The 57,282-nt window shown below is 61.0% G+C and carries 53 protein-coding genes and 1 other RNA gene (1 of these 54 only partly in view); 40 read left to right on the forward strand and 14 right to left on the reverse strand.

Translation table 11 applies throughout. The features are described from left to right. Positions 1-103: 103 nt before the first annotated feature. Entirely contained in the window at positions 104-907 is an 804-nt protein-coding gene (suhB, locus tag BN1118_RS07255) for an inositol-1-monophosphatase (RefSeq protein WP_005310327.1), read from the reverse strand. Positions 908-1,107: 200 nt separating this feature from the next. Here suhB and BN1118_RS07265 point away from each other — a divergent pair, with 200 nt between their 5' ends. The 3 genes from BN1118_RS07265 to emrD all read left to right on the forward strand — a co-directional run bounded on the left by BN1118_RS07265 (position 1,108) and on the right by emrD (position 3,867). After that, complete coding sequence (locus BN1118_RS07265) at positions 1,108-1,563, forward strand: hypothetical protein (RefSeq protein ID WP_043555263.1); 456 nt, start codon at positions 1,108-1,110, stop codon at positions 1,561-1,563. Between the two features lie 191 nt (positions 1,564-1,754). Next, positions 1,755-2,417, forward strand: a complete 663-nt coding sequence (locus tag BN1118_RS07270) for a glutathione S-transferase family protein (RefSeq protein ID WP_043555264.1) — start codon at positions 1,755-1,757, stop codon at positions 2,415-2,417. 250 nt (positions 2,418-2,667) lie between these two features. After that, the gene (gene emrD / locus BN1118_RS07275) at positions 2,668-3,867 is read left to right on the forward strand and encodes a multidrug efflux MFS transporter EmrD (RefSeq protein ID WP_043136815.1); all 1,200 of its coding nucleotides are present in this window, start codon (positions 2,668-2,670) and stop codon (positions 3,865-3,867) included. Between the two features lie 194 nt (positions 3,868-4,061). Here emrD and ssrS read toward each other — a convergent pair. Further along, positions 4,062-4,244: non-coding RNA, 6S RNA (gene ssrS / locus BN1118_RS21080), on the reverse strand. A gap of 16 nt (positions 4,245-4,260) precedes the next feature. Next, complete coding sequence (gene zapA, locus BN1118_RS07280; RefSeq protein ID WP_042865847.1) at positions 4,261-4,593, reverse strand: cell division protein ZapA; 333 nt, start codon at positions 4,591-4,593, stop codon at positions 4,261-4,263. Positions 4,594-4,766: 173 nt separating this feature from the next. On the opposite strand from zapA, the gene BN1118_RS07285 reads away from it, so the two are divergent. From BN1118_RS07285 to gcvP, 6 genes are all read left to right on the forward strand, one after another. Beyond that, entirely contained in the window at positions 4,767-5,336 is a 570-nt protein-coding gene (locus BN1118_RS07285; protein ID WP_042034443.1) for a UPF0149 family protein, read from the forward strand. A 203-nt stretch (positions 5,337-5,539) separates the two neighbouring features. Beyond that, complete coding sequence (gene ubiH, locus BN1118_RS07290) at positions 5,540-6,763, forward strand: 2-octaprenyl-6-methoxyphenyl hydroxylase (protein WP_043555266.1); 1,224 nt, start codon at positions 5,540-5,542, stop codon at positions 6,761-6,763. A 101-nt stretch (positions 6,764-6,864) separates the two neighbouring features. Further along, complete coding sequence (locus BN1118_RS07295; RefSeq protein ID WP_043555267.1) at positions 6,865-8,085, forward strand: FAD-dependent 2-octaprenylphenol hydroxylase; 1,221 nt, start codon at positions 6,865-6,867, stop codon at positions 8,083-8,085. Between the two features lie 415 nt (positions 8,086-8,500). Beyond that, positions 8,501-9,598 carry a glycine cleavage system aminomethyltransferase GcvT gene (gene gcvT / locus BN1118_RS07300; protein WP_043555268.1) on the forward strand — a complete coding sequence of 366 codons (1,098 nt, stop codon included), beginning with the start codon at positions 8,501-8,503 and terminating at the stop codon, positions 9,596-9,598. A gap of 93 nt (positions 9,599-9,691) precedes the next feature. After that, positions 9,692-10,081, forward strand: a complete 390-nt coding sequence (gcvH, locus tag BN1118_RS07305; RefSeq protein WP_043136806.1) for a glycine cleavage system protein GcvH — start codon at positions 9,692-9,694, stop codon at positions 10,079-10,081. Between the two features lie 285 nt (positions 10,082-10,366). Continuing rightward, positions 10,367-13,243, forward strand: a complete 2,877-nt coding sequence (gene gcvP / locus BN1118_RS07310) for an aminomethyl-transferring glycine dehydrogenase (protein ID WP_043555269.1) — start codon at positions 10,367-10,369, stop codon at positions 13,241-13,243. 170 nt (positions 13,244-13,413) lie between these two features. On the opposite strand, the gene panB is transcribed toward gcvP, so the two are convergent. Together panB and BN1118_RS07320 are read right to left on the reverse strand one after the other, a co-directional pair. Next, positions 13,414-14,262: a 3-methyl-2-oxobutanoate hydroxymethyltransferase gene (panB, locus tag BN1118_RS07315; protein WP_244463586.1), complete on the reverse strand. Its 849-nt coding sequence runs from the start codon at positions 14,260-14,262 to the stop codon at positions 13,414-13,416. A gap of 28 nt (positions 14,263-14,290) precedes the next feature. Then, positions 14,291-14,908: a LysE family translocator gene (locus tag BN1118_RS07320; RefSeq protein ID WP_043555271.1), complete on the reverse strand. Its 618-nt coding sequence runs from the start codon at positions 14,906-14,908 to the stop codon at positions 14,291-14,293. 327 nt (positions 14,909-15,235) lie between these two features. Here BN1118_RS07320 and BN1118_RS07325 point away from each other — a divergent pair, with 327 nt between their 5' ends. Then, on the forward strand, positions 15,236-15,688 hold the full coding sequence (locus BN1118_RS07325) for an Lrp/AsnC family transcriptional regulator (protein ID WP_043555272.1): 453 nt from the start codon (positions 15,236-15,238) through the stop codon (positions 15,686-15,688). 171 nt (positions 15,689-15,859) lie between these two features. Here the strand turns inward: BN1118_RS07325 and BN1118_RS07330 are convergent, their stop codons facing one another. Next, positions 15,860-16,105, reverse strand: a complete 246-nt coding sequence (locus tag BN1118_RS07330) for a hypothetical protein (protein WP_043136802.1) — start codon at positions 16,103-16,105, stop codon at positions 15,860-15,862. A gap of 118 nt (positions 16,106-16,223) precedes the next feature. Between BN1118_RS07330 and BN1118_RS07335 the strand changes: the two genes are divergently transcribed. Continuing rightward, complete coding sequence (locus BN1118_RS07335; RefSeq protein WP_043555273.1) at positions 16,224-17,516, forward strand: MFS transporter; 1,293 nt, start codon at positions 16,224-16,226, stop codon at positions 17,514-17,516. A gap of 70 nt (positions 17,517-17,586) precedes the next feature. Here BN1118_RS07335 and ahpF read toward each other — a convergent pair whose 3' ends face one another. The 3 genes from ahpF to BN1118_RS07350 form a co-directional block, all read right to left on the reverse strand. Beyond that, entirely contained in the window at positions 17,587-19,179 is a 1,593-nt protein-coding gene (gene ahpF, locus BN1118_RS07340; protein WP_043555274.1) for an alkyl hydroperoxide reductase subunit F, read from the reverse strand. A 124-nt stretch (positions 19,180-19,303) separates the two neighbouring features. Further along, on the reverse strand, positions 19,304-19,870 hold the full coding sequence (ahpC, locus tag BN1118_RS07345; RefSeq protein ID WP_017411392.1) for an alkyl hydroperoxide reductase subunit C: 567 nt from the start codon (positions 19,868-19,870) through the stop codon (positions 19,304-19,306). Between the two features lie 661 nt (positions 19,871-20,531). After that, positions 20,532-20,978 carry a CBS domain-containing protein gene (locus BN1118_RS07350; RefSeq protein WP_043136795.1) on the reverse strand — a complete coding sequence of 149 codons (447 nt, stop codon included), beginning with the start codon at positions 20,976-20,978 and terminating at the stop codon, positions 20,532-20,534. A 211-nt stretch (positions 20,979-21,189) separates the two neighbouring features. On the opposite strand from BN1118_RS07350, the gene queA reads away from it, so the two are divergent. From queA to nlpI, 7 genes are all read left to right on the forward strand, one after another. Beyond that, positions 21,190-22,257 (forward strand): tRNA preQ1(34) S-adenosylmethionine ribosyltransferase-isomerase QueA, encoded by a 1,068-nt coding sequence (gene queA, locus BN1118_RS07355; protein WP_043555277.1) that lies wholly within the window; start codon positions 21,190-21,192, stop codon positions 22,255-22,257. Between the two features lie 70 nt (positions 22,258-22,327). Further along, entirely contained in the window at positions 22,328-23,464 is a 1,137-nt protein-coding gene (gene tgt, locus BN1118_RS07360) for a tRNA guanosine(34) transglycosylase Tgt (protein ID WP_042865859.1), read from the forward strand. Between the two features lie 50 nt (positions 23,465-23,514). Further along, on the forward strand, positions 23,515-23,850 hold the full coding sequence (yajC, locus tag BN1118_RS07365; RefSeq protein ID WP_043136790.1) for a preprotein translocase subunit YajC: 336 nt from the start codon (positions 23,515-23,517) through the stop codon (positions 23,848-23,850). 18 nt (positions 23,851-23,868) lie between these two features. Continuing rightward, the gene (gene secD, locus BN1118_RS07370; RefSeq protein ID WP_043555278.1) at positions 23,869-25,722 is read left to right on the forward strand and encodes a protein translocase subunit SecD; all 1,854 of its coding nucleotides are present in this window, start codon (positions 23,869-23,871) and stop codon (positions 25,720-25,722) included. A 9-nt stretch (positions 25,723-25,731) separates the two neighbouring features. Beyond that, a complete protein-coding gene (gene secF / locus BN1118_RS07375; protein ID WP_043136784.1) occupies positions 25,732-26,679 on the forward strand; it encodes a protein translocase subunit SecF in 948 nt (315 codons plus the stop codon). Positions 26,680-26,778: 99 nt separating this feature from the next. Beyond that, the gene (locus BN1118_RS07380) at positions 26,779-27,147 is read left to right on the forward strand and encodes a rhodanese-like domain-containing protein (RefSeq protein ID WP_043136782.1); all 369 of its coding nucleotides are present in this window, start codon (positions 26,779-26,781) and stop codon (positions 27,145-27,147) included. 90 nt (positions 27,148-27,237) lie between these two features. Continuing rightward, positions 27,238-28,185 (forward strand): lipoprotein NlpI, encoded by a 948-nt coding sequence (gene nlpI, locus BN1118_RS07385; protein WP_280136097.1) that lies wholly within the window; start codon positions 27,238-27,240, stop codon positions 28,183-28,185. A gap of 167 nt (positions 28,186-28,352) precedes the next feature. Here the strand turns inward: nlpI and BN1118_RS07390 are convergent, their stop codons facing one another. Both BN1118_RS07390 and ubiU read right to left on the reverse strand, forming a co-directional pair. Continuing rightward, positions 28,353-29,225, reverse strand: coding sequence for a U32 family peptidase (locus tag BN1118_RS07390; RefSeq protein ID WP_043555281.1), 873 nt, complete (start codon positions 29,223-29,225; stop codon positions 28,353-28,355). 14 nt (positions 29,226-29,239) lie between these two features. Then, the gene (ubiU, locus tag BN1118_RS07395) at positions 29,240-30,235 is read right to left on the reverse strand and encodes a ubiquinone anaerobic biosynthesis protein UbiU (protein WP_043555282.1); all 996 of its coding nucleotides are present in this window, start codon (positions 30,233-30,235) and stop codon (positions 29,240-29,242) included. A 190-nt stretch (positions 30,236-30,425) separates the two neighbouring features. On the opposite strand from ubiU, the gene ubiT reads away from it, so the two are divergent. After that, positions 30,426-30,965, forward strand: coding sequence for a ubiquinone anaerobic biosynthesis accessory factor UbiT (gene ubiT, locus BN1118_RS07400; RefSeq protein ID WP_043555838.1), 540 nt, complete (start codon positions 30,426-30,428; stop codon positions 30,963-30,965). Here the strand turns inward: ubiT and BN1118_RS07405 are convergent. Next, positions 30,912-31,328: a hypothetical protein gene (locus BN1118_RS07405; RefSeq protein ID WP_043555284.1), complete on the reverse strand. Its 417-nt coding sequence runs from the start codon at positions 31,326-31,328 to the stop codon at positions 30,912-30,914. The two genes, ubiT and BN1118_RS07405, sit on opposite strands and share 54 nt — an antisense overlap. Before the next feature lie 180 nt (positions 31,329-31,508). Here BN1118_RS07405 and trmJ point away from each other — a divergent pair, with 180 nt between their 5' ends. The 20 genes from trmJ to BN1118_RS07505 all read left to right on the forward strand — a co-directional run bounded on the left by trmJ (position 31,509) and on the right by BN1118_RS07505 (position 50,573). After that, the gene (gene trmJ / locus BN1118_RS07410) at positions 31,509-32,231 is read left to right on the forward strand and encodes a tRNA (cytosine(32)/uridine(32)-2'-O)-methyltransferase TrmJ (protein WP_043555285.1); all 723 of its coding nucleotides are present in this window, start codon (positions 31,509-31,511) and stop codon (positions 32,229-32,231) included. Positions 32,232-32,324: 93 nt separating this feature from the next. After that, the gene (iscR, locus tag BN1118_RS07415) at positions 32,325-32,828 is read left to right on the forward strand and encodes a Fe-S cluster assembly transcriptional regulator IscR (RefSeq protein WP_042865866.1); all 504 of its coding nucleotides are present in this window, start codon (positions 32,325-32,327) and stop codon (positions 32,826-32,828) included. A 57-nt stretch (positions 32,829-32,885) separates the two neighbouring features. Beyond that, complete coding sequence (locus tag BN1118_RS07420; RefSeq protein ID WP_043136767.1) at positions 32,886-34,100, forward strand: IscS subfamily cysteine desulfurase; 1,215 nt, start codon at positions 32,886-32,888, stop codon at positions 34,098-34,100. Between the two features lie 41 nt (positions 34,101-34,141). Next, entirely contained in the window at positions 34,142-34,525 is a 384-nt protein-coding gene (iscU, locus tag BN1118_RS07425) for a Fe-S cluster assembly scaffold IscU (RefSeq protein WP_005310405.1), read from the forward strand. 15 nt (positions 34,526-34,540) lie between these two features. Next, the gene (gene iscA / locus BN1118_RS07430) at positions 34,541-34,864 is read left to right on the forward strand and encodes an iron-sulfur cluster assembly protein IscA (RefSeq protein ID WP_042865868.1); all 324 of its coding nucleotides are present in this window, start codon (positions 34,541-34,543) and stop codon (positions 34,862-34,864) included. 112 nt (positions 34,865-34,976) lie between these two features. Then, positions 34,977-35,495 carry a co-chaperone HscB gene (gene hscB / locus BN1118_RS07435; RefSeq protein WP_043555287.1) on the forward strand — a complete coding sequence of 173 codons (519 nt, stop codon included), beginning with the start codon at positions 34,977-34,979 and terminating at the stop codon, positions 35,493-35,495. 28 nt (positions 35,496-35,523) lie between these two features. Continuing rightward, entirely contained in the window at positions 35,524-37,386 is a 1,863-nt protein-coding gene (gene hscA, locus BN1118_RS07440) for a Fe-S protein assembly chaperone HscA (protein WP_043555289.1), read from the forward strand. Between the two features lies 1 nt (position 37,387). Then, positions 37,388-37,726 (forward strand): ISC system 2Fe-2S type ferredoxin, encoded by a 339-nt coding sequence (gene fdx, locus BN1118_RS07445; RefSeq protein ID WP_005310414.1) that lies wholly within the window; start codon positions 37,388-37,390, stop codon positions 37,724-37,726. A 158-nt stretch (positions 37,727-37,884) separates the two neighbouring features. Beyond that, positions 37,885-39,189 carry an aminopeptidase PepB gene (pepB, locus tag BN1118_RS07450; protein WP_043555290.1) on the forward strand — a complete coding sequence of 435 codons (1,305 nt, stop codon included), beginning with the start codon at positions 37,885-37,887 and terminating at the stop codon, positions 39,187-39,189. Between the two features lie 103 nt (positions 39,190-39,292). Beyond that, positions 39,293-40,576 carry an aminopeptidase PepB gene (pepB, locus tag BN1118_RS07455; protein ID WP_043136753.1) on the forward strand — a complete coding sequence of 428 codons (1,284 nt, stop codon included), beginning with the start codon at positions 39,293-39,295 and terminating at the stop codon, positions 40,574-40,576. Positions 40,577-40,859: 283 nt separating this feature from the next. Then, positions 40,860-41,288 carry a nucleoside-diphosphate kinase gene (ndk, locus tag BN1118_RS07460; protein ID WP_043136750.1) on the forward strand — a complete coding sequence of 143 codons (429 nt, stop codon included), beginning with the start codon at positions 40,860-40,862 and terminating at the stop codon, positions 41,286-41,288. Between the two features lie 166 nt (positions 41,289-41,454). Then, positions 41,455-42,558: a dual-specificity RNA methyltransferase RlmN gene (gene rlmN, locus BN1118_RS07465; RefSeq protein ID WP_043136748.1), complete on the forward strand. Its 1,104-nt coding sequence runs from the start codon at positions 41,455-41,457 to the stop codon at positions 42,556-42,558. A gap of 12 nt (positions 42,559-42,570) precedes the next feature. Continuing rightward, a complete protein-coding gene (gene tapF, locus BN1118_RS07470) occupies positions 42,571-43,362 on the forward strand; it encodes a PilW family type IVa pilus biogenesis/stability lipoprotein TapF (RefSeq protein WP_098984355.1) in 792 nt (263 codons plus the stop codon). After that, entirely contained in the window at positions 43,352-44,287 is a 936-nt protein-coding gene (locus BN1118_RS07475; RefSeq protein WP_043555291.1) for a RodZ domain-containing protein, read from the forward strand. The genes tapF and BN1118_RS07475 overlap by 11 nt, the downstream gene beginning before the upstream one ends. Positions 44,288-44,297: 10 nt before the next feature. After that, positions 44,298-45,413, forward strand: a complete 1,116-nt coding sequence (ispG, locus tag BN1118_RS07480; protein WP_043555292.1) for a flavodoxin-dependent (E)-4-hydroxy-3-methylbut-2-enyl-diphosphate synthase — start codon at positions 44,298-44,300, stop codon at positions 45,411-45,413. Positions 45,414-45,552: 139 nt separating this feature from the next. After that, on the forward strand, positions 45,553-46,830 hold the full coding sequence (gene hisS / locus BN1118_RS07485; protein ID WP_042865877.1) for a histidine--tRNA ligase: 1,278 nt from the start codon (positions 45,553-45,555) through the stop codon (positions 46,828-46,830). Positions 46,831-46,833: 3 nt separating this feature from the next. Then, on the forward strand, positions 46,834-47,484 hold the full coding sequence (locus BN1118_RS07490) for a YfgM family protein (RefSeq protein ID WP_042865878.1): 651 nt from the start codon (positions 46,834-46,836) through the stop codon (positions 47,482-47,484). Next, a complete protein-coding gene (bamB, locus tag BN1118_RS07495) occupies positions 47,477-48,661 on the forward strand; it encodes an outer membrane protein assembly factor BamB (RefSeq protein ID WP_043555294.1) in 1,185 nt (394 codons plus the stop codon). Before BN1118_RS07490 ends, bamB begins: the two co-directional genes overlap by 8 nt. Positions 48,662-48,735: 74 nt before the next feature. After that, entirely contained in the window at positions 48,736-50,235 is a 1,500-nt protein-coding gene (der, locus tag BN1118_RS07500) for a ribosome biogenesis GTPase Der (protein ID WP_042865880.1), read from the forward strand. A gap of 104 nt (positions 50,236-50,339) precedes the next feature. Then, a complete protein-coding gene (locus BN1118_RS07505; protein WP_043555296.1) occupies positions 50,340-50,573 on the forward strand; it encodes a zinc ribbon domain-containing protein in 234 nt (77 codons plus the stop codon). Between the two features lie 354 nt (positions 50,574-50,927). On the opposite strand, the gene mltF is transcribed toward BN1118_RS07505, so the two are convergent. Next, positions 50,928-52,418 carry a membrane-bound lytic murein transglycosylase MltF gene (gene mltF, locus BN1118_RS07510; RefSeq protein WP_043555298.1) on the reverse strand — a complete coding sequence of 497 codons (1,491 nt, stop codon included), beginning with the start codon at positions 52,416-52,418 and terminating at the stop codon, positions 50,928-50,930. 149 nt (positions 52,419-52,567) lie between these two features. Here mltF and purL point away from each other — a divergent pair, with 149 nt between their 5' ends. Beyond that, positions 52,568-56,485, forward strand: coding sequence for a phosphoribosylformylglycinamidine synthase (gene purL, locus BN1118_RS07515; protein ID WP_043555299.1), 3,918 nt, complete (start codon positions 52,568-52,570; stop codon positions 56,483-56,485). A gap of 67 nt (positions 56,486-56,552) precedes the next feature. On the opposite strand, the gene BN1118_RS07520 is transcribed toward purL, so the two are convergent. After that, positions 56,553-57,282, reverse strand: the 3' end of a protein-coding gene (locus BN1118_RS07520) for an HD domain-containing phosphohydrolase (protein ID WP_043555301.1). It continues 812 nt past the right edge of the window; the window shows 730 of its 1,542 coding nt (coding positions 813-1,542); its start codon lies off the right edge, out of view; its stop codon occupies positions 56,553-56,555.

Below are 57,282 nucleotides of genomic sequence, written 5' to 3' on the forward strand. Positions count from 1 at the left end.
ATGACCTACTTCAAGATTAGCCTTTCAACACATAATTGGGACAGCGCCATAAAAAAACCCGGCCAAGGCCGGGTTTTTTGTGCGTGCGCTGCGAGAGGCTGGTTTATTTGGCCAGGGACTCCGGCAGGTTTTCGCGGATCTTGCCGAGCATCTCTTTCAGGACGCGCGGGTTGGCAACCACTATGTTGCCGGAGTTTTCGTAGTTGTGACCACCCACGAAGTCGGTGACGATGGCACCGGACTCTTTGGCCAGCAGTTCACCGGCAGCGGTATCCCAGGGCTTGAGGCCGATTTCCCAGAAACCGTCGACGCGACCGGCGGCCACATAGGCCAGATCCAGTGCGGCAGAGCCGGAGCGACGGATGTCGGCACATTCGATGAACATGCTCTGGAACATCTTCAGGTACGGCTCTATGTGGTGCTTCTGCTTGAACGGGAAACCGGTGGCCAGTACTGTGCCAGCCAGCTCTTTGGCCTTGCCGACACGGATGCGGTAGCCGTTCAGCTGGGCGCCGTTACCACGGGTCGCGGTAAACAGCTCGTCACGGATGGGATCGTAAACGACGGCCTGTTCGGTCTTGCCCTTGACGCGCAGGGCGATGGAGACGGCAAAGTGCGGAATGCCCTTGACGAGGTTGGTCGTGCCATCCAGTGGGTCAATGATCCATTGGTAGTCCGGATTGGTACCGGCAATCTCACCAGACTCTTCAGCTATGATGCTGTGTTCCGGGTAAGATTTTTTGATGGTATGAATGATGGCCGCTTCAGCGTCACGGTCAACGTTGGTCACGAAGTCATTGCTGCCTTTCTGGATGGCCTCGATGTTCTCGGGCTGGGAGAAGGCTTTTACTACTACTTGACCGGCGTTGCGCGCAGCGCGCACGGCGATATTCAGCATCGGATGCATAGGTTCACCACTGGATGTTAAAGAACGGGGGATAAAAGGACGCGGTATAATACCAGTCTTTTCGATAATGGCAACCGTTATACGCCTTCTCCCTGACCTTGGCGACTGCCAGATCTGACGGCTCCAATGTAGGCTTCTTTTGGTCTAGTCTTATGGCAGCAGCCGAATAACAGGCTGCATTGAGCATAGGGACGTGGATCATGAATCTGTCATTAGTCAGTCAAAAACCGTCGGCAGCGAGCACTCAAGGGCTGCTGGCTGCCTTGAGAGCATCAACCGGATATGGCGACTACTTCAACGAGGTGAGTATTGCCCAGCCATCACAGTGGCAGCCGGGTAAAGAAGAGGCGGCCATACTACTGCTCGATGGCGATACCCCCTGGCCCGAGTTTGCCTGGCAGCGCAGCGGTGAGACGTTCGGTTTGCCGGTATTGCCGCTGCTGATGCGCGGCGGGGATGAGACCTTCACCATTCAGGGGCCGGATGTGCGGGATCCGCGCTTCTATTTTGTCTCCAACGGCATAGTGCTGGACGAATCCGAGCTGGCCGATCCCGCCTGCAGCAGAGTGCTGTTGAGCAAGCTTGAGTCCTACTTCCCGCTGTTGTCCCGCCTCATTTTGCTGCGCCAGCGCCAACCCGTGGGGCTGTGCAACTAGCGTTTCTCTTCCTGCTTGCGGGCTGTTCAAGCGGTGCAATATTTGTCATAACTGACCCGTATTGCACCGCTTTGCCATGCCGGAGCCCGGGAAAATGTCCGCATGGCGTCTATCCCGTTGTCTTTACCTGTCTGGCATAAGCACAGCAGTGGTCGTTTCTGTGCCAATGTGTGGATCACAAGGAGTTCATGATGATCGATTTTTATACCGCAGCCACCCCCAATGGTTTCAAGGTGGCGATTGCCCTCGAAGAGCTGGGGCTGCCCTATCGGGTGATCCCGCTGGATTTGTCGGCGCTGGATCAGAAAAAGCCCGCGTTTCTGGCCATCAACCCCAACGGACGCATCCCCGCCATTGTCGATCGGGATAACGGTGACTTCGCGGTGTTTGAGTCCGGCGCCATCCTGCTCTATCTGGCAGAGAAGGCGGGCAGGTTGCTGCCGCAGGATCCCAAGCGTCGTTCCCAGGCCATCCAGTGGCTGATGTTCCAGATGGGCGGGGTCGGCCCCATGATGGGGCAGGCCAACGTCTTCTATCGCTACTTCCCGGAGAAGATCCCGGCCGCCATCGAGCGCTATCAGAAGGAGGGGCGCCGCCTGTTCGAGGTGCTCGACAGCCACCTGGCGCAGCACGAATACCTGGCCGATGAGTACAGCATTGCCGACATCGCCACCTGGCCCTGGGTGCGCATTCATGACTGGAGTGGCATCTCCATCGAGGGTCTGCCGCATCTGCAAGCCTGGATGGCGCGCATGGCAGAAAAACCTGCCTGCCAGAAGGGGATCACCATACCGCCACGCAACGAGACACCGGAGGATCTGGTCAAGCAGGCCCAGCAGATGGTAACGCGTTGATTTTTATTGCTGACGGGGCAAATTGCCCCGTTACATTAGAAAAACTAGGGAAAGCTGATTACAAAGATTCGTTCGTTTTTCGTGATCTGAATCACTAAGATCACGCCAAGCCAAGGGAGTGTCCTGCTCCCGGCCGGTGCGGGTTCTCCGCCTTGTATTTTCACCTTTGATTGACTCTGTTTTTTTGGATCCCCTCTGCAGGTTTCTGCCAGGGGTGCGGCAGCTTTTTGATGATTTGCGGGACTGAGATATGTATCGGCACAGTTTTTACCCTCTGTTTTTTCTGACCATCCTGATGGTCGCCGTGGGTCAGATGACCCAGACCCTGTATGTGCCCTCCATTCCCATGATGGCGGGGGACTTCAACGTGGCCTCCGGCCAGTTGCAGGCGGTGATGGCCTGTTACCTCATTCCGTACGGGCTCTCCCAGTTTGTCTATGGCCCGCTGTCGGATCGCATCGGTCGTCGCCCCGTGCTGCTCATCGGCATGATGGTGTTTCTGGTGGGAACCTTGACCATTCAGCTGATCCCGAGCTTCACCGCACTGCTGGTGGGCAGCCTGATCCAGGGGATGGGCACGGGTGCCGGCGGTGCCATGAGCCGGACCGTGATGCGCGATCGTTACAGCGGCGCCGAACTGAACCGGGCCAACAGCCTGGTGAGCATGGGGGTGATCTTCTCCCCGCTGCTGGCCCCCGTACTGGGTGGCTGGTTGACCGAGCTGTTCAACTGGCGCGCCGGTTACTGGTTCCTGTTCGGCTTTGGTGCCGTGACCACCCTGGCCCTGCTGGCCTGGTTTGGTGAAACCCTGCCGCAGGCGGCTCGCCAACAGCCGCTGCGGGTCGGCGCTGCCTACCGCCACGTGCTGGGCAATCCGCGCTTTCAGGGCAACCTGCTCTGCCTGATGGCGACCTTCGCCGGTCTGGCGGTGTTTGAAGCGGCGGCTGGCGTGCTGCTCGGCGATGTGCTCAAGCTGAGCGCCCGCACCGTGAGCGTGCTGTTCGTGTTGCCGCTGCCCGGCTACCTGTTCGGCGCCTGGCTCTCCGCCAAGCTGAGCTTCCGGCTGAGTCAGGGCAAGTTGATGCGCCTTGGCATCGTCTTCCTGGCGCTGGGGTCACTGATCATACTGCTGCCTGGCTTGTTCGGCGTGGTGAGTGCGGCCTCGCTGGTGGGGGGCGCGGCCGTCTACTTCATCGGCAGCGGCATCCTCTATCCGACCGCCACCTCATGCGCCATAGAGCCCTTCCCGGGGCAGGCGGGCACCGCCGGCGCCATCCTGGGTGGCATGCAGAACCTGGGGGCGGGGATAGTCACCCTGCTGGCAGCCTGCTTCCCGATGGAAGGCCAGGTGACCCTGGGGGCCATCATGACGCTCATGGTCCTGCTGGTGGCCCTGAGCTTTGCCTGGCTGCGCCACCACGGCTCGCCGCACGAGCAGATGGCCGTCTGATCGCCTCGTCACAGTGACAAGCCCGCCCTCGCCGGCGGGCTTTTTATTGGCTCGATACTGGGTGTCGTGGGGGCCTGGGCTGGGGGAGAAGTAGGGGATGAACCTGAGCAGACAAGAATGAGCTGTCGCGCTGGGCATCTGTAAACGGGAGGCAAAGAAAAAGCCCGTCATCGTGATGACGGGCTTTTTGCTGTTGGTACCCCGGAGATGCCGTTGCCGGTTTGGGCCCTTGAACCGTAGGTTCAAGGCGGGAATCGAATCTGACCGCAGGCTTCTCGGTCGTGCCGAGCATGCGCAATAGCCAGAAGGCCGATCCCCTGGTGGGTATGATTATCGGCTCGGGGACTTGAACCGGCTGACGCACATCCCAGGGAATTTTAAAACGGTGCGCGATTAGGGCTGCAGGCCCTCGCCGCTGGATTCGCCATACTGTCCGTGCTCGATCAAGGCCGCTTCTATGGTGCGTTGCAGCATCTTGATCCGCTTGTCCATGGTCTCAGAGTATTGGTGATTCTTCTCTTTTTCAAGGCAGAGCTCATGGCAAAAATTGAGCGCTGCCATGATCGCCAATTGCTCGTTGCTGGAGACCTTGGAACGTTGACGCAGCTCGATGAGTTTGTCAGTCAGCTGGTCGGCGGCCTGGCGCAGGGCATCCTGCTGTCCCAAGGGACAGGATACCTTGTAGGGACGTCCCAAAATGACGATTTCTACGGCCTCTGTGCTCATGCCTTCCTCAATACGGCGGTGCTGATTTCCGCCTTTATCCACGTGGACAACTGGGCGGGACTATATAGCGCAGATGCAGAAGTTTCAAGGCCTTGCTGGCTCTGGAAGGGGGAGAATGCTAGGATCCTGACCATTAATTTTGCATATTTGCCTGAACTTTGAGCGGATCTTCGATGAGCAAAACGAACCCCCTGAAATACACGGCCGTGGCCGACCTGATGGAACAGCATGAGCTGATGGCAACGGCGGTGGAGGCCCATGGCGTGATCTGCGGTCTCGTCTGCGGTGGCGTGGCACTGGATGACAAGAGCTGGCTGCCGCCCTTCAACGATCTGGTCAACGACGGTTTCGGCTTGCCGGCCCCGGTGCGCCAGGTGATGACAGATCTCTATCACGAGATAGTCGAGAGCCTGATGGCCCAGAAGGGCGTCGAGCTGCTGCTGCCAAGCGATGAGGCGCCGCTCGATGAGCGCATCGATTCGCTGGTGGACTGGTCACAGGCATTTCTGGCCGGGTTTGGCGTGGTGCAACAGGAGCTTTCCAGGGCGTCCGAAGAGTTGCAGGAGATGATCCAGGACATCGCCAGCATCACCCAGGTCTCTGCCGAGTTCGATCAGGAAGACGACGAGAACGAAGCCTCCTTCCTGGTGCTCTACGAGCATGTACGCCTGGGGGTCATGATGACCTTCGAGGAGTTTGGCAAGCGTCCCGATACCCCGATCGCGCCGCCGACCCTGCACTGATCGCCCCTGCGACAGAAACAGCAAAAAACAAAGCAGAGCGCCCCGGTGGCGCTCTGCTTTTATCCGGCCGTATGGGGGAGCCAGCTCAGCATTTTTTCAACCAGATCATGGTCGTGACGCCGTTTTTTGCCCGTGGCCTCGCATCCCGGCCCCCCGCTTTGTGATAGCATGAGGTCACGTTCCCAGCTTCTTCCTCTCATCTCATGTCTCAATCTGATCTGGTTCACGTCGACGTGGCTATCGTCGGCGGTGGAATGAGCGGCGCCGTGCTGGCGCTCTCTCTTGCCGCGTTGCGAGGTGCCGACGGCGAGCCCCTGCAGATCCTGCTGCTGGAGGCGAGCGCCCCCGAGCTCAATGCCCATCCAGGCTTCGATGCCCGCGCCATCGCGCTCTCTGCTGGCACTTGCGAGGCGCTGGTCCGTCACGGGCTCTGGCCTCGCTTCGCCCCTCACTGCTCCCCCATCACCCAAATCCATGTCTCGGATCGGGGCCATTGTGGCCAGGCCAGCTTGTCGGCGGCGGAATATGGTCTGCCCGCGCTCGGCCAGGTGATCGAGCTGTCGGCGGCTGGCATAACACTGCAGCAGGGGATGGCGGCCTGCCCCCACATCCATATGCTGTGCCCGGCCCAGCTCTCGACCATTGAGCCGCTTGAGGAGGGCGTGACCCTGACGCTGGCCGGTGGCGAGCGTTACCAGACCCGGCTGCTGGTGGCGGCCGATGGCGGCCACTCCTTCGTGCGCCAGCACTTCAAGATGGCCGTCACTCGTCACGACTTTGAGCAAAGTGCCATCATAGCCACGGTCAAGACCGCCGAGGATCCCGCCGGGCGGGCGTTCGAGCGCTTCACCCAGGGAGGGCCGCTGGCCTTGCTGCCGATGCAGGATGGGCTCTCCTCCCTGGTGTGGAGCGTCGGGCGGGAGCAGGCGGATGAACTGATGGGGCTGGATGAGGCCGCCTTTCTCGCCCGGTTGCAGCAGGCGTTTGGCTGGCGGCTGGGCCGTTTCGAGCGATGCGGCCAGCGCCCCGTCTATCCGCTGGTACAGACGGCCACCGACTACCCGCTGGCCCAGCGCACAGTGCTGGTGGGCAATGCCGCCCACCTGCTGCACCCCATCGCCGGGCAGGGCTTCAACCTCGGTATGCGCGATCTGGACCTGCTCACCCAGGCGGTTGCCGGCGCGCTCGCGGCGGGGGAGGACATAGGCAGCTTTGCGGTGCTGAACGGTTACTGGCAGCTGCGCAAGGAGGATCAGGCCCGGACCATCTGGCTCACCTCCTCGCTGGCCCAGCTCTTCTCCAATGGCCACGATCCGCTGGTGGCGGGCCGCAACCTGGCGCTCTCCCTGATGGGACGGCTGACTTGCCTCAAGGCGCCGCTGGCCTCCCGTACCCTGGGGTTTGTGGCCGACCTGTGCCGTAAATGAGGGGCGCCGCCCACCCGCGGCGGTCAATCGCGAATTGAAAGGGGCTATGCCAACGGGCGTCCCCTGCTGACCCGGCGGTCAGCCACGAAAGGAACAGATGAATGCAGATGCAAAACGTGGATGTGGTGATTGTGGGGGGCGGCATGGTGGGCCTGGGGCTTGCCGCCGCGCTCAAGCAGAGTGGCCTCAAGATTGCCATCGTGGAGGGGCAGTTGCCCGATCCTGCGCTCGGCGACGCGCCGGACAACCGGGTCAGTGCCCTGAGTCTGGCCAGCCAGCGCATCTTGCAGCAGGTCGGCGCCTGGGGCGGGATAGCGGCGCGGCGCCTGCAGCCCTACGAGAAGATGCAGGTGTGGGAGCAAGACAGCTTCGGCCAGATTGGCTTTGATGCAGCCGGTCTGCGCCAGGCGGCGCTCGGTCACATAGTCGAGAACCGGGTCATCCAGCTGGCGCTGCTGGAGGTGATTGCAGATGCAGACAACATACAGCTGCTGAGTCCGGCCCGGGCCGCCAGCCTGCAAAGTGGCGAGGCGGGGTCGCTCCTGCTGCTGGACGATGGCCGCGCGCTGTCGGCCAAGCTGGTGGTGGCCGCCGATGGCGCCCACTCCTGGGTGCGCCGCCAGGCGGACATTCCGCTCACCAGCTGGGATTACGGCCATCACGCCCTGGTGGCGACGGTGCGCTGTGCCGAGCCCCACGAGGCGGTGGCCCGCCAGATCTTCACCCCGGATGGCCCGCTCGCCTTCCTGCCTCTGTGGCAACCGGATCTCTGCTCCATCGTCTGGTCCGTGCCCGCCAGCCGGGCCGAGGCACTGTGCGCCTGCGATGACGAACAGTTCAACCGCCAGCTCACCACCGCCTTCGATGGCCGGCTGGGATTGTGCAAGGTGGAAGGGGCACGCAGCGCCATCCCGCTCACCGCCCGCTATGCCCGCGACTTCGCTCGCGAGCGGCTGGTACTGGTGGGGGATGCGGCTCACACCATACATCCGCTGGCGGGGCAGGGGGTCAACCTGGGTCTGCTGGATGCGGCGGCGCTGGCGGAGCAGATTGTGCAAACGCATCGTGCCGGTGGGGACATAGGCCTGCTGGCCAACCTGCGCAGCTACGAGCGCTGGCGCAAGAGCGAGGCGGCCCGCATGCTGGCGGCCATGGAAGGGCTCAAGCGGCTGTTCAGCGGAGCCAACCCCCTCAAGAAGCTGGTGCGCGGGGTGGGATTGTGCGCCTTCGACGCGCTGGCGCCGCTCAAGCAGGGGGTGATCCGGGCCGCCATGGGGCTCGATGGCGAACTGCCCGCCCTGGCCAAGGGTGAAAAAATCTAATACTACTCAGGTTTTTTTACAACAAAACTAATCTGACGAGGCTGATGACCCATTTTGGGAATCAGCCTTTAATCTGGGTGGCAGGCGAAACGTTTTTCTTCAAATTGTGACGAAACGGTAAAAATCAAAATTTAATCTCGAGTGAGTCGCTGTTCGACTGTTTTTATCACTGTTTTTACCTTAGTGTCTGGGGTCTGTTTACTGGCGGTGGATTAGTTTTTTTTGAGCGGCAGGCTCGCCCGCTTGTCATATAATCCGCTGCGTTCAAGGAATCACTCTTGCCCCGCGGGGCTGGAACGAGCACAGACTCCAGCCGTCTCTTCTCTTTCTGTTGCACAGGCGATTGCATGTCCTGTTGGCTGTCAGGGGAGGGCGGATTGCGAGTGTTGTCGCGAACGCTTAAGGAAACACAGCGATGATCCAGACTACAGTACTGCATCCCAAGCACTTGGAAGCCGGCGCCAAAATGGTGGACTTCCACGGTTGGGAAATGCCCATCAACTACGGCTCCCAGCTGGAAGAGCACCACGCGGTGCGCACCGATGCCGGCATGTTCGACGTCTCCCACATGACCATAGTCGACTTGACAGGCGAACGGGTCAAAGCCTTCCTGCAACACCTGCTGGCCAACGACGTGGCCAAACTCACAGTCCCGGGTAAGGCCCTCTACAGCGGCATGCTCAATCCGGAAGGCGGCGTCATCGACGACCTTATCACCTATTACCTGACCGATACGTTTTACCGCCTGGTGGTGAACTCCGCCACCCGCGAGAAGGATCTGGCCTGGATCCGCCACCACGCCATCGATTTTGCCGTGAGCGTGACCGAACGTCCCGAGCTCGCCATGATCGCGGTGCAGGGCCCCAACGCCAAGGCCAAGGCGGCCAAGGTGTTCACCCCTGAGCAAAATGCGGCAGTGGAGGGGATGAAGCCCTTCTTCGGCGTGCAGGCGGGGGATCTCTTCATCGCCACAACCGGTTACACAGGCGAAGACGGTTATGAAATCGTGGTGCCGCAAGAGAAGGCGTGCGACCTGTGGCAGGCGCTGCTGGACAACGGCGTGGCCCCTTGCGGGCTGGGCGCGCGGGATACCCTGCGCCTCGAAGCCGGCATGAACCTCTACAGCCAGGACATGGACGAGAGCATCAGCCCGCTCGCCGCCAACATGGCCTGGACCCTGGCCTTCGAGCCGGCCTCCCGCCAATTTATCGGTCGCGCCGCGCTGGAAGCACAGAAGGCAGCGGGCAATCAGCCCAAGCAGGTCGGTCTGGTGATGGAAGAGAAGGGGGTGCTGCGTGCCGGCATGCCGGTCACCTTCACCACCGCCAGCGGCGAGAAGCGGGAAGGTGTGATCACCTCGGGTTCTTTCTCGCCGACCCTGGGCTACAGTATTGCCCTGGCGCGGGTACCCCGCGACATCGGCGAACAGGCCGAGGTGGAGATCCGCAAGAAGCTGGTCACCGTCAAAGTCACCAAGCCCGCTTTCGTGCGCAACGGCCAGAAGCTGGTGTAACAACCCCATTGCGGCGAAGGGGTTGCCCTTCGCCAGTACCCCTTGTACGCGGTCCAGGTACAAGTGATCCAAGTGAATAAGAAGGAAGCACAAATGAGCCATATCCCGAGCGAACTGAAATATGCCACCTCCCACGAGTGGATCCGTGTTGAAGCCAACGGCGAGGCCGTGGTCGGTATCACCGAGCACGCCCAGGATCTGCTGGGAGACATGGTGTTTATCGACCTGCCGGAAGTGGGCAAGCAAATTGGCGCCGGTGATGACTGCGCCGTGGCCGAGTCGGTCAAGGCCGCCTCCGACATCTACAGCCCGGTGAGCGGCGAAATCATTGCCATCAACGAAGAGCTGGAAGGCAGCCCGGAACTGGTCAACTCAGACCCCTACGGCGCCGGCTGGCTGTTCCGCATCAAGCTGGATGACGCGGGCGAGCTCGCCAACCTGCTGGATGCCGAAGGCTACCAGAACCTGGTGGACGAAGAGTAATGCCCCCGGGCCCTGCCAACACAGCAGGGCCCCTTTGTATGACCGCCAGCCGGACACACGCCGGCCGGTGGAAGGGTGAAGTCGCCCGCGCCTGCCGTTTGCCAGCCTGGCCTTGCCAGGGGGCAAGCGGGCCGGTACGCAACAAGGCGATCCCCTGTCGATGCTGGCGCAGCATCCGGTGCCGCACCCAGCCTGCGGGACCCAGAACATGAGTGGAGTCGGTATCAACCGGCTATCAGGAACATCAGGTCTTGGTTATCAGGACTTAATACCAGGAATAGGGAAATGACCCAGTCACTGTTTGAACTCGAGCAAAAAACCGATTTCATCCGTCGCCACATAGGCCCGGGTGAGGAAGAAGTGCGCGCCCTGTTGGCCACCGTGGGCGCAGAGAGCCTGGACGATCTGATTGAGCAGACGGTCCCCGCTGCCATTCGCCGGCCGGGCCCGCTCGGCATCGGCGCCCCCATGACGGAAGTGGAGGCACTGGCCAAGCTCAAGGGCTACGCCGCCCAGAACAAGGTAGCCAAGAGCTATATCGGCATGGGCTATCACGACACCCATGTGCCCCACGTCATCCTGCGCAACGTGCTGGAGAACCCGGGCTGGTATACCGCCTACACTCCGTACCAACCTGAGCTGGCCCAGGGCCGTCTCGAAGCCCTGCTCAACTTCCAGCAGCTGACGCTGGACTTGACCGGCATGGATCTGGCCAGTGCCTCCCTGCTGGATGAAGCCACCGCCGCCGCCGAAGCCATGGCGCTGGCCAAGCGCATGGCCAAGTCCAAGTCCCATCTCTTCTTCGTGGCCGATGACGTGCACCCCCAGGTGATCGATGTGGTCAAGGAGCGCGCCGTGCACTTTGGCTTCGACGTGGCCGTCGGCCCCGCCGCACAGGCCTGCGCCGAAGAGGTGTTCGGTGCCCTGTTCCAGTACCCCACCACCACGGGTGAGGTGAAAGATCTGCGTGCCCTGATCGCTGCCGTGCAAGCCCAGAAGGGGCTGGCCTGCGTCAGTGCCGACCTGCTCTCCTTGCTGCTGCTCAAATCCCCGGGTGAACTGGGGGCCGACGTGGTATTCGGCTCAGCCCAGCGCTTCGGCGTGCCCATGGGTTACGGTGGCCCACACGCCGCCTTCTTCGCCACCCGCGATGCCTACAAGCGCTCCATGCCGGGCCGCATCATAGGCGTCTCCAAGGATGCCCGCGGCAAGGCTGCCCTGCGCATGGCGATGCAGACCCGCGAGCAGCACATCCGCCGCGAGAAGGCGAACTCCAACATCTGTACCGCCCAGGTGCTGCTGGCCAACATGGCGAGCTTCTACGCCGTCTACCACGGCCCTGTGGGGTTGAAAACCATCGCCTCCCGCGTTCACCGTCTCACCAGCATCCTGGCGCTGGGGCTTAAAGCCAAGGGCGTTGCCCTCAAGCACGCCAGCTGGTTCGATACCCTCACCGTACAGAGCGCCGACAAGGCCGCGCTGATCGCCAAGGCTGAAGGGCTCGGCATCAACCTGCGCGCCGATCTCGATGGTGCCGTGGGCGTGTCGCTCTCCGAAACCACCACCCGCGCCGATGTGGCCGAGCTGTTCGATCTGTTCCTGGGCACAGGCCACGGCCTGGATGTGGAGGCGCTCGACAAGGCGGCCCAGACCCATCACGGCATACCGCAGGATCTGCTGCGCACCGACGCCGTGCTGACCCACGAGGTGTTCAACAAGTACCACTCCGAGACCGAGATGCTGCGGTACATCCACCGTCTCGAGGCGAAAGATCTGGCGCTCAACTACGCCATGATTTCGCTGGGTTCCTGCACCATGAAGCTCAACGCCACCGCCGAGATGATCCCGGTGACCTGGCCCGAGTTTGGCAAGCTGCACCCGTTTGCGCCGCTGGCCCAGGCCAAGGGCTACCAGCTGCTGCTGGCCGACCTGGAAGACTGGCTGGTGAAGGTGACAGGTTACGATGCGGTCTGCATGCAGCCGAACTCTGGCGCTCAGGGCGAGTACGCGGGCCTTCTGGCCATCAAGAAGTACCACGAGTCCCGTGGCGACGGTCATCGCGACATCTGCCTCATTCCGGCTTCCGCTCACGGCACCAACCCGGCCTCCGCCCAGATGGCGGGGCTGCGGGTCATCGTCACGGCCTGTGACAAGTCCGGCAACGTGGATCTCGACGACCTGCGCGCCAAGGCCGCCGAGGCGGGGGATCAGCTCTCCTGCCTGATGGTGACCTACCCTTCCACCCACGGGGTGTATGAGGAGACCATCAAGGAGGTGTGCGACATCGTTCACCAGCACGGTGGTCAGGTCTACCTCGACGGCGCCAATATGAACGCGCAAGTCGGGCTGACGGCACCGGGCTTTATCGGGGCGGACGTCTCCCACCTCAACCTGCACAAGACCTTCGCCATTCCTCACGGCGGTGGCGGCCCGGGCATGGGTCCCATAGGCGTGAAGAAACACCTGGCACCCTTCGTGGCCGGTCACGCCGTGGTCAAGACCGACAAGGAGAGCCGCAACAACGGCGCCGTGTCGGCAGCCCCGTTCGGTTCGGCCTGTATCCTGCCCATCAGCTGGATGTACATCGCCATGCTGGGCGACGAGGGGCTGAAGAAATCTACTCAGGTGGCCATCCTCAACGCCAACTATCTGGCCAAGAAGCTGGGTGAATCCTTCCCCGTGCTCTATTCCGGCCGCAACGGCCGGGTGGCCCACGAGTGCATCCTGGATATACGCCCGCTCAAAGAGGCGTCCGGCATCAGCGAGATGGACGTGGCCAAGCGGTTGATGGACTACGGCTTCCATGCGCCGACCATGAGCTTCCCGGTAGCGGGTACCCTGATGGTCGAGCCGACCGAGTCGGAATCCAAGCGCGAGCTGGACCGCTTCGTCGAGGCCATGACCGCCATTCGCGCCGAGATAGCCAAGGTGCAGGACGGTCACTGGAGCCTGGCCGACAACCCCCTGGTCAACGCGCCCCATACCCAGGATGATGTGATGGACGAGCAGTGGAACCGTGGTTACAGCCGCGCCGAGGCGGTCTTCCCGTCCGACGCCGTGCGCGCCGCCAAGTTGTGGCCGTCGGTCAACCGCATCGACGACGTCTACGGCGATCGCAACCTGTTCTGCTCCTGCATCCCCACCGAGGATTACGCCAAGTAATAGCGGCGCAGAGTGAACGCGGGCCAGCTGCCCGATAAAACCAAGGCCACCCCAGCGGGTGGCCTTTTTGTTAGAAAAAAATCAGGAGGTTGGCCAGATGGGCCCGGTTTGTCGGCGCCTCATGGACGCCTGTGGCATGTTGGTGCCACAGAAAGGGTTATCCCTTTGCCTCAGAAGCTGTGTTCGGGGCCAGGGAAGGAGCCGGTTTCGACATCGGCGGCGTAGTCACATGCCGCCCGGTGCAGCAGGGTGTGCATGTCGGCGTACTGCTTGACGAAGCGTGGCAGGCGTCCGGTTCGCAATCCCGCCATGTCTTGCCAGACCAGCACCTGGGCATCGCAGTGGACACCGGCGCCTATGCCCACTGTGGGGATGGCGACCGCAGCCGTGATTTTCTCGGCAACCTCGGCCGGCACCATCTCGATGAGCAGGGCAAAGGCACCGGCGGCTTCGAAGGCGAGGGCGGTATCGATCAGCCGCTGGGCATCCTCGCCTCGTCCCTGTACCCGGTAGCCACCGAGCTGATGCTCAGCTTGCGGGGTGAAGCCGATGTGGGCCATGACGGGGATCCCTGCGCTCACCAGTTTTTCCACCTGGGGCAGCATCTGCTTGTCGCCTTCGAGCTTCACGGCATGGGCCCCGCCTTCCTTCATGAATCGAACCGCCGTATGGAAACATTGCTCGGCCGAGCCCTGATAGGAACCAAAGGGGAGATCCGCGATCACCAGGGGGCGGCGGGTCGAACGGGTCACGGCCCGTACCAGCGGGATCAGCTCGTCCACCGTGACCGGAAGCGAGGTTTCGTGGCCGTAGACGTTGTTGGCGGCGGAATCGCCCACCAGCAATACCGGGATCCCTGCCTCTTCAAAAATGGCGGCGGTATACATGTCGTACGCGGTCAGCATGGCCCACTTCTGACCAAGCACCTTCATCTGCTGAAGATGCGGGATTCGGATGCGGGAGATGGCCTGGCCGGGGGTAGCGCCTTGACCGTAAGGGGAAGCTTGTTCACTCATCATGAGGGTTCTCACAGGGTTGGGATGACATTCAGGCGATCACCCTGTCTGCGAACAGGAGCATCGCAATGGCGATCATGGCCGTGCCGGACAACTGGCTCACCCTGAGGGCCGCCCGCGGGCGGGTTGTCAGTATGGCCTGGGCGCCATAGCCTACCAGCAGGTAGACGATGGCGCAGCTGGCGATATGTACCAGGCCCAGCGCCATCATCTGCATCGGCACCGACCAGGGGGCGGCGGGACCGGTGAACTGGGGCAGCAGGGCCAGGAACAGCAGGAAGACCTTGGGATTGAGGCCGCTCACGCAGATGCCCTTGAGGGTCCAGCTATGCCATGCCCCCGGCCCCGGATCCTGGCTGCCACCCGGCATGGCGGGGTGAATGAGCAGCTGAATGCCCAGCCAGAGCAGGTAGGCCGCCCCCATCAGGGTGAGCAGAGTGAGTGCCACCGGATGGCTGGCCACCAGGGCGCCCACCCCGGCGGCCACGATCAGGATGGCGATCAGGTGGCCGAGCAGCAATCCGGTCACGGCGGGGATCAGGACCCGGCCGCGCATGCCGGCCGAGATCGCATAGGCCCAATCCATCCCGGGCGTTATCACGAACAGGATGGAGACAGCCCAGAAGGCGGCAAAGATTGCTGGTGTCATGAGGATCTGGTCTCTTGCCAAGCTGAAACGGCTGCCATGCGGGGGCCGCCTGCACCTGTGCCCTTGGCCGGCTCGGCCGGTGGGCGCCCTGGCCCGTTGTGCCTGTTCTGCGGTTGCCGGCATGCCCCCTGATTTCCCGTCATGGCAGCACCATCAAGGGGGCTGCAACGTCGCGATCTTTCCATCCTCTGCTTCTCCTGTTCCGATTGCATAGGTGCGGTTGAAATTGCCGCCATTACCATTCTATTGAAAAGAATATCCCCGAGTGATTAGAATGTGCTGTCTAATGTTTGCGTTAAATACCGATATAAAGGGAATATCTTCCAAATGGATAAGGTTGATCGCAGTATCCTTGCCGAGCTCCAGTCAGACGGTCGTCTTTCCGTCACCGAGCTGGCCGAGCGGATCGGGCTGAGCGTCTCGCCCTGTCACCGGCGGGTGCGGGCCCTCGAAGAGACGGGGGTGATCAGGGGATATCGTGCGCAGCTCGACCCCGCCAACCTGGGTCTGAACTTTTACGCCATCGTGTTTGTTACTCTGAGAGAGGGGGATCGTCAGGCCGTTGCCGCATTCGAGCAGGCCGTCATGGCGATCCCTCAGGTCATCCAGGCGCAGCGGCTGTTTGGTGATCCCGATTACCTGTTGAACGTCATTACCCGGGATCTTTCCGCCTTCCAGCGCTTGTATGATGAGCAATTGTCGGCCCTGCCCAGTGTTCAGCGCCTCACCTCGACCCTAGTCATGAAGAGCGTGGTGCAAGAGCGGCCGCTACCGCTATGAAGGGGAGGGGGAGAGCCGCCGCTCATGATGCCAGCCGGAGGCCGATGTGCCTGCACTTGTAGCGCAGTCCGGATTGTTGCCAGTAAAAAGCCCCCGCCAGTTGGCGGGGGCTTTTTCTTTGTGAGTCACATGCCGTTGCCCCGCATCGGACAACCTCAGCCTCGAGCTGCGTCAGGATTTGGCCGGTGCGAGCAGGGCCAGGGCTTTGGCCAGGGTATCGACGGATTCCTGATGCTTGCCCGCCTTGTGCAGTGCCTCGCCTTCGGCGCGCAGCTGCTTCACCTCGGCCAGCTGCTCAGCGCTGAGGGCGGGGCCTGCGGCGAGGGCATCATCGATCTTCTTCATGTCTGCGGGGCAGTGAAACGCGAGGGCACTGCCGGCAAAGAGCAGGCCAATCAATAACAGGACAGGTTTCATCTTGGTTACCTCAATGGTGGGTCTCATCAAGGATAGTCCGGCCGTGGCGGGGCCGGTTGGGTTGAAGTGGGCGGGAAGCAAACGGTACCATGGCTGTTTAGCCCTACAGGGAGACCCCATGACACTCACAAGGTTGTTGTCACCCTTGGCCAGTCTGGTGATATTCATTCTGGGCCACGGCATGTTCAATACCCTGCTGACGGTGCGACTCTCGGCCGAGCAGGTGTCGGTGCAGGCCATAGGTCTGGTGTCGGCCGCCTATTTCGGCGGCCTGGTGCTGGGGGCCTTCGTCAACGCTCGCCTCATCATACGGGTCGGCCATATCCGGGCCTATGCGGCCTACGCCTCCCTGCTCTGTTTTCTGTTCCTGCTGCACGGCATGGTGGTGGAACCCGTCAGCTGGGCTGCGCTGCGGCTGCTGGGTGGCTTTGCCACCGGCGGCCTGTTCGTGGTGCTGGAGTCCTGGATGCTGGTCTCCAGCACCCCGGCCAACCGGGGGCGGCTGATGTCGCTCTACATGATACTGCTCTATGGATCCCTGGCCATGGGCCAGTTGCTGCTCAAGTGGGTGGATCCCATGGTGTTGACCCCGTTTGCCCTGTGCGCCATGGCAGCCACCCTGTCTGTGGTGCCGCTGGCGCTCTCCCGGGTGGCGACGCCCGCCATGGTGGCGCCCCAACCGGTCGGGGTGATCGAGCTGGTGCGGCTCACCCCGGCGGGCATGGGCAGCAGCTTCACTTCGGGCCTGATCCTCGGTGCCATCTACGGCCTGCTGCCACTCTATTTTACCGATAGCGGGGCTTCGCTCTCGCGGGTGGCGGACATGATGGCGCTGGTGATCCTGGGGGGCATGTGCCTGCAGTATCCCATAGGCCGCATGTCCGATCGCTATGACAGGCGGCTGGTGATCCTGCTGCTCGGCGCCGTGCTGACCCTGCTCGCCCTGCTGATGGTGCTGTTGCCGGAGGAGTGGCGCGAGCCTGTCACCGGCACTCTGGTGTTCTTGCTGGGGGGGATGGCGTTTTCCATCTATCCCCTGAGCCTGAGTCACGCCTGCGATGAGCTGCGCCCGGATCAGGTGCTGGGGGCCAATCAGGGGCTGCTGCTCGCCTATAGCCTGGGGGCCATGATAGGGCCGCTGCTGGCACCTTTCGTCATGCTGCAGTTCGGGCCGCAGGGCTTGTTCGTCTACTTCGCCCTGTGCGGCACCCTGCTGACGGCGTATCTGGGCTGGCGCAAGCGGCAGCGGGCCCCCATTCCGCTGACCGATCATCAGGTGTTTATGCCGGTACCGCCCAATACTCCCATGACCGCCGAACTGGAGCCGAGAACGGATCTGGCGGGGGAGGCGGTGCCTGCCAGCTATGCCACGCCTGAGTCGTCCGGGCCGCAGGATATGAAGGCCGGCTAGCGGTCGCTGAATCACGCGGATAAAAAAAGCCGGCTCCAGGGAGCCGGCTTTTTATTGGTAACGGAGACTATCAGGCGGTCACGGCCTCGGCCTTGGCGGATGTCTCGGTGGCGTCCGGCGCCGCATTGCGGATGAGGTAATCAAATGCCCCCAGCGCAGCGGTCGCTCCTGCGCCCATGGAGATGATGATCTGCTTGAACGGCACCGTCGTGGCGTCGCCTGCGGCGTAGACACCGGGCAGGGAAGTGGCGCCCTTGGCATCGATCTCGATCTCGCCGAAGCGGGTCAGTGCCACTTCACTCCCCTTGAGGAACTCGGTGTTCGGTACCAGGCCGATCTGCACGAAGATACCGGCGACCGCCAGGTGCTTGATCTCGCCGGTGGTGCGATCTTCGTAATCCATGCCGACCACCTTGCTGCCATCACCTATCACTTCTGTGGTGCGGGCACTCATGATGATGTCGATGTTGCCCATGGAGCGGGCCTTCTTCTGCAGCACCTCGTCGGCGCGCAAGGTGTCGGCGAACTCCACCACGGTGACGTGCTCGACGATACCGGCGAGATCGATGGCCGCTTCTATGCCTGAGTTACCGCCACCGATCACCGCCACCCGCTTGCCCTTGAAGAAGGGGCCGTCGCAGTGCGGGCAGTAGGCCACGCCCTTGGTGCGGTACTCGAGCTCGCCCGGCACGTTCAGATCACGCCAGCGGGCACCGGTCGCCAGGATCACGGCGCGGCTCTTCAAGGTGGCGCCGGAGGCCAGCTCCACGTTCACATAGCCATCCTTGCTGATGGCGGCGGCGCGCTGTTCGGTGATCACTTCCACGCCGTACTGCTTGACGTGCTGCTCCAGACTCGCGGCCAGCTTGGGGCCTTCGGTGTAGGTCACCGAGATGAAGTTCTCGATGCCTACCGTGTCCATCACCTGACCACCGAAACGCTCGGCGACGATGGCGGTGCGAATGCCTTTACGGGCGGCATAGATGGCAGCCGCGGCGCCAGCCGGGCCACCGCCCACCACCAGCACGTCGTAAGGCGCTTTTTCATTGAGCTCTTCAGCCTTGCGTTCTGCGGCGCCTGTGTCGAGCTTGGCCACTATCTCTTCCAGCGAGATGCGACCCTGGCTGAACGGTTGACCGTTCATATAGACGTTCGGCACCGCCATGATCTGGCGCTCGTTCACCTCATCCTGGAACAGGGCGCCGTCGATCATGGTGTGAGTGATGCCGGGGTTCAGGGTCGCCATCAGGTTCAGTGCCTGCACCACGTCCGGGCAGTTGTGGCAGGAGAGGGAGATATAGGTCTCGAAATGGAACTCGCCCTTCAGGTTCTTGACCTGCTCCAGCACGGCCGGATCGGCCTTGGAGGGGTGACCACCGCTTTGCAGCAGGGCGAGCACCAGGGAGGTAAATTCATGACCCATGGGGATGCCGGCAAAATGAACGCGCGGGGCCTGGCCCTGGGGCGCGATGCTCATGGAAGGCTTGCGGGTATTGGTGCCAGAGGTCTGGATAATCTTGGGGGACATCTCGGCGATCTCGCTGGCCAATGCCAGCAGCTCTGCGGATTTGTCACTGTCATTGCCGGACACGCTGATCTCGATGGGATTGACGATGTACTGCAGATAGGTGTTCAGCTGTTGTTTGAGGTTGGTATCCAACATCTTCGAATTCCTTCTTTTGATTGCGGGTCGGCGTTTTGTCAGGCCAGAAAGCAGACCGGCGCCTTTTCTGAGGTCCGTAAACAAAACCGGCCCTTGAATGGGCCGGTCTTCAGAGCGGGGAGGCTTAGATTTTGCCTACCAGATCCAGGGACGGGGCCAGGGTGGCATCGCCTTCTTTCCACTTGGCCGGGCAGACTTCACCCGGGTGGGAAGCAACGTACTGGGCCGCTTTGACTTTGCGCAGCAGTTCCAGGGCGTCACGGCCGATGCCGCCAGCGTTGATTTCAACGATCTGGATGATGCCCTGCGGGTCGATGACGAAGGTGCCGCGGTCAGCCAGACCGGCTTCTTCGATCATGACGCCGAAGTTGCGGGTGATGGCGCCAGTCGGGTCACCAATCATAGGATACTGGATCTTCTGGATGGTGTCGGAGGTGTCGTGCCACGCCTTGTGGGTGAAGTGGGTGTCGGTGGAGACGGAGTAGATCTCGACGCCCAGCTTCTTGAATTCGGCGTAGTTGTCAGCCAGGTCACCCAGCTCGGTCGGGCAAACGAAGGTGAAGTCAGCCGGGTAGAAGAACACCACGGACCACTTGCCTTTCAGGTCAGCGTCAGACACCTGAACGAATTTGCCATTGTGGTAGGCGGTGGCGTTGAACGGCTTGATTTCAGTGTTGATGTAGGTAGACATGTATTAGCTCCTTGGTGATGTACATATGCCTGTCTGGTGTTGAAGAGTCTGTCCGGACCAGGCGTTTAACGTTCGATGGATTCATCATAGGGGCTTCTCCTAATCGGTTAAAGCCGCAATTTTGAATCACTTCAATCTATCTATTAGATAACCTACCGCTGCTGTACCTAACATGAATATTTCTGACATGCAGAGGTAACCCCTTGTCGAGATTCAACATCTGTGCGGCTCTTGGGTTTTTCAAGGGTCGAATGGGCATCTTTCTCGGGGGAGATGAGGTGTGGCTGTGACGTGCTGGGCGAAACACGCAAAAAGAGGGGGCCCGGGGCAGGGCAGGATGGTGCAGATAAAAAAAATCCCGGCGCTGTCGTAAGGACAAGGCCGGGTCATCAAACAAGGAATGGCTATATAAACAAAAGCTTTACAGCAAAGACTAACTACGGGGTGTGCAAACTTGCAGACATATGAGAGGAAGAGGCTGGGTGCACAATCCCTCGTCTCCCCCTCGGCAACTATTGCATGGGGGAGATAATAGTGTGATGCAGATCACAAAGCAAGGTTATGATGTAAATTTTCAATCAAAATGAAAGACTTTCAGCTTTATTGCCGATTTCATGCGCTGAAAACGCTTTTATTGTAATTTTATTACATTATTTAAAGATCAGAAATCGCCGGGCGGCTCCTGTTCTTCCATCAGTTCGAGCAGGTTGATGGCAACCGCAATGAAATCCGACTCCGTGACTATGCCCACCAGTTTACGCCCCTTGAGCACCGGCAGGCAGCCATATCTGTGGCGCTGCAGGTAGAGCGCCGCCTCCTTGATGCCGGCGTGGGGATCCACGCTTGCCACCTGGCGGGTCATGATCTCGTCGAGCTGGACGCTGTCGGTGAATTCCGCTTCCCGCTCCGGGTTGATGAGCAGCAGCTTGGACTCGCGGGTGGCCAGGATGTCGGTGAGGGTGACCAGACCCAGCAGGTGATGGTGTTCGTCGACGATGGGGATGTGGCGGATCCGCTCCTGCTGCATCAGATCCATCGCCTGCTTGACGCTGTTTTCCGGACCCAGAGTGAAGGGATGTTCTGTCATGATCTCGGATAAGGTCATCATGGTGGGCCTCCTTGTGTATCTGCTTTCACCCTAGCCCAGCCCTCACAGGCAAAACATGATCAGGGTCAATACAAAACCTTAAAGGTTTTTTAACTGGCCCTGCTTCACATAATTGCTCGCTATCCCTTGTCTCTCTTGGGTTTTTGGTCTTTTGGGTTGCCTTGGAAGAGGGGGATAACTAGACTAGCCGCCGATTCCCCCGAGGTGAAAGATGCAAGTATCCGATTTTCATTTTGATCTGCCAGACGAGCTGATTGCCCGCTATCCGATGGCAGAGCGTACCGCCAGCCGCCTGTTGCAGCTCGATGGTCAAAGCGGCGCCCTGCGCCATGGTCAATTTGTGGATGTGCTGGACCAGCTCAACCCCGGCGATCTGCTGGTATTCAACAACACCCGTGTCATTCCGGCGCGCATGTTTGGCCAGAAGGCCAGCGGCGGCAAGCTGGAGGTGCTGGTGGAGCGCATCCTGGACGAACACAGCGTGCTGGCTCACGTGCGCTCTTCCAAATCGCCCAAGCCCGGCACCCGTCTCATTCTGGATGGTGGGCCCGACGGTGAGAAAGTCGAAGCCGAGATGCGGGCCCGCCACGATGCCCTGTTCGAGATCCATTTCCAGGACCCGCGCCCTGTGCTGGAGATTTTGGAAGCCATAGGCCACATGCCGCTGCCGCCCTATATCGACAGGCCCGATGAGGATGCCGACAAGGAGCGCTATCAGACCGTTTACAACCAGAAGCCGGGCGCCGTGGCGGCGCCGACCGCCGGCCTGCACTTCGACGAGCCGCTGCTGGCAAAGATCCGTGCCAAGGGGGTTGAAACGGCCTTCGTCACCCTGCATGTAGGGGCGGGGACCTTCCAGCCGGTGCGGGTGGACAAGATTGAAGATCACCACATGCACTCGGAATATGCCGAAGTGCCGCAGGAGGTGGTGGATGCCATAGCCGCAACGCGCGCCCGCGGTGGCCGGGTGATTGCGGTGGGCACCACCTCGGTGCGATCGCTGGAGAGCGCCGCCAAGGTGAGCCTGGCTCAAGGCAAGCCGCTGGCGCCGTTTTTCAGCGACACCGACATCTTCATCTTCCCCGGCTACCAGTTCCAGGTGGTCGATGCCATGGTCACCAACTTCCATCTGCCGGAGTCGACCCTGATCATGCTGGTCAGCGCTTTCGCCGGGTACGATCACGTGATGGCGGCCTATCAGGCGGCCGTGACCGAAAATTACCGTTTCTTCAGCTACGGGGACGCCATGTTCGTCACCCGTCGCCGGGCGGTGGCATAAGCCTCGCCCTTTATACCGGGCCTTCGGGCTCTCTATTGTCAGACTGTTTCTCTGACGCAACGAGGTAGCAATGAAATTTGAACTGAAAACCACCGACGGCCGTGCCCGTCGCGGCCAGTTGGTATTTGAGCGCGGCACAGTGCAGACCCCGGCCTTTATGCCGGTCGGTACCTATGGCACCGTCAAGGGGATGACCCCGGAAGAAGTGCGCGAGACAGGTGCCCAGATCCTGCTTGGCAACACCTTCCACCTCTGGCTGCGGCCGGGGCAGGAAGTGATGCGCGCCCACGGCGATCTGCATGACTTCATGAACTGGCAGGGCCCGATCCTGACCGACTCGGGTGGTTTCCAGGTGTTCAGCCTGGGGCACATTCGCAAGATCACCGAGGCGGGCGTGCACTTCCGTCACCCCATCAATGGCGAGAAGATCTTCCTCGACCCCGAGAAATCCATGGAGATCCAGTACGATCTGGGCTCCGATATCGTGATGATCTTCGACGAGTGCACCCCGTATCCGGCCACGTACGAAGAGGCGCGCAAGTCCATGGAGATGTCCCTGCGCTGGGGCAAGCGCTCGCGCGACAAGTTTGATGCCCTGGGCAACAAGAATGCCCTGTTCGGCATCATTCAGGGCTCCGTGTATGAAGAGCTGCGGGATGTGTCCCTCAACGGCCTGCTGGAGATCGGCTTCGACGGTTATGCGGTCGGTGGTCTGGCGGTGGGTGAGCCGAAAGAGGATATGCATCGCATCCTCGAGCACGTCTGCCCGAAAATTCCGGCCGACAAGCCGCGTTACCTGATGGGCGTGGGCAAGCCGGAAGACTTGGTGGAAGGGGTGCGCCGCGGGGTCGACATGTTCGACTGCGTGATGCCGACCCGCAATGCCCGCAACGGCCATCTGTTCACCACAGATGGTGTGGTCAAGATCCGCAACGCCAAGTATCGCAGCGACACCAGTACCCTGGATGCCGATTGTGATTGCTACACCTGCAAGAACTACACCCGCAGCTATTTGTACCATCTGGACAAGTGCAACGAGATCCTCGGTGCCCGTCTGAACACCATTCACAACCTGCGTTATTACCAGCGTGTGATGCAGGGTTTGCGGGACGCGATCGAGCAGGGTAAATTAGACGACTTTGTAGCTGAGTTTTACCGTCGGCAAGGGAAGCCTGTGCCTCCGTTAGCTGAAAATGACGTGAAATAACAACGATATATAAGCCAGTTCTCAAATCTACATCAATAAGAGGTTGTTAAATGAGCATTATCTCCAAGGCGTATGCAGAAGGCGCAGTTCCGGGTGCACAGGGTGGTGGTATGGAAATGATCATCATGCTGGCCGTGTTCGGCCTTATTTTCTACTTCATGATCTATCGTCCCCAGGCCAAGCGCGCCAAGACTCATCGTGATCTGATGAGCTCCCTCTCCAAGGGTGATGAAGTGCTCACTTCCGGTGGCCTGGTCGGCAAGATTGCCAAGGTCTCCGCCGATAGCGAATACCTGGTGCTGGCCCTGAATGATCAGACTCAAGTCACCATCAAACGTGATTTCGTCTCTGCCGTTCTGCCCAAGGGTTCTATTCAGTCCCTTTAATCTCCCGAGGAGCACAGCGTGTTAAATCGCTATCCGCTGTGGAAATACCTGATGGTGGTCTTCGTGATCGCCATCGGTTTTCTATATGCAGCCCCCAATCTTTACGGCGAAGACCCGGCCTTGCAGATCTCTGCCAGCCGGGGTGCCGAAGTCAAGCTAGAGACGCTTGATCTGGTGAAAGAGACGCTGGATGCGGCTCAGATCCCGGTCAAGCATGCTGCGTTCGAACACGGTTTCATTCTGATCCGTTTCAAGAACACCGAAGAACAGCTCAAGGCGCGCGACGTCGTCGCCAACAAGCTGGGCGACAACTTCATTACCGCTCTCAACCTGGCACCCTCCACGCCAGCCTGGCTCGAAGCCATCGGTGCCAACCCGCTCAAGCTGGGTCTTGACCTGCGCGGCGGCGTGCACTTCCTGATGGAAGTGGACATGGCCGAGGCGCTGACCAAGCAGCAAGAGCAGATGGTGCAGGATTTCCGCGCCGAGCTGCGTACCCAGAAGATCCGTTATTCCGGCGTGCGCCGGGCCGGTGATCAGGTACAGGTGCTGTTCCGCGATGAAGCGGATCAGGCCAAGGCGGTCTCTCACCTGCGTCGTCAGAACCCTGATCTGACCTTTACCACAGAGCAGAAGGGGGATGAGTTCATCCTGCTGGCGGGTCTGAGTGAAGCCAAGATCAAGGAAGTGAAGAAGTACGCCCTCGAGCAGAACATCACCATCATCCGTAACCGGGTGAACGAGCTGGGTGTGGCCGAGCCGCTGGTACAACAGCAGGGTGCCGAGCGCATCGTGGTGGAACTGCCCGGTATTCAGGACACGGCCCGTGCCAAGGAGATCCTGGGCGCGACCGCGACCCTGGAATTCCACATGGTCGATGAGACTGCCGACATCCAGGCTGCCGCCGATGGCCGGGTGCCACCGAGCTCCAAGGTCTACAACGATCGCAACGGCCGTCCCGTCGTGCTGCAAAAGCGCATCATACTGACCGGTGACCACATAGTGGGTGCCCAGTCTGGTTTCGACGAATACAGCCGTCCCCAGGTCAACATCAAGCTCGATGGCCAGGGTGGCAACAAGATGGCCAACTTTACCAAGGACAACGTCGGTAAAGGCATGGCTACCGTGTTCATCGAATACAAGCCGGTTGGTCAGCCGGGTCCGGATGGCAAACGCAAGTTCCGCAAGCAGGAGGAGGTGATCAACGTCGCCACTATCCAGTCGCGTCTTGGCAGCCAGTTCCGCATTACCGGTATCGACAACGCCAACGAAGCCCACAACCTGGCGCTGCTGTTGCGTGCCGGTGCCCTGATAGCCCCGATCCAGATCGTCGAAGAGCGCACCATAGGCCCGAGCCTGGGTCAGCAGAACATCGACAGCGGTATGGAAGCCATCGGCTGGGCCATGCTGGTGATCGTGCTGTTCATGGGGATCTACTACCGTGCATTCGGCTGGGTGGCCAACCTGGCGCTCACCATGAACCTGGTGCTGATCGTCGGCATCATGTCGATGATCCCCGGGGCCACCATGACACTGCCGGGCATTGCCGGTATCGTCCTGACGCTGGGTATGGCGGTGGATGCCAACGTGCTGATCTACGAGCGTATTCGTGAAGAAATCCGCAACGGTCGCGGGGTGCAGCAAGCCATCCATCTGGGCTTCGACCGCGCCTTCTCGACCATAGCCGACTCCAACGTCACCTCGCTCATCACCTGCGTGATCCTGTTCGGTATCGGCACCGGCGCCATCAAGGGCTTTGCCCTGACGCTGGGCATTGGTCTGAGTGCCTCCATGTTTACGGCCATCACGGTATCCCGCGCCATCATCAACCTGGCCTGGGGTGGACGGCGCATCGACAAGCTGCCGATCTAAGGAAGAGACATGTTTCAGATTCTACATTTTGAAAAGCCTATCCCCTTCATGCGCTTCGCCAAGTCGGGAATGGTGTTCTCTGCCCTGCTGACGATACTCGCCCTGTTCTGCCTGTTCGATCGGGGTCTGAACTGGGGTCTGGACTTCACCGGTGGTACCACCATAGAGGTGGGATTCCAGCAATCGGTGAGCCTGGACAAGATGCACGAGGCGCTGGATCAGCAGAAGATTGAAGGGGCGACCCTGCAATTCTTCGGCTCCAGCCGTGACGTGCTGGTGCGCATGACCCCGAAAGAGGGGGTCAAGGTGGAGCAGCAGGGTAACGAAGTGCTGGCTGCAGCCAAGTTGATCGATCAGAGCGCCGTGCTCAAGCGCGTCGAATTCGTCGGCCCCTCGGTGGGTGACGAGCTGGCGACCGACGGTGCCCTGGCCATGCTGGCCTCCATCATCTGTATCCTGATCTACGTGGCGGTGCGCTTCGAATGGCGTCTGGCCATGGGGGGCATACTCTCCCTGGCGCACGATGTGATCATCACCCTCGGCATCTTCGCCTACTTCCAGTACGAGTTTGACTTGACCGTGCTGGCGGCGCTGATGACGCTGGTGGGTTACTCCCTGAACGATACCATAGTGGTGTTCGACCGGCTGCGGGAGAACTTTCGCAAGGTGCGCAAGGGAAATACCAGCGAAATCATGGATCTTTCCATGACCGAGACCCTGAGCCGGACCATCATCACCTCGGGGTTGACCTTCGTGGTGGTAGTGGCGCTGCTGCTCAAGGGCGGTCCGCTGATCCACGGTTTTGCCATCGCCATGGTGATCGGGGTGGCCTTCGGGACCTACTCCTCCATCTATGTGGCGAGTGCCTCAGCCATGTTCTTCGGGGTCAAGCGGGAGCACATGCTGCCGACCCAGGTGGAAAAAGAGGGCGCGGATCAGCAAGAGATCCTGCCGTAAACGACAAGGGCGCCGCGAGGCGCCCTTTCTCTTATGGCCCGGGTGAGTCATTATGCTCCCCGTTACCCATCTCCTATCATCCAAGGCAAGGAGCAAGCCATGCAACACAATCCCCGTTTTCTGGCGCTGGTAGAGGCCGTTCGCACCCAGGTGCAAGAGACAGACGTGCATCAGATCAAACGCTGGCAGGATGAGGGGCGCGCCTTTCATCTTATTGACGTGCGGGAAGAGAGCGAGTGGGCAAGGGGCCATCTGCCCGGGGCCGAATACCTGGGCCGCGGCGTGATCGAGCGTGACATAGAGACTCGCTATCCTGATCCGGCCACCGAGCTCTATCTCTATTGTGGTGGGGGCTTTCGCTCCATCCTGGTGGCGGATAACCTGCAGAAGATGGGTTATAGCCGGGTTGTCAGCGTAGATGGTGGCTTTCGGGGCTGGTGTGATGCCGGATACCCTGTCGAATCCTGATTTATTTGAGGGAGAGAGGATCAGCCACATGACAAAGTGTCGGTTGACCTTTACCATATGCGGGGTCAAGCGTAAGCGTCGGAGTGTTCATTGAACGTCAGGAAAGGGATTGGATACCTCCTTGGTATCCTGTTGCTGCTCCCCATGTGGGGTTGCAGCAGTAGCAGTCAGGTTGAAGCGCCTCAAGTTCCCAAGCCGCAACCCGCTTCACTGGTATTGGCGACCCCCCTGCAGGTCTCTTACCAGAGCGAGTTGGCGTTGGCGCGACTCGGGCAGATGCTCGGTGAGATGGAATTGACCACAGAGCAACGGGCTGAACTGTTTTATGAGCGTGCCGTGGTGTTTGATCGGGTTGGCTTGCGCTCCCTAGCGAGGCTGGATTTCAACCGGGCCTTGCGGGAGAAACCGGATTTTGCCGAGGCCTACAACTTCATCGGCGTCTATCTGGTGCAGCAGCAGAATTATGACGAAGCCTACGAGGCATTTGATTCCGCCCTCGAGCTGGCTCCCGATTATGACTATGCCTATCTCAACCGTGGCATAGCGCTCTATTACGGCAATCGTCCCGAGCTGGCCGCAGCCGATATGAAACGCTTCTATGAAGCGCAGCCGGAAGATCCCTATCGGGTGATCTGGCTCTATCTGGCCGAGCAGAAGCTCAATGCGCCGGCCGCCATGAGCCGGATGCGCGAGCGTCTCAACAAGTATGACGACGACGCCTGGAACTGGGATCTGGTTCGCCTCTACACAGGCGAGCTCAATGCGACCCAGTTGATGGGCAACGTGGTGAAAGGGGTGAAGGACAACCGGGAACTTGCCGAGCGCCTGTGTGAAACCTACTTCTACCTCGGCAAGTTTGAACTGGCCAAGGGCAACCGCAAGGAAGCCATCAGCTACTTCAAGCTGGCACTCGCCAACAACGTGTACGACTTCATCGAGCACAGGTATGCCCTGCTCGAGCTGGAGCTGATGGCGCGCAAACCCTTGCCGCCGGGTGCCCAGAGTGCACAGGGCAAGAGCAGCAAGCAGGCCTCCTGATTGCAGGCTCTCGCGATGTAAAAAAGGCCTCACAATGAGGCCTTTTTGCTGTCTGCGTTCTGGCATGGATGCGGTGTTATTCCAGCAGGCTTATGCCGGGGATATTTGGCACCAGCCTCCGTGGCAACCGCGCCCAGGCCTGTCTGCACTCTGGCATGGGAGTAGTGTTATTCCACCAGGCTCATGCCGGGGATCTGGCGCCAGTAACCGTTGCAGTCTCGCTCCTGCTGCAGGGGGAGAGGAGCCTGACCCTGCACATTGGCCTTGAAGCTGGCCAGCATTTCCAGTGTCCCCATCCCTTCGGGAGAGAGGCGCACCACGTCCACCAGACCATCCATTGTTTTGAGCTCGTTGCCCAGGTTGTAGCAGTAGCCGGACTGGGTCTGGATACCGTTGAGGTTGAACACCTTCTGCCCCTCGCGGCTGCTGGCCAGCCGGCCTGTGGGGTAGTGGATGCAGGCGAGCTCGCAGCTGTCCTTGGGCTTGTCGAGGGAGCGGGCGGTGAAGCAGCGCGCCGAGTAGGCGAGCGGCAGGTGGCCGTAGGCGAACACCTCCACTTCGAACTGCTGGCGAGCGCTGCCCAGATCCTGATTGAGCTGCACCAGCCAGTCGCGCGACAGCTCCACCGGCATCACCCAGCGTGTCATCCCCTGTTTGAGCAGCATGCGCAGCACGTCGGCGTTGTAGGCATTGATGGCCGGGCCGCAGACAAACGGGAGCCCCGCCTCCCTGGCAAGTTGTACCGTGCCCAGATCGTTGGCCTCGACCATGAGATCGCCATTGTCGACCAGCCGCTTCACCTCCTTGAGCTCCGAGGGGGCCGAGATCAGCGCCAGGGTGGAGAGCACCACCTGCTTGCCCGAGGTCGCCACCTGGCGGGCGAGGGCGATCCAGTCATCTACTTTCAGTTCGCGGCGCTTGCTGCAGACGGTTTCCCCCAGATAGATGATGTCCGCCTGGCTCTGTGCCGCGGCGTCGTAGAAGGCCAGGGTGTCGGCCTTGGGCCAGTAGAAGAGCAGAGGCCCGAGAGAGAATTGCATGTGGTTGAGCTCCTTTATTGCCACTGACGATGATAGGCACCCAGGGTAGTCTGACTCCCCTCGGAGACGCGGGCGAGCTGGGCATCCCACTCGGCCTTGACGCTGTAAGCCTCTGGATTGGCCTGGTAGGCATCGATGGCCGCGCGCCAGACCCGGGTGACCTGCTCCACGTAGGCGGGACTGCGCTGGCGCCCCTCGATCTTGACCGACTGGATCCCGGTCTGGAACAGCTCGGGCAAGAGGCCGAGCGTGTTGAGGCTGGTCGGCTCCTCCAGGGCGTGGTAGGTCTGGCCATCCACCTCGAAGCGACCCTTGCACAGGGTCGGGTAACCGGCGTTTTCACCCGGGCCGTAACGGTCGATCAGCACCTCGTTGAGGCGGGACTCGAGGCCAGCCGGCGTCTCCTCCCAGCGCACAAACTTGGCCGGTGAGCAGGCACCCACGGTATTGGGACTCTCGCCTGTCATGTAGGAGGAGAGATAGCAGCGCCCCTCGGCCATGATGCAGAGGCTGCCAAAGGCGAACACCTCGAGGCCGACATCGGTCTCGCGGGCCAGCTGTCTGACCTGATGCATGGAGAGCACCCGTGGCAACACCACCCGGCCGACGTTGAAATGCTGCTGATAGAAGCGGATGGCAGCGGCATTGGTGGCGCTGGCCTGCACAGAGACATGCAGCTCCATGTCCGGATGATGGCGACTGGCGTAATCGAGCACGGCGAGATCGGCGATGATCAGGGCGTTGGCACCGAGTGCCACCCCCCGGTCCACAGCCTGCTTCCATCTGGCATCCGAGCCCGGGTGGGCGAAGGTATTGATGGCGATGTGCAGCTTGCGGCCATGCTGGTGCACGTAGTCCACCGCTTTTTCCAGCTTGCTGTCGGTGAAGTTGAGGCCGGCAAAGTGGCGGGCATTGGTGTCATCCTTGAAACCGATGTAAACCGCATCGGCCCCGTTATCCACGGCTGTTTTCAGTGCCGGCAAACTGCCTGCCGGACAGAGTAATTCCATCGGGTACGCTCCGAGAGGGCAAAAAATGCAAAAGTGGCCCGATTGTATTCATCGATGCCTTCCCACTTTTTGACCTGAGGCAGCTTTGTGTGGCTTTACCCTTCTTGAGGTAAGTCGGCACAAGTTTGATTTCCAACAGGATCCAGAGCGTGGCCCTGTGTTTGAATGCGCAAAAAACTGGGAGTTTATCGTGTTTCAACAACTGCAATGTCGCCTGGTCGAACAGGCTCCCCGCTTTCTGCGCCGCCCTCTCAAGTTGGTGCCGTTTGCGCTGCAGCAGAACCTGATGGAGCGCCTGCTGGCGCGGGTGTTCAAGGAAGCCATCCAGGATGGTGACTTCGAGTTTCTGGCCAGCAAATGGCTCAAGGTCGAGGTATCGGATCTCGAGCTGTGCTGGTTCATCAGCGAACAGGATGGAAAACTGGTGGTGGCCCGCGATTGTGAGCGGGCGGATGTCTGCTTCAGCGGCACCACCAACGACCTCATTCTGATCGCCGGTCGCAAGGAAGATCCCGATTCCCTCTTCTTTCAGCGCAAGCTGAAGATTGAAGGGGATACCGAGCTGGGACTGGAGGTGAAGAACCTGATGGACAGCCTGGATCTGGCTGGCTTGCCGAGCCTGATGCGCTATCCGCTGATGGATCTTGCCACCTTCATCGAACGGGCACGAACCGCGTCAGCGCAGGAACCGCACTCTGCGCCGACGGGCGGAGTCCCGTCTCAGGTGTGATGCCAGGCCACCGGCATGGTGGCGATAGTGACTGCGTGCCCACAGACAGCGGCAGGCCCAGACGCAAGGGAGCAAGGCCAGCAGGGCAGTGGCGTTGGGGAGGCGGGAGAGCAACAGGCCCAGCGCCAGCCAGACGAAGGGCTGCGCCTCGTACAGCCACTCCGGCTGGAACCAGCGTTTGGTTGGAAAGATGACCAGATCGGTGCGCCGATAGCTGGAGCGCATCATCCAGATGACGGCACCTGCGACAAACAACAGGCTGCCCGCCAGCCAGAGCAAGGGGGTCTGGGTAAGCGTGAGCGTGCCGACCGCGGTCAGCAGATAGCAGACTGGTAACCTCTCATAAAGCCAGCGCGGGTACATGTTGCCTCCGCTCCTAGATCCACTCATCCTCCAAGTTTAGCCTGCGGTCAGCCTCCGCTCATGATGCTTTGTTCTACACAATGATGGTTTTGTTGTGAAATGGCGCGCCTTTTACGGTGCCAAAATAGCGATTGGCTATGTTACAATTGCGCGCCATTTTTGACTGAAGATTGACTGGGCATGTTGGATCAGATTCGTATCGTGTTGGTAAACACTTCTCACACCGGCAACATGGGCTCTGCGGCGCGCGCCATGAAGACCATGGGACTGACTCAACTGGTGTTGGTTGATCCGCAGGCCCTGCCAGATGACAACGCCATGGCCCTGGCGGCAGGGGCCAGCGATGTCCTGGCCAATGCCCGTATCGTCTCGACGCTGGATGAAGCCATTGCCGATTGTGGTCTGGTCATAGGCACCAGCGCCCGTTCCCGGACCCTGAGCTGGCCCATGCTGGATCCTCGCGAAGCGGGGGAGAAGGCTGTGGTGGAGGGCGTGAAGCATCCGGTGGCTCTGGTGTTTGGTCGTGAACGCACCGGCCTCACCAACGACGAGCTGCAGAAGTGCCACTACCACGTGGCCATTGCGGCCAACCCCGAATACAGCTCCCTCAATCTGGCCATGGCGGTGCAGACCATCTGCTACGAAGTGCGGATGCACTGGTTGCAGGATCAGGCTCCCGAGGTGGAGAGCGAGGCGGATTATCCCAGTGCCGATCAGCTGGAAGGCTTCTATCAGCACCTGGAGCAGACCCTGCTCAAGACGGGTTTCATCGCCGATGATCATCCGGGGCAGGTGATGAGCAAGCTGCGTCGCCTGTTCAATCGAGCCCGTCCGGAAACGGTGGAACTCAACATTCTGCGCGGCATTTTGACCTCGGTACAGAAGCCGAAACCGCAGGATTAAACCTGACTGGTTTACTCAACCATATACTTGACTGTTTTAGTCGGGTATGTGACCATATGCCCATATTGATTGGTTCGCAAGACGGTAAGGCATATGAGACTGACCTCAAAAGGACGTTACGCTGTGACTGCCATGCTCGACGTGGCGTTGCATGCAGAGCAGGGGCCCGTGCCCCTGGCTGATATTTCAGAACGCCAGGGCATCTCCTTGTCCTATCTGGAACAACTGTTTGCCCGCCTGCGCAAGCATGGTCTGGTGAGCAGCGTACGTGGCCCGGGTGGCGGTTATCGCCTCGGTCTGGCCCCTGACGCCATCTCGGTAGGTCAGGTGATCACCGCGGTCGACGAGTCGGTGGATGCCACCAAGTGCCTCGGCAAAGGTGGCTGTCACGGCGGCACCCAGTGCCTCACTCACTCCCTGTGGCGTGATCTCAGCGAGCGCATTTCCAGTTTCCTGGGGGATATCACCCTGGCAGAGCTGGTGGGTCAGGCGGATGTGCGCCGGATCGCCGGCAAGCAAGACGAACAAATGAAAACCGTGTTGTCCCTGGTTGATCGGGCAGAACGCGGCGATGTGAGCTTGAAAGTCCAACTATAAACAAACGTGCTTTCCACAGTCGGTCGATGTGTGACCCTGGCTGTAACGGAGAAAAACATGAAACTGCCTATTTACCTTGATTATTCGGCAACCTGTCCGGTGGACCCGCGTGTCGCAGAAAAAATGATGCAGTGTCTCACCATGGATGGCCTGTTCGGCAATCCAGCATCCCGTTCCCACCGCTTTGGCTGGCAAGCCGAAGAGGCGGTAGACCTGGCCCGTAATCAAGTGGCAGAGCTGATCGGTGCCGACCCGCGCGAGATCGTCTTCACCTCCGGCGCGACTGAATCCAACAACCTCGCCATCAAGGGCGTTGCCCATTTCTATGCTGGCAAGGGCAAACACATCATCACCTCCAAGACAGAGCACAAGGCAGTACTCGATACTTGCCGCCAGCTGGAGCGTGAAGGCTATGAGGTGACCTACCTCGAGCCGATGCCGAATGGCCTGTTCACTCTGGAGCAGATCGAAGGTGCCCTGCGCGATGACACCATTCTGGTCAGCATCATGCATGTGAACAACGAGATCGGCGTGGTGCAGAACATTGCCGCCATCGGCGATCTGTGCCGCTCCCGCAAGATCCTGCTGCACGTGGACGCAGTCCAGAGCGTGGGCAAGATCCCGGTGGATGTGGAAGCCCTGAAAGTGGATCTGCTCTCCATGTCCGCCCACAAGGTATACGGCCCCAAAGGCATAGGTGCCCTCTACGTGCGCCGCAAGCCGCGCGTTCGTCTGGAAGCCCAGATGCACGGTGGCGGTCATGAGCGCGGCATGCGTTCCGGCACCCTGCCGACCCATCAGATCGTCGGCATGGGCGAAGCCTTCCGCATCGCCAGGGAAGAGATGGTGAGTGAAGGTCAACGCATCATGGCCCTGCGTCAGCGTCTGTGGGATGGCATCAAGGACATCGAAGCCGTTTACATCAACGGTGACCTGGAACAGCGTGTGCCGGGCAACCTGAACGTCAGCTTCGCCTATGTGGAAGGGGAATCCCTCATCATGGCGCTGAAGGATCTGGCGGTCTCTTCCGGCTCTGCCTGTACCTCGGCCAGCCTGGAGCCCTCCTATGTGCTGCGTGCACTGGGTCTGAACGACGAGCTGGCGCACAGCTCCATCCGTTTCAGTCTGGGTCGCTTCACCACAGAAGAAGAGATTGATTACGCAATCAAGCTTATCCGTGACTCCATCGGTCGTCTGCGCGAGATGTCTCCCCTGTGGGAGATGTACAAAGACGGCGTCGATCTGAACACGGTCGAATGGGCTCATCACTGATCCACAGGATCAGTGATCAACGGAATTAGCAGGAGTTAGATATGGCTTACAGTGAAAAAGTAATCGACCACTACGAGAATCCCCGCAACGTAGGTGGCTTCGACAAGAACGATCCCAACATTGCGACCGGCATGGTTGGCGCCCCGGCTTGTGGCGACGTAATGAAGCTGCAGCTGAAGATCAGCGACGATGGCATCATCGAAGATGCCAAGTTCAAGACCTATGGCTGTGGTTCCGCTATTGCCTCCAGCTCCCTGGTGACCGAGTGGGTCAAGGGCAAGACCTTGGACGAAGCCGCCGGCATCAAGAACACCGACATCGCCGAAGAACTGGCCCTGCCGCCGGTGAAGATCCACTGCTCCATTCTGGCTGAGGACGCCATCAAGGCCGCCATCGCCGATTACAAGCAGAAGAAAGGTCTCTAAGGTCAGGAGCGCAGTATGGCCATTACCATGACAGATGCCGCAGCGGCACGGGTTTCCTCTTTTCTGACCAACCGGGGCAAGGGCATTGGCCTGCGCCTCGGCGTCAAGACCACCGGCTGTTCGGGTCTTGCCTATGTGCTCGAGTTTGTCGATGAGCTGGCGGATGAAGATCAGGTGTTTGAGCAAAACGGTGTCAAAGTCATCGTCGACGCCAAGAGCTTGATCCATCTGGATGGCACCGAGCTGGACTTCGTCAAGGAGGGGCTCAACGAGGGCTTCCAGTTCAACAACCCCAACGCCAAGGGCGAGTGTGGTTGTGGCGAAAGTTTCAGTGTCTAACCGATTTGACGCACGGCATGTTTTGCCGCTTGAACTGGCCGGAAACGGCCAGTTCAACATCGCCAGCGCCAAGGGCGAGTGTGGTGATGGCGAACGTGTCTAAGAGGCTTGCATGAATCATTTCGAGCTGTTTGGGCTGGTTGAAGGCTTCGAGCTCGATACCCGTCAGCTGGCGGATATCTACCGTCAGTTGCAAACCCAGTTCCACCCCGATCGTTTTGCCACGGCTCCCGAACGGGAGCAGCTGGTTGCGGTGCAACGTGCCGCCCAGATCAACGATGCCTTCACGACCCTCAAGGCGCCCCTGCGCCGAGCCGAGTATCTGCTCTCCCTGCGCGGCACCGAACTTCGTGGCGAGCAGCAAACCCTGCAAGACACTACCTTTCTGATGCAGCAACTGGAGTGGCGCGAGCGGCTGGCCGACCTGAAAGGGGAGCCCGAGCCTGAGCGCGCCATCAAGGATTTTCGCCACGAAATCAGGCATGATCACCAGTTGTTGATGCAACGCCTGACGCAGGATCTCGCCGCTGGCGATGATGTGAGCGCGGCTGATTGCGTTCGCAAACTCAAGTTTGTCGACAAGCTCCTCGAAGAGCTGGAACGATTCGAAGACTCGCTGTTCGAGTCTTGATCCTTTAACGCTGGAATTTTGATTACCCATGGCATTACTGCAAATCGCCGAGCCCGGCCAGAGCGCCGCACCTCATCAGCATAAACGTGCCGTTGGCATCGATCTTGGCACCACCAACTCTCTCGTTGCTGCGGTTCGCAGCGGCCACGCCGATACTCTCTGCGACGAGCAGGGGCGCGATCTGCTGCCATCCGTGGTGCACTATCAGTTCGACAATGGTCAGGCTGATGCGATCCGGGTCGGCTTCGACGCCAAGCGCGAGGCGGCCCTCGATCCGCACAACACCATAGTCTCCGCCAAGCGGATGATGGGCAAGGCGCTGGCCGATATCGATACCCGCCAGCAGCCTTATGAGTTCGTGGCCGCCGACAACGGCATGCCCCAGTTGCAGACCCGTCAGGGGCTGGTGAACCCGGTGCAGGTCTCAGCCGAAATCTTGAAGAAACTGGCCGAGCGGGGCGCCGCCGCACTGGGCGGCGAGCTGGATGGTGTTGTCATTACCGTGCCCGCCTATTTCGATGACGCCCAGCGTCAGGGCACCAAGGACGCGGCCCGTCTGGCCGGTCTGCACGTGCTGCGCCTGCTCAACGAGCCGACCGCGGCCGCCATTGCCTACGGCCTCGACTCCGGTCAGGAAGGGGTGATAGCTGTCTATGACCTCGGTGGCGGTACCTTCGACATCTCCATCCTGCGGTTGCACCGCGGCGTGTTCGAGGTGATGGCCACCGGTGGCGACTCCGCCCTCGGCGGCGATGATTTCGATCACCTGCTGGCGGACTGGATCAAGGCGCAAGCCGGCCTTGAAGGCCAGCTCGACGCCCGTACCCAGCGCGAGCTGCTGGACGTGGCCGCCGCCGTCAAACACGGCCTGACCGATGCCGATCGGGTGTCCTGTGCCTTTGCCGGCTGGCAGGGAGAGGTGAGCCGCAGCCAGTTTGATGAGCTCATCGCGCCGCTGGTCAAGCGCACCCTGCTGGCTTGCCGCCGCGCCCTGCGCGATGCGGGCCTGGAGCAGGTGGAAGTGCTGGAAGTGGTGATGGTCGGTGGTTCCACCCGAGTTCCGCTGGTGCGCGAGCTGGTGGGCGATTTCTTCCAGCGTCCGCCGCTGACCAGCATCGACCCGGACAAGGTGGTGGCCATCGGCGCCGCCATCCAGGCCGACATCCTGGTGGGCAACAAGCCAGATGCCGAGATGCTGCTGCTGGACGTGATCCCGCTCTCCCTGGGGCTCGAGACCATGGGTGGTCTGGCCGAGAAGGTGATCCCGCGCAACACCACCATACCGGTGGCCCGCGCCCAGGAGTTCACCACCTTCAAAGATGGCCAGACCGCGATGGCGATCCACGTGGTGCAGGGCGAACGCGAGCTGGTGGCCGATTGCCGCTCCCTGGCCCGTTTCACCCTGACCGGCATTCCGCCGATGGCGGCGGGCGCCGCCCACATTCGCGTCACCTTCCAGGTGGATGCGGATGGTCTGCTGTCGGTCAGCGCCATGGAGAAATCCTCCGGCGTGCAAGCCGAGATCCAGGTCAAGCCCTCCTACGGGCTGGGGGAGGAGGACATACTCACCATGCTGAGCGCCTCCATCGCCAATGCCCAGCAAGACATGGATGCCCGCATGCTGGCAGAGCAGCAGGTGGAGGCCGATCGTGTGGTCGAAAGCCTCAACGCCGCGCTGGCCGCCGACGGCGATGCGCTGCTGAGCGCCGCCGAGCGTGCCGCCATCGACGGTGCTATCACCCATCTGCTGGCCATGCGCGCCACAGGGACAACCAATCAAATCAAAGATGCCATCGAGGCGGCGGACGCCGCCAGTGGCGAATTTGCAGCCCGCCGGATGGACGCCTCCATCCGCAAGGTGCTGACCGGACAAAACGTCAACAAGGTGTAATATGCCAAAACTGATTATTCTGCCCCATCCCGAGCTCTGTCCGGACGGTGCCGCTCTCGAAGGCAAGAGTGGCGAGACCATTCTGGATGTGGCGCTGCGCAACGGCATCGAGATCGAGCACGCCTGCGAGAAGTCCTGCGCCTGCACCACCTGTCACTGCGTGGTGCGGGAGGGGTTTGACTCCCTCGAGCCGAGCGATGAGCTGGAAGATGACATGCTGGACAAGGCATGGGGACTGGAGCCGGAATCCCGCCTCAGTTGCCAGGCCCGTCTGGCGGACGAGGATCTGGTGGTGGAACTGCCCAAGTACACCATCAACCTCGCCTCAGAACGCCATTGATGGCGCCTTAATTACACATGAGTGAATTGAGCGTGCAGCATCCCATGGTGCAGTAATGATATGGTGAAGGCCGTGACCCTCGAGGGGAACGGCCTTTTTTGTGCTCGTTATTTCCCTGTTCATGAATGAAAGTGCCAATAAAAAGGAAGCAAGCGAAGATGGCTGACATGATGAAGGTTCTGTTGTCCACCCAGGCCGCCGCCGCCCATTGGGGCGAAGGCGCCCTGCTCAGTTTCAACGATGATCAGGTGCTGATCCATCTGGACCTTGCCCGCCAGGAGCCGGATGCACTGCGTGCCATCCAGCGCGCTGGCCGTCGACTCGAGTCGACCGGCATCAAGCGGGTCAAGCTGGCCGGTGACGCCTGGGATCTAGAGCGCCGCTACGCGTTCGCCCAGGGCTTCTATGCCGCCAAGGGCGTACGTGAGCTGGACCTAGGTGAGCAGAGTGTTGCTGATGCCCGCGAGCTGGATGCGCTGCTCAAGGCGAGCCGCTGGGTGCGCGAGGTGACCAACGGTTGCCCGGAAGACATTTATCCCATGAGCCTGGCGGAATCCGCCCTGCTGCTCATTCGCGGTCTGGCCGGGGATCAGGTGACTGCCAGTATCACGGCTGGCGAGGCGCTGCGTGAAGCCGGCCATATCGGGATCTGGTCGGTGGGTCGTGGCAGCGAGCGCGAACCCGTGCTGCTGGAGCTGGACTACAACCCGACCGGGGATCGCAACGCCCCCGTGGTGGCGGCCCTGGTGGGCAAGGGCATCACCTTCGACTCCGGTGGCTACTCCATGAAGTCCTCTGACAACATGCTGCCGATGAAGTCCGATATGGGCGGCGCCGCCATGGTGACCGGCGCCCTGGCGCTGGCCATCAGTCGCGGTCTCAAGCAAAGGGTCAAGCTGATCCTCTGCTGCGCCGAGAACCTGGTGTCCGGCCATGCCTTCAAGCTGGGTGACATCCTCACCTACAAGAACGGTATCTCGGTCGAGATCCAGAACACAGATGCGGAAGGGCGTCTGGTGCTGGCCGACGGCCTGATGGCCGCATCCGACAGTGGCGCCGCCTATATTCTCGATGCCGCCACCCTGACCGGCGCTGCCAAGACGGCGCTGGGCCGCGACTACAACGCCGTGTTTGCGCTGGATGAGACCGAACAACAACGCACCCTGGCCGCCGCCAAAGCCGAACAGGAGAAGGCCTGGGCCCTGCCGCTGGAACCCTGGCATGCCAGCCAGCTCACCTCCGCCTTTGCCGAGTTGGGCAACGTGGCCTCCGCCGAAGGTACGGCCGGAGCCACCACGGCGGCCGCCTTCCTGTCACGTTTCGTGCGTGACGAGGGGCGGGGCTGGGTGCACCTGGATCTGGCGGCTTCCTATCAAAAATCCGGCAACGATCTCTGGGCAACCGGTGCCAAGGGCCACGGCCTGCGCACTATCGCTCGCTGGTTGCAGGAGGTGACACAATGAGTGTCTGGCTGGATCAAGAATTGGGCGATGGTTTGGGACAACCGGCGCAAAGAGCCACGGCCTGCGCATTATCGGTAGCCCGCAGGCTGCAGGAGGAGACAGCATGAACGTCTGGTTAAGCCGTGAGTTCGCACCGGCCGAGTGGGGGGAGGGAGCGCTGCTCTCTCACCGCGCCGATGGCATGGTGATCCATCTGGTCACCGCCACGCCGCTGCTCGATATCCAACAGGCGGCGCGTCGCCTGTGCAGCCAGGGGATCCAGAAGGTGGCGCTGGCCGGTCATTGGGAGCGCGAGCAGCAGTGGGCCTTCGCCCAGGGGCTGCAAACGCCCAAGGCCGAGGTCGAATTGCAGTGGGCCACCTCGTCGGAAGAGGACAGGGAAGAGCTGGAGGCACGCTGGCTGTGCGGGCGCTGGGTGCGCGAGATGACCAATGCCACCCCGGAGCAGCTGGGGCCGCTGGAGCTGGCGGTGGAGGCGGCGGCCTTCATCACAGAGCTGGCGCCGGACAAGGTGAGCCACCGCATTTTGAAAGGTGAAGCCTTGCAACAGGCTGGCTGGGTCGGCCTCTATCAGGTGGGCCGTGGCAGCGAGCGCGAACCCGTGCTGCTGGAGCTGGACTTCAACCCGGGGCGCGATCCCAAGGCGCCGGTGGCGGCGGCTCTGGTGGGCAAGGGCATCACCTTCGACTCGGGTGGCTACTCCATGAAGAGCTCGGAAGGCATGCTCACCATGAAGTGTGACATGGGCGGGGCCGCCATCGTCACGGGCGCGCTGGCGCTGGCCATCTTGCGCGGACTCGACAAGCGGGTGAAGCTCATCCTCTGCTGCGCCGAGAACCTGGTCTCGGGTCACGCCTACAAGCTGGGTGACATCCTCACCTACAAGAACGGCACCACGGTGGAGATCGTCAACACCGACGCCGAAGGGCGCCTGGTGCTGGCCGATGGGCTGCAACTGGCGAGCGACAGCGGGGCGCCACTCATCATAGATGCCGCCACCCTGACCGGCGCCGCCGTGATGGCGCTGGGGGGACGCTACAACGCCCTGTTTGGCCTGGACAAGGGGCTGCTGAGCCGGGCCATGGTCTACGCCGATGCGGAGCAGGAGCCTGCTTGGCCGCTGCCGCTGGAGCCCTGGCATCGCCAGCAGTGTCCATCCCACTATGCCGACACGGCCAACAGTCGTCCGGTCAAGGGCGGCGGCCCGGGTGGTGCTTCCAATGCGGCGGGCTTCCTCTCCCGTTTCGTCGCGAGCGAAGGGCAAGGTTGGTTGCATATCGATCTGGCCGCCTGTTTCAGCGACAACGGCGACAGCCTGTGGGCGCCGGGGGCCAATACCCTGGGCATGCGCACCATAGCGCATACCCTGCTGGCGGAAGCGCGCTGAGCAGAGAGACAATCGTCAAGGAAGGGCACCTGAGGGTGCCCTTTTCAAGCGTGCTGGATGAGTGAGCAATAGGCAGGGTTTCAGAGGCTTAACATGGCTATCGTGCACAAGCGCACATTTTTTCCTGCTGCACTGGGCCAAGATGAGTGGTGATGTTGTTTTAAGGACGTGTTTGTTTAATAAAAAGTTGCTTTTTTGTGTGTTATTTCGGTTTTTGTTTACGTATAATCGCCGCCGAACATGGATTCTAACAATAAAACTCTGTAGTTAAGGAAAGATCTCAATGGCCATCGAACGTACCTTCTCTATCGTGAAACCGGATGCTGTCAGCAAAAACCTGATCGGTGCCATCTACAACCGCTTCGAGAGCGCTGGCCTGAAGGTCATCGCCGCCAAGATGCTGCACCTGAGCAGCGAGCAAGCCGCCGGTTTCTACGCAGAACACCAGGGCAAGCCTTTCTATGATGCGCTGGTCAGCTTCATGACCTCTGGCCCTGTGATGGTACAGGTGCTGGAAGGGGAAGAGGCCATCCGCCGTCACCGTGAAATCATGGGGGCGACCAACCCGAAAGAGGCCCTGGCCGGTACCCTGCGTGCCTGCTACGCCGAGAGCATCGACCGCAACGCGGTACACGGCTCCGACGCCCCGGCCTCTGCCGCCCGTGAAATTGCCTACTTCTTCTCCGACGACGAGATCTGCCCGCGCGGCTGATCTTGCCCTGAGATGATCAAGGGAGCCTCGGCTCCCTTTTGTTTTTTGGCCTTTTGGTCAATATCCTCTTATTCTCCAGCTGGAAAGCCGGACCCATTATTTGTACAATGCCGCCCCCTGACATCGTCAGCCAATAATTTATGTAGTTTGTGGACTGAGGCCTTTGATGAGCGAAATAAAAACCAACCTGCTGGATCTTGATCGGGATGCCATGCGTGCCTTCTTCGTCGAACTGGGCGAGAAGCCATTCCGGGCAGATCAGATCATGAAGTGGATCTATCACTTCGGTTGTGATGATTTCGATCAGATGAACAACGTCAACAAGGTACTGCGCGAGCGCCTGAAGGCGATCGCCGAGATCCGTGCGCCACAAGTGAGCCGTGAACAGCGTTCCGCGGACGGTACCATCAAGTGGGCGCTGCAGGTCGGCGATCAGGAAGTGGAAACCGTCTACATCCCGGAAGAGGACAGGGCCACCCTGTGCGTCTCCTCCCAGGTGGGCTGTGCGCTGGCGTGCAAGTTCTGCTCCACGGCCCAGCAGGGTTTTAACCGCAACCTGAAAGTGTCCGAGATCATCGGCCAGGTATGGCGCGCCGCCAAGATAGTCGGTGGCAAGCGCCCCATCACCAACGTGGTGATGATGGGCATGGGCGAGCCGCTGCTCAACCTCGCCAACGTGGTGCCGGCCATGCGTCTGATGATGGATGACTTCGGCTACGGCATCTCCAAGCGCCGGGTGACCATCTCCACCTCGGGTGTGGTGCCGGCGCTGGATATCCTCGGCGATCAAATTGACGTGGCCCTGGCCATCTCCCTGCATGCGCCGAACGACAAGCTGCGTTCCGAGATCATGCCGATCAACGACAAGTACAACATCGAGGACTTCCTCGCCGGTGTGCGCCGTTATCTGGCCAAGTCCAATGCTAACGGTGGTCGCGTGACGGTGGAGTATGTGCTGCTCGATCATATCAATGACGACATGCAGCATGCCCACGAGCTGGCCAAGGTGCTCAAAGATACCCCGAGCAAGATCAACCTGATCCCATTCAACCCCTTCCCGGGCAACCCCTATGGCAAGCCGAGCAACAGTCGCATCGACCGTTTCTCCAAGGTACTGATGGAATATGGCTTCACCGTCATAGTCCGCAAGACCCGTGGTGACGACATAGACGCCGCCTGCGGTCAGCTGGTGGGAGAGGTGATAGATCGCACCAAACGCACCATGAAAAATCGGATGCAACAGGAAGGGATTTCCGTCAAAATGGTTTAAATTGCTAAGCCATTGTATAGTCAGGGAATGGATACACGTACATTGATCGTAGTGGCAGCGCTCTGCGCGCTGCCAGGCTGTGTTACCGAGACCACTTACGCGGGCCAGAATTCGACCCAGCGTGAGGTGGGTCCCGACCTCAAGGCGGCTGCCCAGACCCGTCTGGACTTAGGCATTCAATATTTGCGACAGGGCAATGCCGAACAGGCCAAGTTCAACCTTGATCGCGCCCTCCAGTACGACCCCGACAACCCTCAGGTCTACATCGGCTTCGCTTACTTCTACCAGCAGGTAGAGGATTACAAGGCGGCCGAGGAGAGCTACAAGAAAGCCCTCGCCATGGATCCGTCCAATGCTGACGCAATGAACAACTATGGTGCCTTCCTGTGCAACCGTGGTCGCTTCGACGAGGCGGAGAAGGCATTCCTGCAGGCGATCAGCCAACCCAATTACATCAAGATTGCCGATACCTATGAAAATGCGGCACTTTGCGCCGCGCAAAATCGCAGAAATGATAAAGCAAGCGAGTACTATCGCTTGGCCTTGGGGTATAATCCCCGCAATCCAAGGTTATTGCTGGACATGGCTGAGCTTTCCATGAAAGATGGCAAGCTGCCTGATGTGCAGGCCTATCTCGCTCGTTTTGCCGATGCGTCAGACGAGAACGAGAGCAGTCTCTGGTTGAGATTGCGGCTGGCTCAGGCCATGGACAAACCGGCACTCCTTCACCAATTCGGGACTGAGCTGGTAAGGCAATATCCCTCTTCGCAACAAGCCAAGCGTTACTTAGCCAATGACTACTGAACAGCCACACGATTTTCAAGACGACTCTCAGGCAGCAGGCCCAGGCCAGCTGCTGCGCAACGCCCGTGAACAGCTTGGCTGGACACGAGAACAGGTTGCGTCCCGCATTCACCTTCGTCTGACCCTGATTGCTGCGATCGAATCAGATACGTATGACAAGCACACTTCCCATACCTTTATCCGGGGCTACCTGCGTACCTACGCCAAGCTGGTCGGCATCCCGGATGAGACCATACTGGCTGCCTACGACAAGCTGGGGCTGACGCCCCCCGACAACATCGACATGCAGAGCTTCTCCCGTCGCTCGCGCCAGCAGGCCAACGACAGTCGGCTCAAGGTGGTGACCTGGCTGGTGATCCTGGTGCTGATCGCGCTCTCCGTCGCCTGGTGGTGGCAGAGCACGGCGCGCCGCTCCGCCGGTGACGAGGCCCTGGCGGCCACTGAAATGAGTGCGACCGCCAACCCGCAGGGTGCAACCCTGTCTTCTGCGGCGGATGTGGTCGACCCTATGCTCATGCCTGTTGCCTCCGATGCGATGGCTACGGCCGCAGAGCCGATCGTGAGCAGCGCTGCTGCCACGGCGCCGCAGGCTGAGGCCAGCAGTGCCGCCGTAACGACTGTGACCTCTGCGAGTGTGGCGACGCTGCCGGTCGCTGACGATGCGACCACGGATCCCGCCAAGGCGCCTCAGCTCAAGATGAGTTTCACCGCAGACTGCTGGCTGGACGTCAAGGACGCCAAGGGCAAGACACTGTTCAGTGGCCTGAAGAAGGCAAATGATCAACTGGTATTGGAAGGACCCGAGCCGCTCAAGTTCATCATTGGCGCGCCCATGGCGGTCAATATCGAATATCAGGGCAAGTCCATCGACATGAGCCGTTACAACAACGGCCGGACTGCTCGCCTCTCACTGCCGCAGGAGTAATCTGTCCGCCATGTCCGCTCACGAATCTCCCATCATTCGTCGTAAATCCAGGCAGATCATGGTCGGTAACGTACCGGTTGGGGGCGACGCCCCCATCACGGTTCAGACCATGACCAACACCAAGACCACGGACGTGGCCGCCACCGTCGAGCAGATCCGGCGGATAGAGCGGGTTGGTGCCGACATAGTCCGGGTCTCTGTACCCACCATGGAAGCGGCGGAAGCCTTCAAGCTCATCAAGCAGCAGACCCGTATCCCCATCGTTGCCGACATCCACTTCGACTACCGCATCGCCCTGAAAGTGGCCGAGTACGGCGCCGACTGCCTGCGTATCAACCCGGGCAACATAGGCAACGAAGAGCGGGTGCGCGCCGTGGTCGATTGCGCGCGCCACTACAACATCCCGATCCGTATCGGCGTCAACGGCGGCTCTCTTGAGAAAGACATTCAGGAGAAGTACGGCGAGCCGACCCCGGAGGCACTGCTCGAGTCGGCCATGCGCCACGTGGATTACCTGGATCGTCTCAACTTCGACAACTTCAAGGTGAGCGTCAAGGCGTCTGACGTCTTCCTGGCCATCGGGGCCTATCGCCTGCTGGCCAAGCAGATCGAGCAGCCGTTGCACCTTGGCATCACGGAAGCGGGCGGTTTTCGCGCCGGTGCGGTGAAATCCGCCGTCGGGCTCGGCATGCTGCTGGCCGATGGCATAGGCGATACCATCCGTATCTCGCTGGCGGCCGATCCGGTGGAAGAGATCAAGGTAGGCTTTGATATCCTCAAATCCCTGCGCATCCGTTCCCGCGGCATCAACTTCATCGCCTGTCCCTCCTGCTCCCGTCAGGAGTTCGATGTGATCGCCACCGTCAACGCCCTGGAAGCGCGGCTGGAAGACATCATCACACCCATGGATGTCTCCATTATCGGCTGTGTGGTGAACGGCCCGGGCGAGGCGCTGGTCTCCGATCTGGGGCTGGCGGGTGCGGCCAACAAGAGCGCCTTCTACGAGGGCGGTCAGCGGGTCGACCGGCTGGACAACAAGGATCTCATCCCGATCCTGGAGCGCCGTATTCGCGCCCGGGCGGCCATGCTGGATCCGGCCAACCAGATCCAGGTGGACGAGGGTTGAGCCAGTGCGGGGCCACCTAGGGTGGCCCTGTCTTTAGGTTGCTGATTTTAAATCCCGTATTGGAGCGCCCTGATTTTACCTCGGGGTCGAAAATCCCTATAATGCGGCCAAATTTCACGTCTTTTTCTCGAGTATCAACGTGGCAAAACAGATCCAAGCTATTCGCGGTATGAACGATTGCCTGCCGGAGCAGAGCCCGGTATGGCAGAAAGTAGAACAGATACTGCGCCAAGTGGTCGCCAGCTATGGCTACAGCGAAGTGCGCATGCCGATCGTCGAGCAGACTCATCTGTTCAAGCGTGCCATCGGTGAAGTGACCGACGTGGTCGAAAAAGAGATGTACAGCTTCGAAGACCGCAACGGTGACAGCCTGAGCCTGCGTCCGGAAGGGACTGCCAGCTGCGTCCGTGCCGGTATCGAGCACGGTCTGCTCTACAACCAGGAACGCCGGATGTGGTACATGGGTCCCATGTTCCGCCACGAGCGTCCCCAGAAGGGCCGTTACCGCCAGTTCCATCAGTTCGGGGTCGAGCTGTTTGGCATCAACGGGCCGGATATTGACGCCGAACTCATCATGCTGACCCACCGTCTGTGGCGTCTGTTCGGCATCAGCGATCACGTCACCCTGCAGCTCAACACCCTGGGCCAGAGTGCCGAGCGCGCCGCCTATCGCGATGCGCTGGTGGCTTACCTCGAGCAGTACAAGGATCAGCTTGACGAAGAGAGCCAGCGCCGCATGTACAGCAACCCGCTGCGGGTGCTCGACTCCAAGGATGCCAAGGTACAGGCCATTCTGGTGGATGCCCCGCGCCTGTTCGATCACCTGGGTGAAGAGAGCCTGGCTCACTTCGAGGGGCTCAAGCGCCTGCTCACCTCCGCCGGTATCCAGTTCGAGGTGAACGAGCGTCTGGTGCGCGGCCTTGACTATTACAACCTGACCGTGTTCGAGTGGGTCACCAGCAGCCTGGGTGCCCAGGGCACCGTTTGTGCCGGTGGCCGTTACGACGGCCTGGTGGAGCAGCTTGGCGGTCAAGCGACCCCGGCCGTGGGCTTTGCCATGGGCATGGAGCGCCTGGTGCTGATGCTGGAGACCCTGGAGCTCAATGCCGATATCCGCCCTGCGGTGGACGTCTATCTGGCCATGGTGGGCGAGGGGACCGAGCAGGCTGGCTTCGCGCTTGCCGAGCGTCTGCGTGATGCCCTGCCAGACCTGCGCCTGATGAGCCACTGCGGTGGCGGCAACTTCAAGAAACAACTCAAGCGTGCCGACAAGTGCGGCGCGGCCATTGCCCTGATCCTCGGTGAAACCGAGGTGCAAAACGGGGAGATCACCATCAAATATCTGCGTGGCCAGGCCGAGCAACAGACCGTCACGGTCGACGCCGCCATTGCCCTGCTGGCAGCCAAAGGAGAGTAAGCAGTGGAAGTTTATACCACCGAAGAACAACAGGTTGAGGTCATCAAGAGCTGGTGGAAAGAGAACGGAACCTCGGTGCTCGCAGGAACTGTTATCGGTCTGGTTGGACTCTTTGGCTGGCGTTATTACAACGAGCGTCAGCAGACCAACCAGGAAGCCGCTTCCCAGGCTTACAACGAGATCTCGGCCCAGCTGGCCAAGGGGGATGCCGCCGCCTTCGAACAGGTACAAGGCTTCATCAGTGCCCACCAGGGAGACTCTTATGCCGAGCTGGCCGCCCTGCAACTGGCTGCCGCTGCCGTCAAGGCAAACAAGCTGGACTTGGCTGCCGAGCAGCTGACCCAGGTGGCAAACAATGGTGATGAGAGCATTCGTCCCATCGCCGCCCTGCGTCTGGCCCGGGTCCTGAACGATCAGGGCAAGGCTGACGAGGCCCTGGCCCAGCTTGGCAAGATCAGCAATGACGCCTTCAAGGCCCAGGTGGCGGAAGTGCGTGGCGACATCCTGCTCAAACAGGGCAAGGCCGAAGAGGCGCGCGATGCCTATCAGGCGGCGGCCGATGCCGGCGGCTTGCAGGGCAGCGCAGAGCTCAAGCTGAAGATGGACGATCTGGCGCTGCCAGCCGTGACCACGGGTGGAGCTCCGGATGCGTAATCTGTTCAAGATGGTGGCGTTGGGGGCGGCAGTCTCCTTCGCCCTGCAGGGGTGCTCCCTGTTCAGCTCGGAAGAAGATCTCAATCCCATGGCGCCTTTGCCCGTGGTTGAATCTGCCTTCAGCGCCGACACGGCCTGGTCCTCTTCCGTCGGGGACGGCATAGGCGACTTCTACTCCCAGCTCAAGCCGGCGGTGGAAGAGGAGCGCATCTATGCCGCGGCCCGCGATGGCGATGTGACCGCCTTCGATCGTGCCAGCGGCAAGGAGCTGTGGAGCGTGGACTTGGCTGACCTGCCCATCAACGCCGACAAGCGCAGCGCCCGTCTCTCCGGCGGTCTGGTTTCTCGCTACGGCAAGCTGTTCCTCGGCTCCGAGAACGGGGTGGTCTACGCCCTGAACGAAGAGAACGGGGAAGTGCTGTGGCAGACCACGGTACCGGGTGAAGTGGTGGCAAGCCCCGCCGTCGAAGACGGTCGTGTGGTGGTGTTGACCACCTCGGGGCGCCTGGTGGCGCTCGATACCGATGAAGGCAAGTTGCAGTGGACCCTGGCGGAAGAGCAGCCGCCGCTGACCTTGCGCAGTGCCGGTGCTCCAATCATCACCAACGGCGCCGTGCTCTATGGCCGTGCCGATGGCAAGGTGGGCATAGCCCTGCTGAGCAATGGTCAGCCGGTGCGCCAGTCCAAGGTGGCCGATCCGCGCGGTGCGACCGAGCTGGATCGCATGGTGGACGTGGATGCGACACCGCTGATCGCTGGCGATGAGCTCTATGCCATCGCCTACAATGGTCAGCTGATGGCACGCAAGCTGATGACCGGTGACGAGGTGTGGAAGCGCAAGTATTCCGGCTACCGCGACATGGCGGTGACCGGCAATGCCATAGTGCTGACCGACAGCCGCAGCCATCTGTTTGCCGTTGACAGACGCAACGGGCTTGAGCTGTGGTCCAATACCCAGCTGGAAAACCGCACCGTGACTGCCCCCGTCATCCTGGGTGACTATGTGGTGGTCGGCGATGTGGAAGGTTACCTGTATTGGCTGGATCGTACCGACGGGTCCATCAAGGCCATGCAGCAGCTCGACAGCAGTGGTCTCTACGCCGCCCCTCTGGTGGACGGTGACACCCTGTATGTGCAGAGCCGTGGCGGCAAGTTGTACGCTATCAAGCGTCCCTGATCGTCCGATAATGTGAATATCCGGCTCCTGGTCTTCGGACCCGGAGCCTTTGTCGTCTTGAGAATGAGGCTTTTATGACTCCTGTAGTAGCCCTGGTGGGCCGCCCCAACGTGGGGAAATCCACCCTGTTTAACCGCTTGACCCGTACCCGGGATGCCTTGGTGGCCGACTTCCCCGGTTTGACCCGGGACCGTAAATACGGTCAGGCGAAGTTGGGCGAGCTGGAATTTATCGTGGTGGATACCGGTGGTATCGATGGCACCGAAGAGGGGATCGAGCTGAAGATGGCCGAGCAGTCCCTGCTGGCCATCGAAGAAGCCGATGTGGTGCTGTTCATGGTGGATGCGCGCGCAGGATTGACCGCCGCGGATCAGGCCATCGCCGAGCACCTGCGCAAGACCCACAAGACGGTGTTTCTGGTTGCCAACAAGACCGACGGTATCGACGGTGACTCCGCCGTGTCCGAGTTCTACGGTCTGGCGCTGGGAGAGGTCTACCAGATCGCTGCCGCCCACGGCCGTGGCGTGCTGAGCCTGCTGGAACTGGCGCTGGCACCCCATCTGGAAACCCTGGTCGAAGCCGCTGCCGAAGAAGATGCGCAGGATGAAGAAGAGGAGGACTTCGACGAAGAAGCCCTGCTGCGCATGGTAGCCGCCGGTGATCTCGATACCCGGGAAGACACCAAGGAGACCCCGTTCGCCGACTTGCCCATCAAGTTCGCCATCGTCGGTCGCCCCAACGTCGGCAAATCGACCCTGACCAACCGCATGCTGGGTGAAGACCGCGTCATCGTCTATGACATGCCGGGCACCACCCGCGACTCCGTTTACGTTCCGATGGAGCGTGACGAGCAGAAGTACGTCATCATCGACACCGCCGGTGTGCGTCGTCGTGGCAAGGTGCATGAGACGGTGGAGAAGTTCTCCGTCATCAAGACGCTCAAGGCTATTGAAGATGCCAACGTCTGCCTGCTGGTGATCGATGCCCAGGAGACCATCACGGATCAGGACTTGAGCATCCTCGGCTTCGTGCTCCACTCGGGCCGCTCCGTGGTGCTGGTGGTGAACAAGTGGGATGGCCTGGATCAGAAGGTGAAAGAGGACGTCAAGAACGAGCTGGACAGACGCCTGGGCTTCATCGATTTCGCCCGTGTTCACTTCATCTCCGCCCTGCACGGCAGCGGCGTCGGCCACCTGTTCGAATCCATCCAGGAGGCGTACCAGTCCGCCACTCGCCGTACCAGCACCGCCATGCTGACCCGCATCATGCAGATGGCGCAGGAAGATCACCAGCCGCCCATGGTAAACGGTCGCCGCGTCAAGCTCAAATATGCCCACGCCGGTGGTTACAACCCGCCGCGCATCGTGATCCACGGCAACCAGTTGAACGACCTGCCGGATTCGTACAAGCGGTATCTGATCAACTACTTCCGCAAGTCGCTCAAGATCATGGGCTCCCCGATCCGGGTCGAGTTCCAGGAGTCGGCCAACCCGTTCGAGGGCCGGAAGAACACCATGACCCTGAGCCAGGAGCGTCAACGCAAGCGCCTGCTCAAGGCCAAAACCAAGAAATAAGGCCCAGCGGCTGCCCTCACCGGCAGCCGTTTTTTCTTGGGGAGAGGCGAGGGGGATCTGCTGTGGGGCGGCCCACAGCACATTCACTTTGAGAGGAGTCGAGTATGAGCACCCTGATATGCCCGGCCTGCAGCGCCGAGCTGGACAGCCGCAGCCCCGAGATCGGCTGTGGCCAGTGCCAGGCGCGTTATCGCATCCGGGCCCTGTGTCCGACCTGCCAGCAGGAGCTGGAGCGGCTCAAGGCCTGTGGCGCCGTGGATTACTTCTGCAACCACTGCAACAGCCTGGTGTCAAAGCGCGTGGTGCGCTTTGAGGTGAGCCCGGCAGGGCAGGCGTGAGGCAATAAAAAACCCGGCAAATGCCGGGTTTATTCTGTGTGTTCTGCTATCAGCAAGGTGTAGGAGCGGTTTCTGCGCCATATCTTGCGTTTGATGTCATTGAGCTTGAGTTTGCGTCTGGGGCTCCAGGCGCACTTTGCTTTTCTGACCAGTGTCGTTCTTCTACGAGTTCGCATCTTGGTCTCCTCCCATTGGATGGCCATCCCGGCCTCGATGAATGGAGCCCATCTGAAAATGCTGTCATCCAGCTGACAAGCTGCTGAAATCAGGCGATAAAAACAGTTTCGGACAGGCCCCGGCACATCCGGATGGTAACAGAGAACCTACCGGTAAAACAAACTTGTCAACAAGGGCTCAACGCAGGGTGATCTGTTTGACCACTTCGGCGATGACGGTGGGGCGTTCGGCACTCTGTGGCTCGCTGCTGTCGTCGTCATCCAGCTCCTCGCGGCGGTGGGCCTTCTGCTGCTCGTTGTCGAGCCAGAGCAGGCTCTGGTAATACTGGCGCACGTTGTTGACGTAGTTGCGCGCCTCGCCGCCCCGGGCATAGCCGTAGCGCGCCTTGCGGTGCCAGCGCGCCTGCTGCAGCAGGGGCAGCACCTCTTTCACGTCGCTCCAGGCGTCGGGGTTCTTGCCGAGCTCCTTGGTCAGGCGGCGGGCATCCATCATGTGGCCGTAGCCGATGTTGTAGGCGGTGAGGGCAAACCACACCTTCTCGTCATCGGGCACGGAGGCGGGCACCTTCTCCATCATCTGCTGCAGATAGCGGGCGCCGCCCTTGATGCTCTCCTCCGGATGCAGCCGGTTGTTGACCCCCATCGCCTTGGCGGTGGGTTCGGTCAGCATCATCATACCGCGCACGCCAGTATAGGAGCGCGCCTCAGGATCCCAGTGGGACTCCTGATAGCTGATAGCGGCAAGCAGGCGCCAATCCACCACGCTGGCGTGGGTCTTGAACAGATCCTGATACTTGGGCAGCAGGCTCTTGGCCCGCTGCAGGAAGGTGCGGGTGTCGACGAAGTCGAAGTTCTGTACGTGGCCGAAGTACTTCTCGTCCAGCTTGGCGATGGCGCCATCCATGAAGCGCTGGCCGAAGAAGTCGATGATGCTGGCGTAGAGGCTGTCATCGGGCAGCTTGGTCATGGCCCAGGCCACAGTCTGGTTCTTGGAGAGGGTCAGCCCCTCGGTGAGCTCGGGGTAGTAGCGCTGGGTACGGGCCAGCACAGTATCCTGCACCACTGTGTAATCAATCTTGCCGTCGGCCACCTGCTTGAGCAGCTCTTCCACGTCAGCGTCCCGGTTGGTACTCCACTTCAGGTTGGGGTGCTGTTTGCCGAGCTCCTTGAGCAGGTCTTCCCCGGTGGAGCCGGCAGGCACCACTATGCTGCCCTTGAGATCGCCGATGTCTTTGGGCTTGGGGGAGCCGTTGCGATAGACCAGCTTGGGGGAGACCTGATAAAAGCCGGGGCCGAAGCGAAACAGGGCACGCCGCTCCGGGGTGACCACGATGGCGGCGGCGGCGAGATCCAGCTTGCCCTTCTTGAGCAGCTCGACCAGTTCGGCGGTAGAGTAGACGGGGACTATGGTGAGCTTGACACCCAACCAGTCGGCATAGCTTTTCGCCAGCTCGTAATCAAAGCCCTGGGCGGTCTCGTCACGCTGGTAATAGGAGGTGGGGCCATAGATGGTGCCAACCCGGATCTCGCCCCGTTGGCGGATCTGTTCCAGCTGGCTGGAGGGGGTGTAGAAGTCACAGCCGACCAGGGTCAGCAGCAACGTCAGCCCGATAAACAGTCGAAAAATGCAGCGCAAGTAGGTGAGTACCCTTGTTGAAAAAATCGGCATTTGTCAAAAAAGAGGGACCTTTATACCAGAGAGTGTGCACCGAGTCACACTTGGCAAATCAAGAAAAACGTTTGTCCGGCGTCGGCCTGATCCCTATAATACGCGCGTCTCAATTCCCCCCCACTTTAACACTTGGTGAGAAAGGTCATATGGATATCTTGCGTGGTGCCCCAGCACTGTCTGATTTTCGTGTCCAAAAACTGCTGCAACGCTTCGCACAGATGAGAAAGGAGAGTGGAGTAGAGAGCGGAGTAGAGATAGAGGATGTCTATGCCGAATATGTGCACTTCGCCGAGCTCTCGAGCCCGCTGTCACCGCCCGAGCGAGCGACATTGGGCCAGCTTCTGCGCTACGGCCCGACCATCCCCGAACACACCCCCAGCGGTCAGCTGTTTCTCGTTACCCCCCGCCCCGGCACTATCTCCCCCTGGTCTTCCAAAGCAACCGACATAGCCCACAACTGCGGCCTGACCCAGGTCAAGCGGCTGGAGCGCGGCATCGCCTATTACGTGCAGGCCAAGGGCGGATTGACCCAGGCCCAGTGCGCGGACGTTGCCGCCGTGCTGCACGATCGCATGATGGAAGTGGTGTTTGGCGAGATGAACGAGGCAGCCGCCCTGTTTGCCCACCAGGCGCCGCGCCCCTTCACCCAGGTGGATGTGCTGGCCGGTGGTCGCAGTGCGCTGGCCTCGGCCAACGTGGCGCTCGGTCTGGCGCTGGCCGATGACGAAATCGACTATCTGGTGGATAACTTCACCAAGCTTGGTCGCAACCCCAACGACATCGAGCTCTACATGTTTGCCCAGGCGAACTCCGAGCACTGTCGTCACAAGATCTTCAACGCCGACTGGACCATAGACGGTGAACAGCAGCCCAAGTCGCTGTTCAAGATGATCAAGAACACCTTCGAGCAGACGCCGGATCATGTCCTGTCTGCCTATAAAGACAACGCCGCCGTGATGGAAGGCAGCCAGGGTGGCCGCTTCTTCCCGAGCCCTGCCAGCGGTGAGTACCAGTATCATCAGGAGCGCGTCGATATCCTGATGAAGGTGGAGACCCACAACCACCCGACCGCCATCTCCCCCTTCCCGGGGGCCGCCACCGGCTCCGGCGGCGAGATCCGCGACGAGGGCGCAACCGGCCGTGGTGCCAAGCCCAAGGCGGGTATGGTGGGTTTCACCGTCTCCAACCTGCGCATCCCCGGTTTCGAGCAGCCCTGGGAGCAGGACTTTGGCAAACCGAGCCGCATCGTCAGCGCCTTTGACATCATGCAGGAGGGGCCGCTCGGCGGCGCCGCCTTCAACAACGAATTCGGTCGTCCGGCCATTCTCGGCTACTTCCGCACCTTCGAAGAGGAGGTGCCGAGCCACAACGGCGTCGAGGTGCGCGGCTATCACAAGCCCATCATGCTGGCGGGCGGGATAGGCAACATCCGCACCGAGCACGTCCAGAAGGGGGAGATCCCGGTCGGGGCTGCCCTCATAGTGCTGGGTGGCCCGGCCATGAACATAGGTCTGGGGGGCGGCGCCGCATCGAGCATGGCCTCCGGTCAGTCGGCCGAAGATCTCGACTTTGCCTCGGTCCAGCGTGACAACCCCGAGATGGAACGCCGTTGCCAGGAGGTGATCGATCGCTGCTGGCAGCTGGGGGACGACAACCCCATCGTCTTCATCCATGACGTGGGGGCCGGTGGTCTCTCCAACGCCATGCCGGAGCTGGTCAATGACGGTGAGCGCGGCGGTCGTTTCGATCTGCGCGCCATCCAGAGCGACGAGCCTGGCATGAGCCCGCTGGAGATCTGGTGCAACGAGTCCCAGGAGCGTTACGTGCTGGCAGTGGCGCAGGACAAGCTGCCGCTGTTCAAGGCGCTGTGCGAGCGTGAGCGCGCGCCCTATGCCGTTATAGGCACCGCCACCGAAGAGAAGCATCTCACCCTCTCTGACAGCCACTTTGACAACCAGCCCATCGACCTGCCGCTGGACGTGCTGCTGGGCAAGGCGCCCAAGATGCACCGTGACGTTGTCACCCTGCCTGCTCAGGGCAAGCCGTTGCAGCTCGATGGCACCACTCTTTCCGAGGCGGCCGAGCGGGTACTGCGTCTGCCGACCGTGGCGGAGAAATCCTTCCTCATCACCATAGGTGATCGCAGCGTGACCGGTCTGGTCAACCGTGACCAGATGGTCGGCCCCTGGCAGATCCCGGTAGCCGATTGCGCCGTCACCGCCGCCACCTACGACGGCTATCATGGCGAGGCCATGTCCATGGGCGAGCGCACCCCGGTGGCGCTGCTCTCCCATGCCGCGTCGGCCCGCATGGCGGTGGCCGAAGCGCTCACCAACCTGGCACCGGCCCACATCGGATCGCTCAAGCGGGTCAAGCTCTCCGCCAACTGGATGTCCGCAGCCGGCCATCCGGGTGAGGATGCCGGCCTCTATGAGGCGGTCAAGGCGGTGGGTGAGGAGCTCTGCCCGGCCCTTGGCATCACGATCCCGGTCGGCAAGGACTCCATGTCCATGAAGACCCGCTGGCAGCAGGATGGCAAGGAACAGAGCGTCACCTCGCCGCTCTCCCTGCTCATCACCGCCTTTGCCCGGGTCGAGGATGTGCGCAATACCGTCACTCCGCAACTGCGTACCGATCTCGGTGAGACCGACCTTATCCTCATCGATCTTGGCAACGGCAAGCAGCGTCTCGGCGCCTCCGCCCTGGCCCAGGTCTACCGCCAGCTGGGGGACAAGGCGCCGGATCTCGACAATCCGGTGCAGCTGAAGGGCTTCTTCAACGCCATTCAGGCGCTGGTGGCCGATCGCAAACTGATCGCCTATCACGACAGATCCGACGGCGGTCTCTTCGTTACCCTGACCGAGATGGCCTTCGCCGGTCACTGCGGGCTCGATATCCAGCTTGACCGCATCGGTGGCGAGCTGTTGCCTGCGCTGTTCAACGAGGAGCTGGGTGCCGTCATCCAGGTGCGTCGCGACGACAAGGAAGCCGTGATGACACTGTTGGCCGGTCACGGCCTGGCCGCCTGCTCCCACGTGCTGGGCACGGTGCGCGAGGGGGATCTCATCACCCTGCAGCGCGCGGGCCAGGAAGTGTATCGCGCCAGCCGCACTGCGCTTCGCACCCTCTGGGGCGAGACCAGCTGGCAGATGCAGCGTCTGCGCGACAACCCGGCGTGCGCCGATCAGGAACATGCCGCCCGTCAGGACGCCACGGATCCGGGTCTGCAGGCCAAACTGAGCTACAACCCGTCCGACGACGTGGCTGCGCCCTATATCGCCCGCGGGGTATCCCCCCGTCTGGCGGTGCTGCGCGAGCAGGGGGTCAACTCCCACGTGGAGATGGCGGCGGCGTTTGATAGGGCCGGCTTTGCGGCGGTGGATGTGCATATGAGTGACATCCTCAGCGGCCGGATCAAGCTGGAAGAGTTCCAGAGCCTGGTGGCCTGTGGCGGCTTCTCCTACGGCGACGTGCTGGGGGCCGGTGAGGGTTGGGCCAAGTCCATCCTGTTCAACGACAACGCCCGCGAGCAGTTCCAGCGCTTCTTCGAGCGTGGCGACACCCTCTCCTTGGGCGTGTGCAACGGCTGCCAGATGATGTCCAACCTGCGCACCCTGATCCCGGGAGCCGATCTGTGGCCGCGTTTCGTGCGCAACCGCTCCGAGCGTTTCGAGGCGCGCTTCAGTCTGGTGGAGGTGCAGGAGTCACCGTCTGCCTTCTTCGCCGGCATGGCTGGTTCAGTGATGCCCATTGCCGTCTCCCACGGGGAAGGGCGAGTGGAGGTGCGTGATGCCGCTCACCTGAGCGCGTTGCAAGCCAGTGGTCTGGTGGGACTGCGCTTCGTGGACAACCGCGGCAAGGTCACCGAGCAGTACCCGGCCAACCCGAACGGCTCGCCGGACGGCATCAGCGCCGTGACCACCACAGATGGTCGCGCCACCATCATGATGCCGCACCCGGAGCGGGTGTTCCGCACCGTGGCCAACTCCTGGCACCCGGACAACTGGGGCGAGGACGGTGCCTGGATGCGGATGTTCCGCAACGCCCGGGTGCAACTGGGTTAATCCCGCAGCGCAACCTGCAACAATAAAAAACCGGCCAGCAGGCCGGTTTTTTTATCTCTGCCTCCTGCTAGCCGTTGCCCAGCTCGTGGGGGGTGAAATCCCCCCGATCCAGAATGCGCAGGCAGGCATCCACCACGGCCTCGTCCAGCTGGGCTCCCCGCATCCGTATGATGTGAGCCCTGGCCTGGGGAATGCCGAGGGCGGCGCGGTAGGGTCGATCCGAAGACATGGACTCGACAATGTCGGCCACGGTGAGAATGCGCGCCTCCAGCAAGATCTGATCCCCCACGAGACCCTCTGGATAGCCTGAGCCGTCGAGATACTCATGATGCTGGTGGATCATCTGGGCGATGGGCCAGGGGAAGGCGATGTCCTTGAGGACCTGGTAACCGGCTCCAGGGTGTTCCTTGACCAGATTGAACTCCTGGGGGGTCAGTCTGCCCGGTTTGGTGAGGATGTCGACCGGTACCTGGATCTTGCCGATGTCGTGCACCATGGCCCCCAGATAGAGGCCGCGCAGCTGTTTTTCGCCCAGTACCAGCTCGCGGCCTATGGCCATGGCCAGGGTGGCGACATGTTTCTGGTGACCGGCTGTGTAGGGGTCGCGTTGTTCCAGTACGGCGGCGATGGCACCAAGGGCATCCTCCAGCGCCAGCTCCAGCTGACGGGCATGCAGCACCTTGTCCCGCTGTGCGGCGAGATAGGCCTGTTGAGTGCCACGGGCGTGCAGGCCATAGGCCAGGTAATCGGCCAGCTGGCTGAACAGTCGCACCTCCTCCTCGGTGAAGGCCCTGGCC

The organism is Aeromonas bestiarum, assembly GCF_000819745.1.
GTDB lineage: Bacteria > Pseudomonadota > Gammaproteobacteria > Enterobacterales > Aeromonadaceae > Aeromonas > Aeromonas bestiarum.

Coding starts and splice junctions, on each gene's coding strand:
- suhB (WP_005310327.1), bottom strand. CDS start 907: ATGCATCCGATGCTGAATATCGCCGTGCGCGCTGCGCGCAACGCCGGT.
- BN1118_RS07265 (WP_043555263.1), top strand. CDS start 1,108: ATGAATCTGTCATTAGTCAGTCAAAAACCGTCGGCAGCGAGCACTCAA.
- BN1118_RS07270 (WP_043555264.1), top strand. CDS start 1,755: ATGATCGATTTTTATACCGCAGCCACCCCCAATGGTTTCAAGGTGGCG.
- emrD (WP_043136815.1), top strand. CDS start 2,668: ATGTATCGGCACAGTTTTTACCCTCTGTTTTTTCTGACCATCCTGATG.
- zapA (WP_042865847.1), bottom strand. CDS start 4,593: ATGAGCACAGAGGCCGTAGAAATCGTCATTTTGGGACGTCCCTACAAG.
- BN1118_RS07285 (WP_042034443.1), top strand. CDS start 4,767: ATGAGCAAAACGAACCCCCTGAAATACACGGCCGTGGCCGACCTGATG.
- ubiH (WP_043555266.1), top strand. CDS start 5,540: ATGTCTCAATCTGATCTGGTTCACGTCGACGTGGCTATCGTCGGCGGT.
- BN1118_RS07295 (WP_043555267.1), top strand. CDS start 6,865: ATGCAGATGCAAAACGTGGATGTGGTGATTGTGGGGGGCGGCATGGTG.
- gcvT (WP_043555268.1), top strand. CDS start 8,501: ATGATCCAGACTACAGTACTGCATCCCAAGCACTTGGAAGCCGGCGCC.
- gcvH (WP_043136806.1), top strand. CDS start 9,692: ATGAGCCATATCCCGAGCGAACTGAAATATGCCACCTCCCACGAGTGG.
- gcvP (WP_043555269.1), top strand. CDS start 10,367: ATGACCCAGTCACTGTTTGAACTCGAGCAAAAAACCGATTTCATCCGT.
- panB (WP_244463586.1), bottom strand. CDS start 14,262: ATGATGAGTGAACAAGCTTCCCCTTACGGTCAAGGCGCTACCCCCGGC.
- BN1118_RS07320 (WP_043555271.1), bottom strand. CDS start 14,908: ATGACACCAGCAATCTTTGCCGCCTTCTGGGCTGTCTCCATCCTGTTC.
- BN1118_RS07325 (WP_043555272.1), top strand. CDS start 15,236: ATGGATAAGGTTGATCGCAGTATCCTTGCCGAGCTCCAGTCAGACGGT.
- BN1118_RS07330 (WP_043136802.1), bottom strand. CDS start 16,105: ATGAAACCTGTCCTGTTATTGATTGGCCTGCTCTTTGCCGGCAGTGCC.
- BN1118_RS07335 (WP_043555273.1), top strand. CDS start 16,224: ATGACACTCACAAGGTTGTTGTCACCCTTGGCCAGTCTGGTGATATTC.
- ahpF (WP_043555274.1), bottom strand. CDS start 19,179: ATGTTGGATACCAACCTCAAACAACAGCTGAACACCTATCTGCAGTAC.
- ahpC (WP_017411392.1), bottom strand. CDS start 19,870: ATGTCTACCTACATCAACACTGAAATCAAGCCGTTCAACGCCACCGCC.
- BN1118_RS07350 (WP_043136795.1), bottom strand. CDS start 20,978: ATGATGACCTTATCCGAGATCATGACAGAACATCCCTTCACTCTGGGT.
- queA (WP_043555277.1), top strand. CDS start 21,190: ATGCAAGTATCCGATTTTCATTTTGATCTGCCAGACGAGCTGATTGCC.
- tgt (WP_042865859.1), top strand. CDS start 22,328: ATGAAATTTGAACTGAAAACCACCGACGGCCGTGCCCGTCGCGGCCAG.
- yajC (WP_043136790.1), top strand. CDS start 23,515: ATGAGCATTATCTCCAAGGCGTATGCAGAAGGCGCAGTTCCGGGTGCA.
- secF (WP_043136784.1), top strand. CDS start 25,732: ATGTTTCAGATTCTACATTTTGAAAAGCCTATCCCCTTCATGCGCTTC.
- BN1118_RS07380 (WP_043136782.1), top strand. CDS start 26,779: ATGCAACACAATCCCCGTTTTCTGGCGCTGGTAGAGGCCGTTCGCACC.
- BN1118_RS07390 (WP_043555281.1), bottom strand. CDS start 29,225: ATGCAATTCTCTCTCGGGCCTCTGCTCTTCTACTGGCCCAAGGCCGAC.
- ubiU (WP_043555282.1), bottom strand. CDS start 30,235: ATGGAATTACTCTGTCCGGCAGGCAGTTTGCCGGCACTGAAAACAGCC.
- BN1118_RS07405 (WP_043555284.1), bottom strand. CDS start 31,328: ATGTACCCGCGCTGGCTTTATGAGAGGTTACCAGTCTGCTATCTGCTG.
- trmJ (WP_043555285.1), top strand. CDS start 31,509: ATGTTGGATCAGATTCGTATCGTGTTGGTAAACACTTCTCACACCGGC.
- iscR (WP_042865866.1), top strand. CDS start 32,325: ATGAGACTGACCTCAAAAGGACGTTACGCTGTGACTGCCATGCTCGAC.
- BN1118_RS07420 (WP_043136767.1), top strand. CDS start 32,886: ATGAAACTGCCTATTTACCTTGATTATTCGGCAACCTGTCCGGTGGAC.
- iscU (WP_005310405.1), top strand. CDS start 34,142: ATGGCTTACAGTGAAAAAGTAATCGACCACTACGAGAATCCCCGCAAC.
- iscA (WP_042865868.1), top strand. CDS start 34,541: ATGGCCATTACCATGACAGATGCCGCAGCGGCACGGGTTTCCTCTTTT.
- hscB (WP_043555287.1), top strand. CDS start 34,977: ATGAATCATTTCGAGCTGTTTGGGCTGGTTGAAGGCTTCGAGCTCGAT.
- hscA (WP_043555289.1), top strand. CDS start 35,524: ATGGCATTACTGCAAATCGCCGAGCCCGGCCAGAGCGCCGCACCTCAT.
- fdx (WP_005310414.1), top strand. CDS start 37,388: ATGCCAAAACTGATTATTCTGCCCCATCCCGAGCTCTGTCCGGACGGT.
- pepB (WP_043555290.1), top strand. CDS start 37,885: ATGGCTGACATGATGAAGGTTCTGTTGTCCACCCAGGCCGCCGCCGCC.
- pepB (WP_043136753.1), top strand. CDS start 39,293: ATGAACGTCTGGTTAAGCCGTGAGTTCGCACCGGCCGAGTGGGGGGAG.
- ndk (WP_043136750.1), top strand. CDS start 40,860: ATGGCCATCGAACGTACCTTCTCTATCGTGAAACCGGATGCTGTCAGC.
- rlmN (WP_043136748.1), top strand. CDS start 41,455: ATGAGCGAAATAAAAACCAACCTGCTGGATCTTGATCGGGATGCCATG.
- BN1118_RS07475 (WP_043555291.1), top strand. CDS start 43,352: ATGACTACTGAACAGCCACACGATTTTCAAGACGACTCTCAGGCAGCA.
- ispG (WP_043555292.1), top strand. CDS start 44,298: ATGTCCGCTCACGAATCTCCCATCATTCGTCGTAAATCCAGGCAGATC.
- bamB (WP_043555294.1), top strand. CDS start 47,477: ATGCGTAATCTGTTCAAGATGGTGGCGTTGGGGGCGGCAGTCTCCTTC.
- der (WP_042865880.1), top strand. CDS start 48,736: ATGACTCCTGTAGTAGCCCTGGTGGGCCGCCCCAACGTGGGGAAATCC.
- BN1118_RS07505 (WP_043555296.1), top strand. CDS start 50,340: ATGAGCACCCTGATATGCCCGGCCTGCAGCGCCGAGCTGGACAGCCGC.
- mltF (WP_043555298.1), bottom strand. CDS start 52,418: ATGCCGATTTTTTCAACAAGGGTACTCACCTACTTGCGCTGCATTTTT.
- purL (WP_043555299.1), top strand. CDS start 52,568: ATGGATATCTTGCGTGGTGCCCCAGCACTGTCTGATTTTCGTGTCCAA.